This is a genomic window from Xanthomonas sp. NCPPB 1128 (assembly GCF_001043115.1).
In the GTDB taxonomy this organism is placed as follows: domain Bacteria; phylum Pseudomonadota; class Gammaproteobacteria; order Xanthomonadales; family Xanthomonadaceae; genus Xanthomonas_A.
Genome location: NZ_LFME01000005.1, coordinates 1 through 57,671 on the forward strand (window position 1 = coordinate 1; position 57,671 = coordinate 57,671).

The 57,671-nt window shown below is 67.1% G+C and carries 43 protein-coding genes, 5 tRNA genes and 1 pseudogene (1 of these 49 running past the window's edge); 29 read left to right on the top strand and 20 right to left on the bottom strand.

Features of this window, described 5'->3' with window-relative positions; all coding sequences use genetic code 11:
* Window positions 1–150: 150 nt before the first annotated feature.
* The 3 genes from mntR (at window position 151) to orn (ending at window position 1,784) form a co-directional block, all read left to right on the top strand.
* Complete coding sequence (mntR, locus tag ACP93_RS05155; protein WP_048489709.1) at window positions 151–615, top strand: manganese-binding transcriptional regulator MntR; 465 nt, start codon at window positions 151–153, stop codon at window positions 613–615.
* Complete coding sequence (tadA, locus tag ACP93_RS05160) at window positions 612–1,112, top strand: tRNA adenosine(34) deaminase TadA (RefSeq protein WP_048489710.1); 501 nt, start codon at window positions 612–614, stop codon at window positions 1,110–1,112. Before mntR ends, tadA begins: the two co-directional genes overlap by 4 nt.
* A gap of 99 nt (window positions 1,113–1,211) precedes the next feature.
* A complete protein-coding gene (gene orn, locus ACP93_RS05165) occupies window positions 1,212–1,784 on the top strand; it encodes an oligoribonuclease (protein ID WP_048489711.1) in 573 nt (190 codons plus the stop codon).
* 99 nt (window positions 1,785–1,883) lie between these two features.
* Here the strand turns inward: orn and ACP93_RS05170 are convergent, their stop codons facing one another.
* Entirely contained in the window at window positions 1,884–2,834 is a 951-nt protein-coding gene (locus ACP93_RS05170; RefSeq protein WP_048489851.1) for a mechanosensitive ion channel family protein, read from the bottom strand.
* A 5-nt stretch (window positions 2,835–2,839) separates the two neighbouring features.
* Window positions 2,840–5,215, bottom strand: a complete 2,376-nt coding sequence (gene ppsA / locus ACP93_RS05175; protein WP_048489712.1) for a phosphoenolpyruvate synthase — start codon at window positions 5,213–5,215, stop codon at window positions 2,840–2,842.
* A gap of 145 nt (window positions 5,216–5,360) precedes the next feature.
* Between ppsA and ACP93_RS05180 the strand changes: the two genes are divergently transcribed.
* The 3 genes from ACP93_RS05180 to ACP93_RS05190 all read left to right on the top strand — a co-directional run bounded on the left by ACP93_RS05180 (window position 5,361) and on the right by ACP93_RS05190 (window position 7,380).
* Complete coding sequence (locus ACP93_RS05180; RefSeq protein WP_048489713.1) at window positions 5,361–6,182, top strand: posphoenolpyruvate synthetase regulatory kinase/phosphorylase PpsR; 822 nt, start codon at window positions 5,361–5,363, stop codon at window positions 6,180–6,182.
* A 125-nt stretch (window positions 6,183–6,307) separates the two neighbouring features.
* Window positions 6,308–6,814, top strand: coding sequence for a DUF1249 domain-containing protein (locus ACP93_RS05185; RefSeq protein ID WP_048489714.1), 507 nt, complete (start codon window positions 6,308–6,310; stop codon window positions 6,812–6,814).
* 77 nt (window positions 6,815–6,891) lie between these two features.
* Window positions 6,892–7,380, top strand: coding sequence for an NUDIX hydrolase (locus ACP93_RS05190; RefSeq protein ID WP_048489715.1), 489 nt, complete (start codon window positions 6,892–6,894; stop codon window positions 7,378–7,380).
* Window positions 7,381–7,878: 498 nt separating this feature from the next.
* On the opposite strand, the gene ACP93_RS05195 is transcribed toward ACP93_RS05190, so the two are convergent.
* The gene (locus ACP93_RS05195) at window positions 7,879–8,637 is read right to left on the bottom strand and encodes a 3-hydroxybutyrate dehydrogenase (RefSeq protein WP_048489716.1); all 759 of its coding nucleotides are present in this window, start codon (window positions 8,635–8,637) and stop codon (window positions 7,879–7,881) included.
* A 141-nt stretch (window positions 8,638–8,778) separates the two neighbouring features.
* Between ACP93_RS05195 and ACP93_RS05200 the strand changes: the two genes are divergently transcribed.
* From ACP93_RS05200 to ACP93_RS05220, 5 genes are all read left to right on the top strand, one after another.
* The gene (locus tag ACP93_RS05200; RefSeq protein ID WP_017909499.1) at window positions 8,779–9,393 is read left to right on the top strand and encodes a CDP-alcohol phosphatidyltransferase family protein; all 615 of its coding nucleotides are present in this window, start codon (window positions 8,779–8,781) and stop codon (window positions 9,391–9,393) included.
* Window positions 9,394–9,438: 45 nt separating this feature from the next.
* Complete coding sequence (phaE, locus tag ACP93_RS05205) at window positions 9,439–10,569, top strand: class III poly(R)-hydroxyalkanoic acid synthase subunit PhaE (protein WP_048489717.1); 1,131 nt, start codon at window positions 9,439–9,441, stop codon at window positions 10,567–10,569.
* Window positions 10,566–11,642: a class III poly(R)-hydroxyalkanoic acid synthase subunit PhaC gene (locus ACP93_RS05210; protein WP_048489718.1), complete on the top strand. Its 1,077-nt coding sequence runs from the start codon at window positions 10,566–10,568 to the stop codon at window positions 11,640–11,642. Before phaE ends, ACP93_RS05210 begins: the two co-directional genes overlap by 4 nt.
* Window positions 11,643–11,723: 81 nt before the next feature.
* On the top strand, window positions 11,724–11,924 hold the full coding sequence (locus ACP93_RS05215; protein WP_048489719.1) for a PspC domain-containing protein: 201 nt from the start codon (window positions 11,724–11,726) through the stop codon (window positions 11,922–11,924).
* The gene (locus ACP93_RS05220; RefSeq protein ID WP_053069697.1) at window positions 11,921–12,376 is read left to right on the top strand and encodes a hypothetical protein; all 456 of its coding nucleotides are present in this window, start codon (window positions 11,921–11,923) and stop codon (window positions 12,374–12,376) included. The genes ACP93_RS05215 and ACP93_RS05220 overlap by 4 nt, the downstream gene beginning before the upstream one ends.
* A 150-nt stretch (window positions 12,377–12,526) precedes the next feature.
* Here ACP93_RS05220 and ACP93_RS05225 read toward each other — a convergent pair whose 3' ends face one another.
* A complete protein-coding gene (locus ACP93_RS05225) occupies window positions 12,527–13,738 on the bottom strand; it encodes an NAD(P)/FAD-dependent oxidoreductase (RefSeq protein ID WP_048489720.1) in 1,212 nt (403 codons plus the stop codon).
* Between the two features lie 177 nt (window positions 13,739–13,915).
* On the opposite strand from ACP93_RS05225, the gene ACP93_RS05230 reads away from it, so the two are divergent.
* The 3 genes from ACP93_RS05230 to ACP93_RS05240 all read left to right on the top strand — a co-directional run bounded on the left by ACP93_RS05230 (window position 13,916) and on the right by ACP93_RS05240 (window position 18,306).
* Window positions 13,916–14,131, top strand: coding sequence for a hypothetical protein (locus tag ACP93_RS05230; protein WP_017907884.1), 216 nt, complete (start codon window positions 13,916–13,918; stop codon window positions 14,129–14,131).
* 75 nt (window positions 14,132–14,206) lie between these two features.
* The gene (locus ACP93_RS05235; RefSeq protein ID WP_048489721.1) at window positions 14,207–15,841 is read left to right on the top strand and encodes a hybrid sensor histidine kinase/response regulator; all 1,635 of its coding nucleotides are present in this window, start codon (window positions 14,207–14,209) and stop codon (window positions 15,839–15,841) included.
* A 95-nt stretch (window positions 15,842–15,936) separates the two neighbouring features.
* Window positions 15,937–18,306: a Tex family protein gene (locus ACP93_RS05240; protein WP_048489722.1), complete on the top strand. Its 2,370-nt coding sequence runs from the start codon at window positions 15,937–15,939 to the stop codon at window positions 18,304–18,306.
* A gap of 79 nt (window positions 18,307–18,385) precedes the next feature.
* Here the strand turns inward: ACP93_RS05240 and ACP93_RS05245 are convergent, their stop codons facing one another.
* The 3 genes from ACP93_RS05245 to ACP93_RS05255 all read right to left on the bottom strand — a co-directional run bounded on the left by ACP93_RS05245 (window position 18,386) and on the right by ACP93_RS05255 (window position 22,977).
* Window positions 18,386–22,189, bottom strand: a complete 3,804-nt coding sequence (locus ACP93_RS05245; protein ID WP_228135959.1) for a PAS domain-containing protein — start codon at window positions 22,187–22,189, stop codon at window positions 18,386–18,388.
* Window positions 22,190–22,346: 157 nt separating this feature from the next.
* Window positions 22,347–22,727: a response regulator gene (locus ACP93_RS05250; RefSeq protein ID WP_048489724.1), complete on the bottom strand. Its 381-nt coding sequence runs from the start codon at window positions 22,725–22,727 to the stop codon at window positions 22,347–22,349.
* Between the two features lie 163 nt (window positions 22,728–22,890).
* Window positions 22,891–22,977 (bottom strand) — tRNA-Leu (locus tag ACP93_RS05255).
* An 82-nt stretch (window positions 22,978–23,059) separates the two neighbouring features.
* Between ACP93_RS05255 and ACP93_RS22115 the strand changes: the two genes are divergently transcribed.
* From ACP93_RS22115 to ACP93_RS05275, 5 genes are all read left to right on the top strand, one after another.
* On the top strand, window positions 23,060–23,305 hold the full coding sequence (locus ACP93_RS22115) for a hypothetical protein (RefSeq protein ID WP_157862428.1): 246 nt from the start codon (window positions 23,060–23,062) through the stop codon (window positions 23,303–23,305).
* A 105-nt stretch (window positions 23,306–23,410) separates the two neighbouring features.
* Window positions 23,411–23,486, top strand: a tRNA-Ala gene (locus tag ACP93_RS05260).
* Window positions 23,487–23,532: 46 nt separating this feature from the next.
* Window positions 23,533–23,608 (top strand) — tRNA-Glu (locus ACP93_RS05265).
* 114 nt (window positions 23,609–23,722) lie between these two features.
* Window positions 23,723–23,798, top strand: a tRNA-Ala gene (locus ACP93_RS05270).
* Window positions 23,799–23,842: 44 nt separating this feature from the next.
* A tRNA-Glu gene (locus ACP93_RS05275) sits at window positions 23,843–23,918 on the top strand.
* Window positions 23,919–24,329: 411 nt separating this feature from the next.
* Here the strand turns inward: ACP93_RS05275 and ACP93_RS05280 are convergent.
* The 5 genes from ACP93_RS05280 to ACP93_RS05300 are packed head-to-tail and all read right to left on the bottom strand — an operon-like array spanning window position 24,330 to window position 32,718.
* On the bottom strand, window positions 24,330–26,201 hold the full coding sequence (locus ACP93_RS05280; RefSeq protein ID WP_048489725.1) for a lipase family alpha/beta hydrolase: 1,872 nt from the start codon (window positions 26,199–26,201) through the stop codon (window positions 24,330–24,332).
* Window positions 26,198–29,272, bottom strand: a complete 3,075-nt coding sequence (locus ACP93_RS05285) for an efflux RND transporter permease subunit (protein WP_048489726.1) — start codon at window positions 29,270–29,272, stop codon at window positions 26,198–26,200. The genes ACP93_RS05280 and ACP93_RS05285 overlap by 4 nt, the downstream gene beginning before the upstream one ends.
* A complete protein-coding gene (locus tag ACP93_RS05290; RefSeq protein ID WP_048489727.1) occupies window positions 29,269–30,387 on the bottom strand; it encodes an efflux RND transporter periplasmic adaptor subunit in 1,119 nt (372 codons plus the stop codon). Before ACP93_RS05290 ends, ACP93_RS05285 begins: the two co-directional genes overlap by 4 nt.
* Window positions 30,388–30,410: 23 nt before the next feature.
* Complete coding sequence (locus ACP93_RS05295; protein WP_048489728.1) at window positions 30,411–31,229, bottom strand: MipA/OmpV family protein; 819 nt, start codon at window positions 31,227–31,229, stop codon at window positions 30,411–30,413.
* A gap of 28 nt (window positions 31,230–31,257) precedes the next feature.
* Window positions 31,258–32,718 (bottom strand): efflux transporter outer membrane subunit, encoded by a 1,461-nt coding sequence (locus tag ACP93_RS05300; RefSeq protein ID WP_228135960.1) that lies wholly within the window; start codon window positions 32,716–32,718, stop codon window positions 31,258–31,260.
* 109 nt (window positions 32,719–32,827) lie between these two features.
* Between ACP93_RS05300 and ACP93_RS05305 the strand changes: the two genes are divergently transcribed.
* The 9 genes and pseudogenes from ACP93_RS05305 to ACP93_RS22245 form a co-directional block, all read left to right on the top strand.
* Complete coding sequence (locus tag ACP93_RS05305) at window positions 32,828–33,517, top strand: response regulator (protein ID WP_048489730.1); 690 nt, start codon at window positions 32,828–32,830, stop codon at window positions 33,515–33,517.
* The gene (locus tag ACP93_RS05310) at window positions 33,514–34,764 is read left to right on the top strand and encodes a sensor histidine kinase (RefSeq protein WP_048489731.1); all 1,251 of its coding nucleotides are present in this window, start codon (window positions 33,514–33,516) and stop codon (window positions 34,762–34,764) included. Before ACP93_RS05305 ends, ACP93_RS05310 begins: the two co-directional genes overlap by 4 nt.
* A 120-nt stretch (window positions 34,765–34,884) precedes the next feature.
* Window positions 34,885–35,106 (top strand): hypothetical protein, encoded by a 222-nt coding sequence (locus ACP93_RS05315; protein ID WP_228135961.1) that lies wholly within the window; start codon window positions 34,885–34,887, stop codon window positions 35,104–35,106.
* Window positions 35,107–35,344: 238 nt separating this feature from the next.
* A complete protein-coding gene (locus tag ACP93_RS05320; protein ID WP_048489733.1) occupies window positions 35,345–36,676 on the top strand; it encodes an SWIM zinc finger family protein in 1,332 nt (443 codons plus the stop codon).
* Window positions 36,673–38,199 carry a DUF5691 domain-containing protein gene (locus ACP93_RS05325; protein WP_048489734.1) on the top strand — a complete coding sequence of 509 codons (1,527 nt, stop codon included), beginning with the start codon at window positions 36,673–36,675 and terminating at the stop codon, window positions 38,197–38,199. The genes ACP93_RS05320 and ACP93_RS05325 overlap by 4 nt, the downstream gene beginning before the upstream one ends.
* 26 nt (window positions 38,200–38,225) lie before the next feature.
* Window positions 38,226–39,308, top strand: a complete 1,083-nt coding sequence (locus tag ACP93_RS05330) for an ATP-binding protein (RefSeq protein WP_043092055.1) — start codon at window positions 38,226–38,228, stop codon at window positions 39,306–39,308.
* 14 nt (window positions 39,309–39,322) lie between these two features.
* Window positions 39,323–41,623 carry a DUF5682 family protein gene (locus tag ACP93_RS05335; RefSeq protein WP_048489735.1) on the top strand — a complete coding sequence of 767 codons (2,301 nt, stop codon included), beginning with the start codon at window positions 39,323–39,325 and terminating at the stop codon, window positions 41,621–41,623.
* Entirely contained in the window at window positions 41,620–42,801 is a 1,182-nt protein-coding gene (locus ACP93_RS05340; RefSeq protein ID WP_048489736.1) for a vWA domain-containing protein, read from the top strand. The genes ACP93_RS05335 and ACP93_RS05340 overlap by 4 nt, the downstream gene beginning before the upstream one ends.
* 285 nt (window positions 42,802–43,086) lie before the next feature.
* Window positions 43,087–43,283, top strand: a pseudogene (locus ACP93_RS22245) (integrase); the annotation flags it as partial.
* A gap of 27 nt (window positions 43,284–43,310) precedes the next feature.
* Here ACP93_RS22245 and ACP93_RS05345 read toward each other — a convergent pair.
* From ACP93_RS05345 to ACP93_RS05360, 4 genes are all read right to left on the bottom strand, one after another.
* Entirely contained in the window at window positions 43,311–47,855 is a 4,545-nt protein-coding gene (locus ACP93_RS05345) for a hypothetical protein (protein WP_131721588.1), read from the bottom strand.
* Window positions 47,856–48,078: 223 nt separating this feature from the next.
* Complete coding sequence (locus ACP93_RS05350) at window positions 48,079–49,833, bottom strand: UvrD-helicase domain-containing protein (protein ID WP_048489738.1); 1,755 nt, start codon at window positions 49,831–49,833, stop codon at window positions 48,079–48,081.
* A complete protein-coding gene (locus ACP93_RS05355) occupies window positions 49,830–51,848 on the bottom strand; it encodes an ATP-dependent nuclease (RefSeq protein ID WP_048489739.1) in 2,019 nt (672 codons plus the stop codon). Before ACP93_RS05355 ends, ACP93_RS05350 begins: the two co-directional genes overlap by 4 nt.
* A 662-nt stretch (window positions 51,849–52,510) precedes the next feature.
* Complete coding sequence (locus ACP93_RS05360) at window positions 52,511–53,728, bottom strand: FAD-dependent oxidoreductase (RefSeq protein WP_048489740.1); 1,218 nt, start codon at window positions 53,726–53,728, stop codon at window positions 52,511–52,513.
* 137 nt (window positions 53,729–53,865) lie between these two features.
* Between ACP93_RS05360 and ACP93_RS05365 the strand changes: the two genes are divergently transcribed.
* Window positions 53,866–54,783: a LysR family transcriptional regulator gene (locus tag ACP93_RS05365; RefSeq protein WP_048489741.1), complete on the top strand. Its 918-nt coding sequence runs from the start codon at window positions 53,866–53,868 to the stop codon at window positions 54,781–54,783.
* Between the two features lie 83 nt (window positions 54,784–54,866).
* Here ACP93_RS05365 and ACP93_RS05370 read toward each other — a convergent pair whose 3' ends face one another.
* The 4 genes in view from ACP93_RS05370 to ACP93_RS05385 are tightly spaced (at most 30 nt apart) and all read right to left on the bottom strand, a layout consistent with a single transcriptional unit that may run on beyond the window.
* Entirely contained in the window at window positions 54,867–55,655 is a 789-nt protein-coding gene (locus tag ACP93_RS05370; RefSeq protein WP_228135962.1) for a hypothetical protein, read from the bottom strand.
* Window positions 55,656–55,685: 30 nt separating this feature from the next.
* Window positions 55,686–56,336: a DUF3299 domain-containing protein gene (locus ACP93_RS05375; protein WP_048489743.1), complete on the bottom strand. Its 651-nt coding sequence runs from the start codon at window positions 56,334–56,336 to the stop codon at window positions 55,686–55,688.
* Complete coding sequence (locus tag ACP93_RS05380; RefSeq protein ID WP_048489744.1) at window positions 56,323–56,919, bottom strand: DUF3299 domain-containing protein; 597 nt, start codon at window positions 56,917–56,919, stop codon at window positions 56,323–56,325. Before ACP93_RS05380 ends, ACP93_RS05375 begins: the two co-directional genes overlap by 14 nt.
* A gap of 2 nt (window positions 56,920–56,921) precedes the next feature.
* On the bottom strand, window positions 56,922–57,671 hold the 3' portion of the coding sequence (locus tag ACP93_RS05385; RefSeq protein ID WP_204243645.1) for an FtsX-like permease family protein. 504 nt of this gene lie beyond the right edge of the window; 750 of the gene's 1,254 nt are visible here — the last part of the coding sequence; its start codon lies beyond the right edge, outside the window; its stop codon occupies window positions 56,922–56,924.

Genomic DNA, 57,671 nt, shown 5'->3' on the forward strand with positions numbered 1-57,671 from the left:
CAACAAATGAGGGTGGGGCGGGGTGCAAACGAGTATATAGCAGATGCTATATGGATTAGCATTGGCAATTCAAATCGCTGCGATAGCCCGGATTTCGGCCAGAATAGGCAGGTGGCCGGCAGGGCGTCGGCACCGGACAAGGGCGTTGCGATGCAGAAAAGCGGGAAGTCGATGGCGCCGCCGGCGGTGCTGCTCGACGCCGAAGTGCAGGTCGAAAGCTTCCGCCAGGTGCGCGAGGCGCACCGCCTGGAGCTGATCGAGGACTACGTGGAGCTGATTTCCGACCTGCTCGCCGACGGCGGCGAAGCGCGGCAGGTGGATATCGCCGCGCGCCTGGGCGTGGCGCAGCCGACCGTGGCCAAGATGCTCAAGCGGCTGGTCAAGGGCGGCTGGGTGGTGCAGCGGCCCTACCGCGGAGTGTTCCTGACCGCCGAGGGCGAGGCGCTGGCCGCGGCCAGCCGGCAGCGCCACCAGACCGTGGAGCAGTTCCTGCTTGCCCTGGGCATCGACGCCGACACCGCGCGTCGGGATGCCGAGGGCATCGAGCACCACGTCAGCGAAGCGACGCTGGCGGTGTTCGCCGAGTTCGTGCGCACGCACAGCGCGTCGCGATGAGCGCTGGCGACGACGTGCAGCAGGCGCGCGACGCGCACTGGATGCGCCATGCGCTGGCCCTGGCCGAACGCGCCGAGCGCGAGTTCGACGAGATCCCGGTCGGCGCGGTGCTGGTCTCGGCCGACGATGAGGTGTTGGGGGAGGGCTGGAACCTCAACATCGCAGAACACGACCCCAGCGCGCATGCCGAGATCGTCGCGCTGCGCCAGGCTGGCCGCCGGCTCCGCAATCACCGCCTAGTCGGCAGTCGCCTGTACGTGACCCTGGAGCCGTGCGCGATGTGCGCGATGGCGGTGGTGCATGCGCGTGTGGCGGAGCTGGTCTATGCCGCCACCGATCCCAAGACCGGTGCCTGCGGCAGCGTGTTCGACCTGCTCGCCGATCCGCGCCACAACCATCGCGTGCAGGTCCGCGGCGGGGTGCTGGCGATGGAGGCCAGCACGCGCCTGACCAATTACTTTCGCGCCAAGCGCGGCAAGCCACCGCTCGGCGCGTGAGCTGCCAGCTCTGCCGGTCGCGCAGTTCGCGCGGTATCATTGACGCTTGATACGACACTTCCGCGCCGGCCTCGCCGCCGCGAACGACAGGACGGTGATATGGCGCAAGCGCACGTGGCGAACGATCGGCTGATCTGGATCGATCTGGAAATGACCGGCTTGGATACCGATCGCGATTCGATCATCGAAATCGCCACGGTGGTGACCGACGCCCAGCTCAACGTGCTGGCCGAGGGCCCGGAGTTCGCCATCGCCCATCCGCTGCAGACGCTGGAGGCGATGGACGAGTGGAACCGCAACCAGCACCGCCACTCCGGCCTCTGGCAGCGCGTACTCGACAGCCGGGTCACGCTGGCCCAGGCCGAGGCCGAGACCATGGCGTTCCTGACCCAGTGGTGCAAGCCCGGCACCTCGCCGATGTGCGGCAACTCGATCTGCCAGGACCGGCGTTTCCTGCACCGGCAGATGCCGCGACTGGAGCGTTTCTTCCACTACCGCAACCTGGACGTGTCGACGCTGAAGGAACTGGCGCGGCGCTGGGCGCCGGCGGTGTCGGCCGGGCTGACCAAGACCTCCTCGCATACCGCGCTCAGCGACGTGCACGATTCCATCGACGAACTGCGCTACTACCGCCCGTTCATGGGCACGCTGGGCGGGCAGGGCCAGGGCTGATCCGCGCTCGGGATGCTTCAGGCCGCGTATGCAACAGGCCGCCCGACGGTCGTCGGGCGGATGCAGCAGGGCAGGGGATGCAGCGAGTGACGCCGTCGCTCAGCGCGCCAGCGGCGGTCCCGGTTTGGTCTCGCCGTCGTCGGTGACGCCCTTGGTCAACAATTCCGCGATCGGACGGCCGTCGGCATCGTGGTGGTACACGTGCAGGTCGCGCTGCGGGTACGGAATGCTGAGTCCGTTTTCCAGCAACTGGTTGCGGATCTGCTCCAGCGTACTGCTCTTGGCCGCGCCGAAATCGCCGTTCTTGGCGTAGCCGAACAGCATCAGGTCCACCGTGCTCTCGCCCAGGTTGGTGACCTGCACGAACGGGGCGGGCGTCTTCAGGATGTTCGGATTCTCTTGCGCGATCTGCAGCAGCAGCTCCTGCGCTTTCTTCAGGTCATCGCCGTAGCCGACGCCGACGGTGATCTCCAGGCGGCGGTTGGGCAAGGTGCTGTAGTTGACGATCGGCGCGGTGGTGATGGTGCTGTTGGGCAGGGTCACCATGCGCTCGTCGAAGGTACGGATGCGGGTCTGGAAGATCCGGATCTCGTCGACCACGCCTTCCTGGCCGGCCACCACCACGTGGTCGCCGTCGCGCATCGGCCGCAGCACGATCAGCATCACCCCGGACGCGATGTTGGACAGCGAGTCCTTCAGCGCCAGGCCCACGGCCAGGCCGGCGGCGCCGAGCACGGCGAACAGCGAGGTCGGCGGCACGCCGATCTTCTGCAGCGCGGTGACCAGCACCAGCACTAGCATCAACGCATAGGCGACGTTGCGCAGGAAATTGCTGAGCGTGGCTTCCACCCGTGCGCGCAGCAGGGCGCTGCGCAACCATTCGCTCAGGCGCTTGGCGATCCACATCCCGACCACCACGATCAGGATCGCCACGCCCCAGTTGAGCGCGTACTGCGCCCAGTCCAGCGTCCGCCAGTCGAACGGACGCGCCGCCCGCGTCGCCGGCGCAGCGGTCGTGGCCGCCGTCAGTGCCGTCAGCCACGACTGCATCGGCATCACCCTTTGCTCTTGAGCTTGGCCAGGCGCAGCCAGGTGTCGACCACGGTGTCGGGGTTCAACGACACCGATTCGATGCCTTCCTGCATCAGCCACTCGGCCAGGTCCGGGTGATCCGACGGGCCCTGGCCGCAGATGCCCACGTACTTGCCCTTGGCTCGCGCGGCCTTGATCGCCATCGACAGCATCTTCTTGACCGCCGGATTGCGCTCGTCGAACAGGTGCGCCACGATCGAGGAATCGCGGTCCAGGCCCAGGGTCAGCTGGGTCAGGTCGTTGGAGCCGATTGAGAAGCCGTCGAAGATCTCCAGGAATTCCTCGGCCAGCAGTGCGTTCGACGGCACCTCGCACATCATGATGATCTTCAGGCCGTTCTCGCCCTGGCGCAGGCCGTTGCTGGCCAGCACCTCGACGACCTTGCGGCCCTCCTCGAGGGTACGCACGAACGGGATCATGACCCACATGTTGTCCAGGCCCATCTCGTTGCGGACCTTCAGCACGGCCTTGCACTCCAGCGCGAACGCAGCGGCGAAGCTCGGATCGACATAGCGGCTGGCGCCGCGGAAGCCGATCATCGGGTTCTCTTCGTGCGGTTCGTAGTTGCTGCCGCCGATCAGGTTGGCATACTCGTTGGACTTGAAGTCCGAGAGGCGCACGATCACCGGGTGCGGCGCCACCGACGCGGTCAGCGTGGCGATGCCCTCGGCCAGGCGGTTGACGTAGAAGCTCACCGGGTCGGCATAACCGGCGATCTTCTCGTCGATCTTCTTCTTGGTCGCCGCGTCCTGCTTGGCGTACTCCAGCAGCGCGTTGGGATGGATGCCGATGTGCGCGGCGATGATCATCTCCAGGCGCGCCAGGCCGATGCCGGCGTTGGGCAACTGGCCGAAGTCGAACGCGCGCTCCGGGTTGGCCACGTTCATCATGATCTTCAGCGGTGCCGGCGGCATGTTGCCCAGATCCGTGGTGGTGCGCTCGAACGGCAGGCGCCCGCGATAGATGTAGCCGGTGTCGCCTTCGGCGCAGCTGACGGTGACTTCCTTGCCGTCCTCGACCAGCTCCATCGCGTTGCCGGTGCCGACCACCGCCGGTACGCCCAGCTCGCGGGCGATGATCGCCGCGTGGCAGGTACGGCCGCCGCGGTTGGTCACGATCGCCGAGGCGCGCTTCATCACCGGCTCCCAATCGGGATCGGTCATGTCCGCGACCAGCACGTCGCCGGGCTGCACCCGGCTCATGTCCTCCAGGCTGCGCACCACGCGGGCGACGCCGGCGCCGATCTTCTGGCCGATGGCACGGCCTTCGGCGATCACCTCGCCGCGCTGCTGCAGCGCGAAGCGTTCGATCTGGGTGGCGTGGCCGCGCGACTTCACCGTCTCCGGGCGCGCCTGCACGATGAACAGCTTGCCGCTGACGCCGTCCTTCGCCCACTCGATGTCCATCGGCCGCTGGTAGTGCTGCTCGATCACCAGCGCCTGCTTGGCCAGTTCCTGCACGTCTTCGTCGCTGATCGAGAAGGTGTTGCGCAGCTGCGCCGGGGTGTCCTCGATGCGCACGCGCTCGCCCGGCACGTCCGAATACACCATGCGGATCAGCTTGCTGCCCAGCGAACGGCGCAGGATCGCCGGCTTGCCGGCCTTGAGGGTGGGCTTGTAGACGTAGAACTCGTCGGGATTGACCGCGCCCTGCACGACCATTTCGCCGAGGCCGAAGCTCGAGGTAACGAACACCACGTCGCGGAAGCCGGACTCGGTGTCCAGGGTGAACAGCACACCGGAGGCGCCGACGCCCGAGCGCACCATCAGCTGCACGCCGGCCGACAGGAACACGTCCTCGTGCTTGAAGCCGTGGTGCACGCGGTAGGCGATGGCGCGATCGTTGTAGAGGCTGGCGAAGACTTCCTTGACCTTGTGCACCACGTCGTCGGCGCCGGTCACGTTGAGGAAGGTTTCCTGCTGTCCGGCGAAGCTGGCGTCGGGCAGGTCTTCGGCGGTGGCCGAGGAGCGCACCGCCACGGCCACGTCGCCGCCGCCGTTCTCACTGCACAGTTGCGCGTAGGCCTCGCGGATCGCCTGATCCAGTTCCGGCTGCAGCGGCGCATCGATCACCCAGCCGCGGATTTCCTTGCCGGCGACGGTCAGCGCGCCCACGTCTTCCACGTCCAGCGTGGCCAGCTTGTCGAAGATGCGCTGGTACAGATCGTTGTGGGCGACGAAGGCCTTGAACGCTTCGGCAGTGGTGGCGAAGCCGCCCGGCACGGACACGCCGAGGCCCGCCAGGTTGCCGATCATTTCGCCGAGGGAGGAATTCTTGCCACCAACGCGAGCCAGGTCGGCCAAGCGCAGCTCATGCAACCACAGGATGTTCTCGTTCAAGCGCGATGCTCCGTTAGGCCATCGCCCGAGGCGGGCTGAATGGCCGCGTCCGTGAGGGAAGAAGCCGATATGATGCAGTGCGCACCCGAGCCGGCACAAGCGAAGCGGGTGCATCCGTTGGGTTTCAGCCAGGAGAATGCAGGCAATGTCGACGATCAGACCGGTGTTCTACGTGTCCGATGGAACCGGTATCACCGCTGAAACCATTGGGCATAGCCTGCTCACCCAGTTCAGCGGTTTCAGCTTCGTCACCGACCGCATGTCGTTCGTCGACGATCCGGAAAAAGCCCGCGACGCGGCACAGCGCATCCATGCCGCAGGGGAGCGCTATCAGGTTCGGCCGATCGTGGTCAACTCCTGCGTCGATCCGCAACTGAGCATGTTGCTGGCCGAGAGCGGGGCGCTGATGCTCGACGTGTTCGCACCCTTCATCGAGCCGCTGGAACGCGAATTGAACGCGCCGCGGCACTCGCGGGTGGGGCAGGCGCACGGTCTGGTCGATTTCGAGACCTACCACCGCCGCATCAATGCGATGAACTTCGCCCTGGCGCACGACGACGGCATCGCGCTCACCTATGACGAGGCCGACGTGATCCTGGTGGCGGTCTCGCGCGCGGGCAAGACCCCGACCTGCATCTACCTGGCGCTGCATTACGGCGTGCGCGCGGCCAACTATCCGTTGACCGACGAGGATCTGGAGAGCGATCGGTTGCCGCCGCGGCTGCGTGCCTACCGCAACAAGCTGTTCGGGCTGACCATCGATCCGGAGCGGTTGCAGCAGATTCGCCAGGAGCGGCGGCCGAATTCGCGCTACTCCAGTGCGGAGACCTGCCGGCGCGAAGTGGCGGCAGCCGAAACCATGTTCCGCATGGAGCGGATTCCGACGCTGAGCACCACGCATACCTCAATCGAGGAGATTTCCAGCAAGGTGCTGGCAACGCTGGGACTGCAGCGCGAGATGTTCTGAGCGGGCGGGGCCGCCCCTGGCGGCAACGGCATTTCCGCACGCCGCCGCACGGATTTCCACGGTAGGCCGCCGGCGCCGATCCGTCAATGCTGCCGCCGGCGCGATCCAGCGTGTAGGATCGGTCCATGCAGCACGCCATGACCCGCAGCGAACGCATCCCCCGGCTCAGCCGTTTCGGCTGGCTGATGGGGCTGTACGCCGAGAACTATCTGCACCTGAACCGCCTGTTCGTGCCGGCCGACCTGGCCGCCGGCAGCTATGTGTCCAGCATCGGCGACGGCCTGGACCTGCGACTGGACGTGATCGAGCGCCACCGCTACACCGTCGAACTGCGCCTGACCTACGGCCTGTGCGACCCGCTGACTGGCGAGCCCGACCCGTCGGCCTACGTGCGCCTGTACCTGGACGCGCGGCAGGCCGAGACCACGCACTGCTATGTCGGCCGCCGCTGGCAGGACGTGATGGGGCTGTATCCGCCGCCGGCGGAACTGATCAGCCACCGCATGCGCATGAACACCTTCCTCGGCAAATGGCTGGAGTACCTGGCCGAGCGTGGCCACGGCGTCGCCACCCTGCGGTCTGCGCCGCCACTGCCGCATGCGCCGCGCGACGCTGCGACGCCGGCGGTCTGACCGTCTGACTTCCGCCTGGACCAGGCAGCAGCGCGGATACGGCATACTGCGCGCCCGTCGCCTTCCGCCGTCACCGCATGCCTTACACCCCCATCGTCGCCACCTTGGGCTACGTGCTCTCGTCCGACCGCAGCCAGGTGCTGCTGGTCCACCGCAATGCCCGGCCCGGCGACCATCACCTGGGCAAGTACAACGGCCTGGGCGGCAAGGTGGAAGCGGACGAGGACGTGTTGGCCGGCATGCGCCGCGAGATCCTGGAGGAGGCCGGCATCACCTGCGAGGCGCTGCAGTTGCGCGGCACCATCAGTTGGCCGGGGTTCGGCAAGCACGGCGAGGACTGGCTGGGCTTCGTGTTCCTGATCGAGGCCTACGCGGGCGAGCCGTTCGCCGAGAACGCCGAGGGCACGCTGGCCTGGGTGCCGATCGCGCAGATGGACACGCTGCCGCTGTGGGAGGGCGACCGCCACTTCCTGCCGCTGGTGTTCGACGGCGACCCGCGCCCGTTCCACGGTGTGATGCCGTATCGCGACGGACGCATGCAGTCCTGGCGCTACTCGCGGGTCTGACACGCTCGCGCTTCCATCAAGCCCCTCTCCCGCCGGGAGAGGGGTTGGGGTGAGGGTGCGGCGCGAAAGCGACGCGCGGGCTGGTTGCACCAGGCGCCGCCCGTACCCTCATCCGGCCCTTCGGGCCATCTTCTCCCGACGGGAGAAGGAACAGCCTCCTCCAACTCCTGTCCGGAGATGGGCAAGGGTGTCGCGCGCCGCTCGGTCGAACGTCCGCGCGACGCCACGTCCGCCTTGTCCACAGCTGCTGTGGATCGATCCTGCACAAGCCTGTGGGCAAGCGTGGCAAGTCATTGAAAGGGCTGCCCGATGTTGTCGGGTGGTGAAAATTTCAGCAGTCCCGGTCGCGCTTCTCCACAGCCTGTGTGGATGAAATCGCACGAACGCTGTGGATAAGCTGCTGGCGGCGTTGTGCCGCAACGGCCGCCGTCGCGCTGGCGAAAAATTCGCCAGCGTCGATAGCGACCCAGCAGCCGGACGTGCGTGCTCGCCGCAGCGTTACTGCGCGGTCCAGCCGCCGTCGATGGCAATGGTCTGCGCGGTGATGTTGCGCGCCGCCGGCGAAGCCAGGAATGCTACGCAGCCGGCCAGCTCGTCGTAGGCGATGAACACGCCCTTGGGCATCGGCTTGAGCATCACCTGGGCGATCACGTCGGCTTCGGAAATGCCGCGGGTGCGCGCCTGGTCGGCGATCTGCTTGTCCACCAGCGGCGTTTTCACGTAGCTGGGGCAGAGCGTATTGATGGTGATGTCGGTGTCGGCAGTCTCCAGCGCGATCACCTTGGAGAAGCCGACCAGGCCATGCTTGGCAGCGACGTAGGCGCTCTTGTACGGGCTGGCGACCAGCGAGTGGATGCTGCCGATGTTGACGATGCGGCCGAAGCCGCGCGCGCGCATGCTCGGCAGCACCGCCTGGGTCAGCCGCGCCACGCCGGTCAGCATCACCTCCACCAGCAGGCCCCACTTCTCCATCGGAAAGTCTTGCAACGGCGCCACGTGCTGCAGCCCGGCGTTGTTGACCAGCACGTCCACCGGCCGGCTCAGCGCCGCCAGCGCGGCCTGGATGCTGTCGGTGCTGGTCACGTCCAGCGCCACCGCCTCGGCCGAGCCGCCGGCGTCGCGCAACTGCGCGGCCACCGCTTCGGCTGCGCCGAGGTCGAGGTCGCTGACGACGATGTGGCGGCCGTCGGCGGCCAGTGCATGGGCGATGCCGGCGCCGATGCCGCTGGCGGCGCCGGTGATCAGGACGGTCTGCATGGGGAGTACCTGCGCGGAGTGGGGAGCGGTCAGCGTAGCAGCGCGCCGCGACGCCCGGCAGCGGCCGCTCGCCAGTGCGGCGGCGCCACGCTACCCTGTGCCGTCGCTCGCCGCTCACGCCGGATCCGCCACGTTATGCCGATGAAACGCCACTTCTCCATGCTGCGCGAGTTCCAGCTGGCCGACTGGTTCACCTTGGCCAATGCCTTCTGCGGCACCGGCGCGGTGTTCGCGGCGATGCGCTTCCTGCAGGATGGCCGCCGCAGCGACCTGCTGTTCGGCATGGCGCTGATCCCGTTGGCGTTCGTGTTCGACGCGCTGGACGGGCGGGTGGCGCGCTGGCGCAAGTCGTCCTCTACCCTGGGCCGCGAGCTGGACTCGCTGGCCGACGTGATCTCCTTCGGCGTGGCCCCGGCCGCGCTGGCCTACGCCTGCGGCATGCAGGGCGGCTGGGACTGGCTGGTGCTGAGCTTCTTCGTCTGCTGCGGGGTCAGCCGCCTGGCCCGCTACAACGTCACCGCCGAGCAGATCGCCGGCGACGGCGACAAGGTGCCGTACTTCGAGGGCACGCCCATCCCGAGCAGCCTGGGCCTGGTCATCGTGCTGGCGATCGCTGCGCACCTGGGCCATATCGGCGACGCCTTGTGGTGGGGCGAGTGGCGGTTGGGGCCGTGGCTGCTGCATCCGCTGGCGCTGCTGTTCGCGCTGTCCGGCTCGCTGATGATCAGCAAGACGCTGCGCATTCCCAAGCCCTGATCGCAGCGGGTTGCTATCATCGCGGGCCAGTTCGGGAGAGTGGCGATGAAGGCTAGCGGCGGCAGTGGCGCCGGCGATTTCGAGGCGATGACGCGGCAGTACTGGGAGGCCTGGAGCGCTGCGTTGCGCCAGGGCACGCCGGCCCCCGCGTCGGCCGCTTCTGGTAATGGCTCGGGTTCCTGGCGCGAAGCGATCGCGGCCTGGAGCCAGTGGCTGCCGCGCGGCAGCGCGCCGCAGGCCGAGGAGGCGGTGGCGCAGTTCCAGCAGCAGGCCGGCGATTGGCTGGGCGCGATGCAGCAGGTGGCCGCGCAGTTCGCCGGCCGCGACGCCAGCAGTGCCGACGTCGCCGAGGCCTGGAAGCGCCAGGTGCAAGGCCAGCGCGAGCAGTTGCTGCACTGGCTGCTGGGTGCGGTGCGCGGCGCCGGCCAGGCCGGCATCGATCCGTGGTTGCAGCAGGCGGCACAGTGGCTGCAGGGCATGCAGCGCGACAGCGGGCCGTGGCTGCAGATGCCCGGGTTCGGCCCGGCACGCAACCACCAGGCACGCTGGCGGGCGCTGGCCAAGGCACAGCAGGACTACCAGACGCAGTTGCAGGCCTATCTGGGGCTGCTGCAGGGCGCCATCGACCGCGCCTTCGGCCTGTTCGAGGAGAAGTTGCGCGAGCATGAGGACCCGGGCCGGCAACTGACCAATGCGCGGGCGATGTTCGATCTGTGGATCGACGCGGCCGAGGAGGCCTATGCGGCGGCCGCGCTGTCGCCGGAGTTCCGCCAGGTCTACGCCGACGTGGCCAACGCGCAGATGCGCCTGCGCGCCCTGCTGCAACGCGAGACCGAGCAGGTGTGCGAGCAGGTGGGCCTGCCCACGCGCACCGAACTGGATGCCGCGCATCGGCGCATCGCGGACCTGGAACGGCGGCTGCGGCGGCTGGAGCGCGGTGAGGGGCAGGGTGCGACTGTCGTAGCTGGACCTGCACCGGTTGCCGCGGCCCCGGCCGCGCCGCAGAAAGGTGCCAGGAAGACCGCGGCCAAGTCGTCCGCTGCGCGCGCGGCAGCCGTCGCGTCCGAATCCAAATCCAAATCCAAGTCCAACACCGCCAAGCCAGCGAAGTCCGCGCCCGCCGCCAAGCCGCGGCAGACCGGCGCCACGCCGGCCACACGCCGGAGCCGCGCATGAAGGGACCGCTGAGTTTCAGCAGCGACGATCTGGTCCAGGAAACCCTGGAGCTGCAGCGCAAGTTGCTCGAGGGGCTGCGCGTGCTGCCGGGCCTGGACACGGTGGACTACGGTGCCACCGCGCGCCAGGAAGTATGGCGCGACGGCAAGGTGGTGCTGTATCGCTTCGTCGGCGAACGCCCGCCCACCGCCAAGGTGCCGCTGCTGATCGTCTATGCCCTGGTCAACCGTCCGTACATGGTCGACCTGCAGGCCGATCGCTCGCTGGTGCAGGGCCTGCTGGCGCTGGGCCTGGACGTCTACGTGCTCGACTGGGGCTACCCGGACCGGTCCGAGCGCTACCTGACGCTGGAGGACTATCTGCTGCGCTACATCGACGGCGCGGTGGACCACCTGCGCGCGGCCGGTGGCGGTGCGCCCATCAACATGCTCGGCATCTGCCAGGGTGGCACGTTCTCGCTGTGCTACGCAGCGCTGCAGCCGGAGAAGGTGCGCAACCTGATCACCATGGTCACGCCGGTGGATTTCCACACTCCGGACAACATGCTCTCCAACTGGGCGCGCCAGGTCGACGTCGACCTGTTCGTGGACACGCTGGGCAACGTGCCGGCGGACCTGATGAACGTCAGCTACCTGATGCTCAAGCCGTTCCGGCTGAACCTGCAGAAGTATGTCGGTCTGCTCGACATCCTCGACGATCCGCGGGCGCTGGAGGATTTTCTGCGCATGGAGAAGTGGATCTTCGATTCGCCTGATCTGGCCGGCGAGACCTTTCGCGAGTTCGTCAAGCAGTTCTACCAGGACAACGCGCTGATGCACGGGCGCGCGCGCATCGGCACGCACACGGTGGACCTGGGCCGGGTCACCATGCCGGTGCTCAACGTCTATGCCGAGCAGGATCACCTGGTGCCGCCGAATGCCTCGCGGGCCCTGCGCGGCGTGGTCGGCAGCGGCGACTACGCCGAGCTGAGTTTCCGCGGCGGCCATATCGGCATCTACGTCTCCGGCCGCGCCCAGCGCGAGGTCCCGGCGGCGCTGCATCGGTGGCTGGCCGAGCGCGATGGCGGGCACTGAAGGCTGACCGTCTTGCGCCGTCACGCGGCGCCCGCACCGGCGCGCGTAGAGTGGATGGCCGTTGTTGATGGAGCTGCCGCCATGTCGCAATCCCGTTCGCTGTCGCGCTCGTTGAACGACCGCATGATCGCGGGCGTGATGGGCGGCATCGCCCACCGCTTCGGCTGGAATGCGACCCTGCTGCGGGTGCTGTACGTGGTGGGGTCGATCGTCTCGGCCGCGTTCCCCGGCATCCTGGTCTACCTGATCCTGTGGCTGCTGATTCCCAACGAAGCCGACTGAAACGATCGCTGCCGCTGGCTTGGCGCCGCGTTGGCATCGCCGTCGGCGTTCTGTGGACCTCGCCCAACACCGCCCTGGGTGTGCTCGCCGGTGCCATCGCGCTGGTCTTCGGTGCGCGCCTGCGCTTCAGCCGTCGCGAACTTGCGTTGGTGTTCGAACGGGTGCCAATGCGGCCGCGCGGGGCGATGACCCTGGGCAACGTGATCCTGCTCAGTGCCGACGATCTGGACGTGGCCTGCGCCACCTACGAGCACGCTGCCGGTCGCTGCCGGCATCCGGCAGTACGGCTCGGCGACCACGAGCGTGCGCACGTGCTGCAGTACATGCTGCTGGGGCCGTTGTTCCTGCCGGTCTACCTGGCCTGCGGTGGGGTCAGCGTGCGCAATCCGCTGGAGCGCGCCGCCGATCGCTACGCGCTGCACGGCCGCGGCTGGTGGCCGGGGAGTGGCTGAGTGCGTGGCGCCAGCAAACAGCTGCTTTCGCAATGCATGACGTTGTCGCGTAGGAGCGGCTTCAGCCGCGACGGGCTTTACCGGGAACGCCCCGGTCGCGGCTGAAGCCGCTCCTACGGATGTACGAGTGGCGCTTGTTAGTGGCTCGCGTCAGTCGAGCCGGGCGAAGCCGAACAGGCGCTTGAGCGGATGCGCGTGCCGCTCGATCTGCGCGCGCAGCAGGCCGGCGCCGATCATGCTGTAGGTGATGCCGTTGCCGCCGTAGGCCATCGCGAACTGCACGCGCGGACCATGCTGCGGGTGCGGGCCGAAGAACGGCAGGCCGTCCTCGGTCTCGGCGAAGGTGCCGGCCCAGGCGAAGGTCGGCTGCAGCTCCAGCCCGGGCATCACCTTGGCGATCTTGCGCGACAGCGTGCGTGCCTTGCTGTCCACGCGTGCGTCGCGACGCGCCGGCACATCCACGCTGTCGTCCTCGCCGCCGGCGACGATGCGGCCGTTGCCGGTACTGCGCAGGTACAGATACGGGCGCGCGCTTTCCCAGATCATGGTGTCGCGCAGCGGGCCGAGCACGGAGGGTTCCAGCGGGTCGCTGACGAAGGCGTAGCTGCTGCGGTTGCGCGCCACGCGCTGGTCGAGCCAGTGCTGGTTGGCGTAGCCGGCGGCCATCACCACGTGGCCGGCACGCACCTGCGCGCCCTGGTCGGTATGCAGGGTCACGCCGCGGCCATGGACCACGATCCGCGCGATGCGAGTGCGGTCGTAGACGCCGACACCGCGTCGGAAGGCGCGGCCGAGCAGACGGTAGGTGAGGCGGTATGGATCCACCCGCGCCGCCTGGTGGCTGAGGATCGCGCCGTGCGCCTGGAGGCCGTAGTCGGCGTCCAGCGCCTTCGCATCCAGCCATGCCACGTCCAGGCCGTGTCGCGCACGCACTTCCAGCTCTTCCTGCAGCACCCGCACGTGCCGGCGTTTGCTGGCGTAGTAAAGGCTGTCGTTCCAGCCGAAGTCGACATCGCGCAGTGGCCGCACCAGCTCGCGCAACTGCTCAAGGGCCTGCGCGCAGGCGCCATAGGCCAGTGCCGCAGCCGGTTCGCCATAGCGCTTGGCCAGGTCGATCAGGTGGGTGTCGATCTCGTACTGCAACAGGGCCGTGCTGGCCGCGGTGCTGCCCCAGCCGATGTCGCGCTGCTCCAGGAGCGTTACGGCGTGCCCGTGCGAGCTCAGTTCTTCGGCGATCAGCGCGCCGGTGATGCCGCCGCCGACGATGGCGACATCGCAGCGCACGTCGTCGCGCAGCTGCGGAAAACTCTGCATGAGGCCGTTGCGGACCGACCAGAAGGGATAACCGCTCTTGAGATCCATGACGCCCCGGCGCAGAAAGGATGTGCGACTTACGCGCAGCCCCGGTTAAGTCCGCGTGACGCGGCGCAAACGTCATGTTCGGGCAAACAGCCGCGATTAACCTCGGTGCAGAAGTCCCTCACATGGCGCTGTGTATGGTGCGCGCCAGTTCCACGAATTCCCTGTAGAGGAAGCGTCATGTCGGTCGTTCTGTACATCGGTGGCAGCAAGGACGGAGAGAAGGGCGTCGTCCCCTACGGTTTCCGCAAGTCCATGAAGGAAACCGAGGCCGGCCCGGAGATCTATGTCGAGCGCGTGCTGGCATTGAGCGACCGGCAGGTGCGGATCATGGCCCTGGAATCGCTGCAGGACGATATCGTGGTAGAACGCCTGCACAGGTATTATTCGCGTTGACGCCGGCATGCGAACCCCGGTGTGGCCGCTCGCCTAGGCGGGCCAGCGACGGTTCGCATCGACCTGCCATCGCCCATGCCCGCACCAGAAACCAGCAACCGCCCGGCGCCGCCGACGACCGTCGATCCTGACGCACCCACCGACATGTCCAACCAGCGCAGCGATATCTTCTTCGCTGCGGTGCAGACGACCCGCATGCCGATGATCGTGACCGATCCGCGGCAGCCGGACAACCCGATCATCTTCGTCAACCGCGCGTTCCTGGAGATGACCGGCTACGGCCGCGATGAGCTGATCGGCAACAATTGCCGCTTCCTGCAGGGGCCGGACACCGATCGCGAGACGGTGCGCAGCGTCCGCGATGCGATCACCTCGCATGACGAAGTGGCGGTAGAGATCCTCAACTACCGCAAGGACGGTTCCAGCTTCTGGAACGCGCTCTACATCTCCCCGGTCTACGACGACCGCGGCGAGTTGGTGTACTTCTTCGGTTCGCAGTTGGACGTCAGCCGTCGCCGGGATGCCGAGGACGCGCTGCGCCAGGCGCAGAAAATGGAAGCGCTGGGCCAGCTCACCGGCGGCATCGCGCACGACTTCAACAACCTGCTGCAGGTCATGTCCGGGTATCTGGAACTGATCGAGCATGCGGTCGAGAGCGAGCCGCTGAATCCGTCGCTGCTGCGCAAGAGCGTGGAGCGCGCACGCGATGCCGCAGGCCAGGCCGCGCGCCTGACCCAGCAGTTGCTGGCGTTCGCCCGCAAACAGAAGCTGGAAGGGCGCGTGCTCAACCTCAATGCCCTGGTGGCCGGGATGAGCGACGTGGCCGAGCGCACCCTGGGCGACGGCATCGCGTTCTCGCTGGAGCTGGCGCCGGACCTGCGCAACTGCCGGATCGACCCAACCCAGGCCGAAGTGGCGCTGCTGAACATCCTGATCAACGCCCGCGACGCGATGGCCGAACAGGCGGCGCCGCGCCTGGTGATCCAGACCCGCAACGTCTCGGTGCGCGCCGACGAGCCCACCACCTACGACAACTTGCTGCCCGGCCATTACGTGTGCGTGTCGATCACCGACAACGGCAGCGGCATGCCGCCGGAGGTGCTGGCGCGGGTGCTGGATCCGTTCTTCACCACCAAGGAAGAGGGCAAGGGCACCGGCCTGGGCCTGTCGATGGTGTATGGCTTCGCCAAGCAGTCCGGCGGCGCGGTGCGCCTGTATTCGGAGGATGGCCACGGCACCACCGTGCGCCTGTACTTCCCGATCGACGATAACGTCGAGAACATGGCGCCGCGCGATTCGCGCACGCGCCGTCCGTTCGATCGCCAGGGCGACGAGACCATCCTGATCGTCGAGGACCGGCCGGACATCGCCGAACTGGCGCGGCTGTTCCTGGAGGACCAGGGCTACGCCACGCACGTGGTGTACAACGCCCGCGAGGCGCTGGAGTTGCTCGACACCGGCGTGCACGTGGACCTGCTGTATTCGGACCTGATCATGCCCGGCGGCCTCAATGGCGTGATGCTTGCGCGCGAGGCGCGGCGGCGTCGGCCCAAGATCAAGGTGCTGTTGACCACCGGCTACGCCGAGTCCTCGATCGAGCGCACCGATGCCGGCGGCAACGAGTTCGACGTGCTGGCCAAGCCCTACAACCGCCAGGAACTCACCCGTAAGGTGCGCATGGTGCTGGACGGTCCCAACGGGGTCAGCTGACGCGACAGGTCGGCGCGCGCCTGTCAACGGGTTCCCCGGCGGCGCGCGCACTGCGAAAATGCGGGTTTTCCGCAAGGCGGCTTCGGCCGGACGCAATGCACGACACTCAGCTCGCCCAGCAGATCGCCAATACCATCGCCGCCGAGATCGGCGCGCAGCCGGCGCAGGCGCGCGCCGCCATCGCCCTGCTCGACGAGGGCGCCAGCGTCCCGTTCATCGCGCGCTACCGCAAGGAAGTCACCGGCGGGCTCGACGACACGCAGTTGCGCAACCTGGAAGTGCGCCTGACCTATCTGCGCGAGCTGGAAGAGCGCCGCGCCGCGGTGCTGGCAAGCATCGCCGAGCAGGGCAAGCTCAGCGACGAACTGCGTGCGGAGATCGTCGCCGCCGATACCAAGTCGCGGCTGGAAGATCTGTACCTGCCATACAAGCCAAAGCGCCGCACGCGCGCGCAGATCGCCCGCGAAGCCGGGCTGGAGCCGCTCGCCGACGGCCTGCTGGCCGATCAGACCCAGGTGCCGGAAACCTTCGCCGCCGGCTTCGTCGATGCCGACAAGGGCGTGGCCGACGTCAAGGCTGCCCTGGAAGGCGCGCGCGCGATCCTGATGGAGCGCTGGGGCGAAGACGCCGCGCTGGTCGGCGAACTGCGCAGCTGGCTGGGCGAGGTCGGGGTGATCCGTGCGCGCGTGGCCGAGGGCAAGGAGCAGGAAGGCGCCAAGTACCGCGACTACTTCGATCATGCCGAAGCACTGGCCAAAATCCCTTCGCACCGGCTGCTGGCGTTGTTCCGCGCGCGCCGCGAGGAGATCGTGTACCTGGAACTGGACCCCGGCAGCGAGGCCGAGGCCGGCCACCAGTACGCCGAGGGCCGCGTGGCGCTGCGCGCCGGCATCGCCAACCAGGGCCGGCCCGGCGACCGCTGGCTGCTGGATGCGTGCCGCCTGACCTGGCGCGCCAAGCTGCACATGCACCTGCTGCTGGACCTGTTCAATCAGGCCCGCGAAAAGGCCGAGGCCGAGGCGATCGCGGTGTTCGGCGACAATCTGCAGGACCTGATGCTGGCCGCGCCGGCCGGGCCGCGCGTGACCCTGGGCCTGGACCCGGGCATCCGTACCGGCTGCAAGATCGCGGTGGTCGACGCCACCGGCAAGCTGCTGGCCACCGACACCATCTATCCGCACGAGCCGCGTCGGCAGTGGGATCAGTCGCTGCACACGCTGCGGCAGCTGTGCACGCAGCACGGCGTGGAGCTGATCGCGATCGGCAACGGCACCGCCAGCCGCGAGACCGACAAGCTGGCCGCGGACCTGATCAAGCAGAACCCGCAACTGAAGCTGGAGAAGATCGTGGTCAGCGAGGCCGGCGCCTCGGTGTATTCGGCCTCCGAGTTCGCCGCCAAGGAGTTCCCGCAGCTCGACGTGTCGCTGCGCGGCGCGGTGTCGATCGCGCGGCGCCTGCAGGATCCGCTGGCGGAACTGGTGAAGATCGAACCCAAGGCGATCGGCGTGGGCCAGTACCAGCACGACGTCGACCAGTACCGCCTGGCGCGGGCACTGGACGCGCGCGTGGAGGACTGCGTGAACGCGGTCGGCGTGTACGTCAACACCGCCTCGGCGGCGCTGCTGTCGCGCGTGTCCGGGCTGTCGTCGAGCGTGGCTGAGAACATCGTGCGCCACCGCGACGACAACGGCACGTTCAAGCGCCGCAAGGACCTGCTCAAGGTGCCGCGGCTGGGCGACAAGACCTTCGAACAATGCGCCGGCTTCCTGCGCATCGCCGATGGCGAGGAGCCGCTGGACGCTTCGGCGGTGCACCCGGAAGCCTATCCGGTGGTGGAGCGCATCGTCGGCGCCACCGGCAAGCCGATCAAGGGGCTGATCGGCGACGGCGGCTTCCTGCGCGGACTCAAGCCGGACCAGTTCACCGACGAGACGTTCGGTGTGCCGACCGTGCGCGACATCCTCAAGGAGCTGGAAAAGCCGGGCCGCGACCCGCGCCCGGAGTTCAAGGCGGCGCGGTTCGCCGACGGCGTGGAGGACATCAAGGATCTCAAGCCCGGCATGGTACTGGAGGGCGTGGTCAGCAATGTCGCCGCCTTCGGCGCGTTCGTCGACATCGGCGTGCACCAGGACGGCCTGGTGCACATCTCTGCGCTCTCGGACAGCTACGTCAAGGATCCGCGCGACGTGGTCAAGGCCGGCGACATCGTCAAGGTCAAGGTGTTGGAAGTGGATGTGGCGCGCAAGCGCATCGCGCTGACCCGGCGCCTGGACGACACGCCGGCGCCGGTGCGTCCCGCCGACCGCGACAGCGGCGCGCGCAGTGCCGGCGGCCCGCCGCGGCGCGAGCGCGACGGGCGCGGCACCCCGGGCGGCGGCAACGCCAAGTCGCGTCCGGCCACGGCCGCGGCGCCGCCGGTCAACAGTGCGCTGGCCGACGCGTTCGCCCGCGCCAAGCGCGGCTGAGGTGGCAGGAGGAGCGCCGGTGCGCCTGCGCCGGTCGCTCCAATGACGACCGCTCGCTGCGGTCGTGCAACGCGGCCGATCAGGCCGATTCGACGCGCGGGTGCGGGTCGCTGGCGAGCGCGGCGGCTGGCGGCGTCACCAGCGATGCGGCCAGCCCGAGCAGCTTGACCGGGTCCACCGGCTTGCCCAGGTGCGCATCGAAGCCGGCCTCCAGAGCCAGCGCGCGATCCTCGCTGCGCACGTAGGCGGTCAGGGCGATGGCCGGGATGCGGCTGGCCGCTCCGGCGCCGCGGCTGCGGATGCTGCGGATCAGGCTGTGACCGTCGCGGCGCGGCATGCCCACGTCGCTGACCAGCAGCGCATATGGCCGCTCGCGCAGCAGCGCTTCGGCATCGTCGGCGCAGACCGCGGTCTCGACCACGGCACCGGCCTCCTGCAGGAAACGCTGGGTGACGCCGCGCGAATCCATGTCGTCGTCCACCACCAGCACGCGCACGCCATCCAGGCGCATGCCGCCACGACGCAGCATGCCGCCGGACAGCGCCGCGTCGCCGCCGCGGCGGATCGGATCCAGGCTCTGCAGATCGTTGCGCGGCAGCAGCAGGGTGAAGGTCGCACCCAGGCCGACGCCGTCGCTGCTGACCGACAATTGCCCTTGGTGCAGTTCGGCCAGTTGCTTGGCGATCGCCAGGCCCAGGCCGAGGCCGCCGGCGCTGCGCGTGCTGCTCGCGTCGGCCTGGCGGAAGCGGTCGAACACGTGCGGCAGGAACGCCGGGTCGATGCCGATGCCGGTATCGCCCACGGCGATGCGCACATGGGTGCTGGTGCTGTCCAGGGTCACCGTGACCGTGCCGGCGCTGGGGGTGAACTTGATCGCGTTGCCGACCAGATTGGTCAGCACCTGCTGCAGCCGCACCCGATCGCCCAGATAGGGCAGGGCGGGTGCTTCGTCGGCGACCAGCACGATGTCGATGCCCTTGTTCTGCGCGCCGGGGCGCGCCGCATCGATGGTCTCGCCCAGCAGCGCGCGCAGATCCACCTCGCCGGCTTCCAGGCGCACCTTGCCGGACAGGATGGCGCTCATGTCCAACAGGTCGTCGATGATCTGCGCCTGCGAGTGCGCGCTGCGCTCGATCACCTCCAGGCCCTTGGCCAGGTCCTTCTCGCGCACCGCGTCGTCCTGCATCAGCCGCGACCAGCCCAGGATCGCGTTGAGCGGCGTGCGCAGCTCGTGGCTGAGCGTGGCCAGGAATTCGTCCTTCATGCGGCTGGCGCGCTCGGCCTCGCTGCGCGCGCTCTGCTCGGCGGCGAGCAGCTGCTGCAGGCGCAGATCGGTGCCGCGGCGTTCGATGATGATGCCGGCCAGGTGCGAGGCCGAGCGCGCCAGGTCCTGTTCGTGCGGGTTGGGGTAGTGCACGAACGGGTAGTACAGCGCGACCACGCCCAGCACTTCGCCGTCGCTGGCCAGGATCGGCGTCGAGCAGCAGGCGACGATGTCCGCCTCCAGGGCGGTGGTCAGATAGTCCTGCCAATGCGGATTCACCCGCACGTCGCTGCACAGCACCTGCCGGCGCAGATAGGCGGCGCGACCGCAGCAGCCGGTATTGGGATTGATCGGCAGGCGCTGCACCGCCTTGCGGAAGGCGGGCGGCATGCTCGGCGCGGCCCCTTCCAGCAGGCACTGGCGGTGCTCGTCGACCAGCATGATGGTGCAGCGCAGGCCGACATCGCTCTGCGACTCGATGCCCCGCGCGATGGCCTCCAGCACGGTGTTGAGCGGCTTGCCGGTGGTGATCATCGCCAGCGCCGCGCGCTCGGCGGCGGTGGCATTCTCGATGCGCTTGCGTTCGGCGATGTCCAGCAGCGAGCCGATGAAGCCGAGGAACTGGCCCGACGAACTGAAGCGCGGCGTGGCGGTATCCACGCACCAGCGGTATTCGCCGTCGTGGCGGCGCAGGCGGTATTCCACCGTGTAGGCGCGGCGGTCGGCGCAGGCACGCGCCAGGGTGCGGCCGACCGAGGCAAGGTCGTCTGCATGGAGCATTTCCTGCCAGCCGCTGCCCAGCGCCTCCTGCTCGCTCTGCCCGGTGAACAGATACCACTGGCGGCTGACGTACTCGCAATCGCCGTCGGCATTGGACATCCAGATCATCACCGGCGCGTTGTCGCACAGCTGGCGGAAGCGCAGCTCGCTCTCCTGTAGGCGCTGTTCGACCAGGCGGCGGTCGTGGATGTCGGTATTGGTGCCGATCCAGCGCACGATGCGGCCGCTTTCGTCGCGGATCGGCAGGGCCCGGCCGAGATGCCAGCGGTACTCGCCGTCGTGGCGACGCAGCGGATACTCGATCTCGTACGGCTTGCCGCTGCGCAGCGCCTCCGGCCACACCTCCATCACCCGCGTCAGGCCTTCCTCGGTGTGTACCTTGCGCCAGCTCTCGTAGCCGGCCTCACCGACAGCCAGCCCGGTGTACTCGTACCAGCGGCGATTGAAGTAGTCGACGTGGCCGTCGGGCATGGCGGTGAACACGATCTGCGGCATCGCATCGGCCAGTTCGCTCAGACGCGCGGCGCTGCTGGCCAGTTCATCTTGCGCACCCGCGCGTTGCATCGATTCCCAGCAGCGTGCCGCCACCAGCCGCACCAGCTCGATCTCGGCCGAGGTCCACACGCGCGGATGTGCCTGGTGCACGCCGATCGCGGCCACCAGGCGGCCGGCCTTATGCAGCGGCGCAGTAAGCACCGCGCGCATGCCCAGGCGACGGTAGTTGGGGTCGTCCAGGCGCATCGGCGGCTGGTGGGTCTCGGTGTCCTGCACCACCCACGGCCGGTTTTCGCGCATGCACTCCAGCAGGTCGCTGCCGAAATCGCTGAAGCGCGAGCGCCCGAGCAGGTGCGAGGCGCCGTCGACGTAGTCGGCGCGCACGTCGAACACGTCCTCATCGGCCTCGACGATCGCGTAGGCGCAGCGATTGGCGCCGAGGTGCTGGCCGAGCAGGGCGGCACCGGTCTCGCAGATGGCTTCGGTGCTGTGCAGGTTCTGCAGGGTGTCCTCGAGCATCAGCAGGAAGCTGTCGTGCGCTTGCGCGCGCGCCTGTTCGGTGCGGTCGATCCCGTGTACCAGGATCCCGCTGACCTTGCCTTCGGCGTCGTGCATCGGCTGGTACACGCATTCCAGCGTGGTTTCCGAGGTCGCTTCGTGCGGGCTGCGGCACAATTGGAAGGTCATCGACTCGTCGATGAAGGCCTGGCCGCTGGTCCGGACATTGTCGAGCAGGCCGATGACGCCCTGCTGCTGGATTTCGGGAATGGCCTCGGTCAGCGGCCGGCCAACCACCTCGCGCGGTCCGACCAACTGCTGGTAGCGCCGGTTGACGGTCTCGATCACGTAATCCGGGCCGCGCAGGATCGCCAGCGCCGCCGGCGACTGCTCGAAGGCGTCGGCCATCTGCGCACGTTGCGCGTCCAGCGCCTTCAGCAGCGTGTCGCGTTCGCGCGCCAGGGTGATCCGCGCGGTGTCCTCGGTGCACACGCACAGCACACCGGCGATGCGGCCCTCGTCGTCGAACAGCGGGCTGTAGGAGAAGGTGAAATACACCTGCTCGCTGTAGCCGTTGCGCAGCATCGTCAACGGGATATGTTCGTTCCAGGTCGATTCGCCGCTGACCATCACCCGGTCGGCCTGTGCCCGCACCTCCGGCCAGACGTCCGGCCACACCTCCTCCATCGGCCGCGCGAAGCCCTGCGGATGCCGCAACCCGAGGATCGGCACGTAGGCGTCGTTGTAGAGGTTGAACTGCCGTTCGCCCCAGCGCACCGCCATCGGGAACCGCGAGTTCAGGCAGATCGACAGCGCGGTCAGCAGGCTCCGCGGCCACTGCTCCATCGGGCCAAGTTCGTGCTCACGCCAATCGATGGCGCGCAGCAAGGCCCCCGTAGCGCTGCCGGCGGGAAACCGGACAGGAGGCGGCGAACAGTCCTTGGCGTTGATGGCTGAGTCCCTCGAATCGTTCCGCCAGGCGGCGGGCTACAACCGGGGATTCTCAGGGGCGTGCGGTGGTCTTGGCGTGAGCGTCCTGCAACGCCTTGATCAGCTGTTCGGACAGGTAAGGCTTGGTCAGCACCACGCCGGCGGCGAAGCCGGTGGGCAGGGCATCGGCAGCCACGCCAGTGGCGAGCACGAAGGGGGTCCCGCGTTCGCTCAGCGCCCGGGCCACCGGTTCACTGGTTTCGCCGGCGGAGAGGCGGAAGTCGAGCACGGCCCGGTCCGGGCGTTCGCTGTCGATCAGCGCAAGGGCCTGCTGCACGGATGCGGCGACGCCGACCACCTCGGCACCGGCCTGGGCAAGCTGCAACTCCAGCAGCGTGGCGTTCATCTCGTCGTTCTCGACCACCAGGATACGCAGGCCCCGCAATGCCGACATCGCTTGCTCGTTAAGGTTTGGGAACGGAAAGTATAGCGGGACCGTCACGGCCGCCGCCTAGACAAACGAGTGCAGGAAGATGAAGCGTTTACCTGCAATCGCCGTCGACGTATGCGACGCGGTCGCGAAAAAAACAAACGGCAGCCGAAGCTGCCGTCAGTCCTGGTGCCGAAGGTGGGACTCGAACCCACACGCTTTTAAGGGCGGCGGATTTTGAGTCCGCTGCGTCTACCGATTCCGCCACTTCGGCGCGGCCGCGGAGTATAGCCGACAGTTCGGTCGCGCCGCCAGCGGGTCCGCATTCGCCGTCGAGGCCTGGCAGGTGAGGGGCGTTGGCGGAGATCGAGGCGTTCTTGAACTTCTCTCTCTCTATCTATCTACAAGCGGTGCGCCGTTGCTGCTTCCTTCGCTGCGCGCTTGCCGGGTACGCTTTCGCGTTGTGCCGATATCGGCAATCGCAGGTGACGGGTGCCGACGTGGCTGCCGGGGCGACTTCGCGTCGCGCGTCGTCGCGAACGCAGGTCGCATCGGTGGTGTGGCGGGAGGCGCGCACCTCGCGCAATGCAGGCGTGCGCTGATTTCATTGGGCGTGGCGAGGGCTGCTGCGAGGTCGCCAACGATCCGCAAAAAAACGCTTGCGTGTGCCGATCACGATCGTTAATATTCCGCTCCTCGCAGCACGTGGGGCCATAGCTCAGCTGGGAGAGCGCTTGCATGGCATGCAAGAGGTCGCCGGTTCGATCCCGGCTGGCTCCACCAACTTTTCGGACATAGGCCGTCCGCAAAGGCGACATCGTTACACAGCGTCCCCATCGTCTAGAGGCCTAGGACATCACCCTTTCACGGTGGCGACCGGGGTTCGAATCCCCGTGGGGACGCCATTTTTCTCAGGAATTCCTCGCGCGCATCCGGGTTCGGCTCTGCCGAACATAGTGAGTGCGGGGTTTGTACATCGGAAGAAAGTCGGGTAAGATTCCGCTTCTGCCAGTACACGTGGGGCCATAGCTCAGCTGGGAGAGCGCTTGCATGGCATGCAAGAGGTCGCCGGTTCGATCCCGGCTGGCTCCACCAACTTTTCGGACATAGGCCGTCCGCAAAGCAACATCGTTATCCGCGTCCCCATCGTCTAGAGGCCTAGGACATCACCCTTTCACGGTGGCGACCGGGGTTCGAATCCCCGTGGGGACGCCATTCTTCGAAAACACCCGGCATTGCCGGGTGTTTTTTTATGCGTGGTGTGCACGTTGGCGTTGTCCTCGCAGAGGATCGCCACGCGTGTGCTGCAAGCGGGTGGACGGCCTGCCTCTTGGGCAGCGGTGCCTGCTCCTGCTTTCCCTGACTGCGTGCGTGAACCCCTCTCCCAAGGGGAGAGGGGCTTTGTTCCTTCTCCCTCCGGGAGAAGGTGCCCCGCAGGGGCGGATGAGGGTGCGGACGCTCATGGCATTCCAACCGTCGGGACATGCGCCTTGGCATTTCGACGTTGCGTGGCTGCGCTCCGTACCCTCACCCCAACCCCTCTCCCGGAGGGAGAGGGGCTTTTGACTCCCTCTCCGTTCGGGACAGTGAGCTGGTGCTGCATGGGGGAGGGACAGTTGCGCCAGCTCAGCGCAGCAGCCGGCGGATCTGCAGGATCGCCTGCGGCGTGCATTGCACGCTGTGTCCGGAGACGATCACCGTTTCCGATGCGGCGCCGGGCAGGTGGGCGCTCCAGTACGGCACGATGCCGTCGCTGGACTGCGCAAGCGGCACGCGCGGATCCTCCTGCCCGATGATGGAGTTGTAGGTCACCTTTGGTGAGATCGGCAACTGCGCCGCGGCGAGGATGAAGGGATCCCGGTCGCTGAGGCTGTCGACGCTGTTGGGCAGTGCGCCGAGCATGTCCTTGCCGGCGATGTCCTTGAACTGATCGAGGACGCGCCGGGGCAGGCCGATCACGGTGCGGGCCAGTTCGCCAAGCGGGCCGGCGGCCTCCGGTGTGCCACGCTGTGGCGTGGCCAGGAAGATCGCCTCGGACACCTCCGGCATCGGCGCGAAATGCAGCATCGGTCCGAGCCTGGCCTGCATTGCCTGGCGGGCCTTGGGATCCAGGGCCGCATCGTCGAACAGGGTTCGCCACAACCGCTCGCCGTCGCTGGAGGACACCATCAGTCGCGCCAGCACGCCGCCCATGCTGTGCCCGATCAGCACCATGTCGTGTGCGGAGACGCTGCGACGCTGCGGATCGAACTGGTCCAGCGTCTGCTCCAGCGCGTTTCGCACTTGCAGATGGGTATAGGGAATCGGCAGGTTGGTCGGGTAGTACACCAGCCAGATCTGGTAGCGCGCACGGACCTGCGGATCGCCGAGCAGGTCGTTGGCCAGGTTGACCCAGGCCTCCGGGCTGCTGGCCAGCCCGTGCAGCAGTACCAACACGCGCCGGTGCGGGTCGTAGGGCTGGGTCATGAACACCTGCGGCCGGTCGATGCCGTGCCCGAGGCCGAGCAGGGTGCGCAGCGATTGCGCGGCGAAGCCGGCGCGCGCCATCCACACGCCATAGCCGGCGCTGAAGTTGGCCGCCAACGGCACGTCGACACCGCCCATCGCCACCCGCTCGCTGATCGAAGGATCGTGGACTTCCACATGCGCGCTGTGGCTGGCCAATACCTCTTCGCGGGTGCGGCCGTCGAAGCGCAGCAACACTGTGAGGTTGGGCGTGGGCATGTCGCTGTAGGTGGGCGCGGCTTCGGTACCGCCGATGGCGTCCGCCGTCGGCTGCGGCAGGATCGCAACCATTTCCGCGCCGAATCCGTCGCGCCGATACACGCTGCGCAACCCGTCGAAGCGCAGGCCGCTGGCCGCCAGCATCGCCTCGGGCATCGGCATGTCCTGCAGGCTGCCCATGCCGTTGGCATCCAGCGTCACCGTCCAGTCGGCCAGGGTGGCGATGGGCGCATCGGCATCGTGGGTGGTGGGCGGATGCCGCCGGTAGCGCGCGAACAGAGCGGTCACCGCCTGCTGCACGGCGTAGTTGTAGTAGTCGCGCACCTGGGTCTGGCGTTCTTCGAAGGCGCGTTCGCTGGGCGTGCGTCCGCTGAAGAACAGGTAGGCGTAGGCATAGCGCGCGGTCTGCAGCCAGCCGGCCAGGGTGGCATCGCTGTCCGCTTGTCGTCTGGCAGCGCCTTGCGCGGCCAGCAGCGACAGCTCCGCCGCCGTCGCCAGGGCGCGTTCCTGGTCCATGTCGGCAGTGCCGAGCAACCGGTCGAGGCACGGCGGCACCGTCGCCGTACAGCGTGCCGCGTCCAGGCCGGCGACGTTCAGCGTCTGCAGCGCGGCGTCGCTGAGGCGCGCGGCGCTCAGCGCGTCGCCGCGCTTGGCCTGGATGTAGCGCGCCGCATCCACCCGCTGCAGGGTGACGCTGGCGCAGCCGCTCGCGCACAGCGCCAGGCCAAGCGCGACGCAGGCCAGCGCCACGCGGTGCCTGCGCTGCCGCCTCATGCCGCAGCCTTCGCCGGCATGTCGGCGCGGCGCGCGAACAGCAGGTCGTACAGCACCGGGATCACCCCCAGCGTCACCAGCGTGCCCAGGGCCAGGCCGCCGATCATGGTGATGGCCATGCCGGTCCACAGCGGGCCGGCGAACAGCATCAGCGGGATCAGGCCGACGATGCAGGTCAGCTTGGTCATCACGATCGGGCGCAGGCGCTTGACCGCGGCGGCGATCACCGCTTCGTGCCGGTCCAGGCCATCGGCCAGTTCGGCCTCGATCCGCTCCAGCAGCAGTACCGCGTTGTTGACGATGATCCCGGCCAGCGCGAGCAGGCCGAAGGTGGCCATGAAGCCGAACGGATAGCCGGTGACCAGCAGGGCGAGGGTGGCGCCGATCAGCACGAACGGAATGCTGGCGACCACGATGAACAGCTTCCGGAACGAATTGAATTGCCACACGAACAGCAGCAGGATCGCGCCCAGCGCATGCGGCATGTACTGCAGCAGCGCCTGGTTGGCTTCGGCGGCGTCCTCCAGTTCGCCGCCCATCTCGATGCGGTAGCCCGGCGGCAGGCGCAGCGCCGCCACCTTGTCGGCCAGCGCGTCCACTACCTGGTCGGTGGTCAGGTCCGGGTTGCGGCCGGTGATGGTGATGGCGCGGCTCAGGTTGCGGCGCTGGATCGTCGAGGGCTCGGAGCTCAGTTGGATGTCGGCGATCGCCGACAGCGGCAGCGGTGCGGCGCCTGACGAGGGATAGATCGGCGTGTTGCCGGGATTGCCGCCGCGCGCACGCGGGTCACTGTCGCCGCGCAGCACGATCGGCACATTGCTGCCGTCGTCGTGGATCACCGAGGCGTCCACGCCGCCGTAGCGCAGTTGCAGCGCCTGGGCGATGTCCTCGCTGGCGATGCCGGCGCGGCGCGCCTTGGCCTGGTCCACCTGCACCACGTAGCGTGGGATGCGGCTGTCCCAGTCGTCGCTGACGTCCAGCGTGCCGGGCAGGGCGCGCAAGGCGTCGGCGATGCCGGCGGCGAGGCGGCGCAACTGCGCCTCGTCCGGGCCGATCACCCGGTAGATCGCCACGCCAGATTCGGTCGAGCCCAGCGAAAAGCGCTTGGGCTCGGCGCGCACCGCCGGATAGGCCTGGCGCAGGTGGGTGCGCACGTTGGCGATCAGCGCGTCGATGTCGCTGCCCGGCTGCACGCTGACGGTGAAGTAGGCGATGTTGGCCGCCGGCAGCGGCGGGTTCAGTCCGAGCACGATGCGCGGGCCGCCGTCGGCGACGTAGCCGATGCTGTCGACGATCTGCGGGTTCTGGCGGCGGTCGGCCAGCCACTGGCTGATCGACTGCACGGTGCGCAGAGTCTCGCGCGCATCGCTGCCCGGTTGCAGGGTCACCGGCATCTGGAACTGCAGGCGGTCGGACTTGGGCAGGAAGCTGTAGGGCACCGAGACCAGCACGGTCACCGCCAGAGCCAGCAGGGCGAGCATGCTGCCCAGGAACAGCGCCTTGTGCGCCAGCAACGCCTCGATCGCGCGCCGGTACAGGCGATACGGTTTGGACGTGTAGCTCTCGCCGTGGCCATCGGCGGGCGCGGCATGCGCGCGGGCGAAGTACATGCACAGCAGCGGGGTGATGGTGATGCTGAGCAGCCAGGAGCCGAGCAGGGTCACCGCCAGCACGATCGCCAGCGAGCGCATGTATTCGTTGGTACTGGTCTGGCCGAAGAAGAACGGCGAGAACGCCAGCACGATCACCAGTGAGGACGTCAGCAGCGGGATCGCCAGGCTGCGGCCGGCCGCCTCGCAGGCGGCGCGGCGTTCCTCGCCTGCGGCCAGGCGCCGCTCGATGTCCTCGGCGATGACGATGCCGTTGTCCACCAGCAGGCCCAGCGTCAGGATGATCGCGGCGATGGACACGGTCTGCAGTTCCACGTTCAGCGCCCGCATCGCGATCAGCGCGCCGAGGATGGTCAGCGGCACGATCGCGCCGACGATCAGGCCGGTGCGCCAGCCGAGAAACAGCATCACCACCGCCATCACAATGACGATGGTTTCGCCCATGACGTGGTGCATCTTGCCCATCTCGCGCTCGACCACGTCGGCCTGGAAGGTGACCACGTGCTGCGCGAAGCCCACCGGCAGCGCCTTGGCGGTCTCGCCCAGGGTGCGCCGCAGTGCCTTGCCGACCTCGGCGACGTTGTTGCCCGGCGCCATCGACACCGCCACCACCACCGCCGGCTGGCCCTGGTAGATCGCGCCGGCCTCCGGCGGATCCGCCGGCGTCAGCTCGATGCGCGCCAGTTGCGCCAGCGGGAGTTGCCGCGGGCCGTCGGTGCCCTGTGTGGCGATCGGGGCATTGCGCAGCTCGTCGAGGTCGTGCACTTCGCCGGAGGTGGTCACCGTCATCGCCATGCCCGATGCCGCGACCAGGCCGCCGCCGGCGACCACGTTCTGCGCGCGCAGTTGCTGCGCGACCGCGGCCGGGGTGAGACCAGCCTCGCCCAGTTTGGTGCGGTCGAAGGCGACATAGACGCGCTCGTCCTGCAGGCCGTGGAAGGTGACCCGCTCGACGCCCGGCACGGCGTACAACTGCGCGCGCATCTGCCGCAGCGGCCCGAGCATCTCGGCGGTGTTGAAGCCGGGCGCGGTGACCGCGATCGAGGCGATGGCGACGCGGCCGAAGTCGTCGTCCACCAGCGGCCCCTGGGTGCCCGTGGGCAGCTCGGCGCCGGCCTCGGCCGCCTTGCTGCGCACACGCTGCCACAGCGCCGGCAGATCCTTGACGCTGTCCTGCGCAGTGACCTGCACGATGGCGCTGCCGGGATGGATGGTGGTGACGATCTTTTTCAGGCCGCTGACCTCGCGCAGCCGTTCCTCCAGCGGGCGCGCGAGCAGGTTCTCCACGCGTTCGCTGGGCATGCCGGGGAAACCGACCTGCACGATCGCATCGCGCACGGTCACGCTGGGCTCCTCCTGCGAGGGAAAGCCGAGGAAGGTGACGATGCCGCCGATCAGGATCAGGGCGGCGCTGAACAGCGCCAGGCGGCTGGACTGCAGGGTGGCGCGGGTCAGGTTCATGGCGAGACGGTGCCGAGGCGGGTGGTGGGACGGAACGGCACGACGTGCTGGCCGTCGTGGAGGAAGGCGGCGCCGGCGGCGACGATGCGTTCGCCGGGGGCCAGGCCGCGCACGATCTGCACGCGGTCGCCATCGCTGCGGCCGGTGCCGACCTTGCGGCGGCGCACACTGCCGTTGTCCTGGCGGTACACGAACACCATGGTCTGGCCATCGGCCATGCTCGGAATCAGCGCGCTCAGCGGCACGCTCGTTGCTTGACTGGCGTCGCTATCGGGCAGGGCCAGCAGCAGCGATTCGCCGCTGCGCGGTTGTGTCGCATCGGTGCCGGTGCTGTCGAAAAGCGCCTGCACCGTGGCGCCGCCGTCCACACGTTCGGAGACGCTGCGCAGGCGCAGCGGCAGGGCCTGTTGCGGCGCGCTGCTGCGGTAGGCAAGGACGCGCTGGCCGGGTTGCAGCGCCGCCGCGCGATCGGCCGGCAGTGTCGCCAGCACCTGCGCGCGATCGGCGCCGTCCACTTGCAGCACCGGCTGGCCGGCGCTGACCAAGGTATCGGGCTGCTGCAGCCGCGCCACCACGCTGCCGTCGAACGGGGCGCGCAGTTCGGACTGGCGCACCGCGCGGCGTGCCAGCGCCAGGTCCGATTGCGCGCTGCGGACCCGCGCCTGCGCTGCGGCGAAGGCGCTCTTGGCGGCGGTCAGGGTTGCCGCCGAGGCGGCGCCGTCGTCGAACATGGCCTGTTGCTGGGCGAGCTGGGTCTGTTGCTGCTGCAGATCGGCCGCGGCGATGCCGACGCCGGCCTCGGCCTGCTGTAGGCGCAGGCTGTTCGGTTCCGGATCAAGGCGCGCCAGTACCTGGCCGGCGCGCACGTGGTCGCCCACGTCCACACTGATGGCGGCGATGCGGCCGCCACCCTCGAAGCCGAGGTCGGCGCGTTGTTGCTGGCGCACCTGCGCGAGGTAGCGGGTGCTGTCGCGCGCGGTATCGCGGCCGACGGTTTCCAGCTTGACCGCGCGCGGCGCGTCGGCGGTCGGTGCGGCCTCGCGGGCGCAGCCGGACAGCGCCAGCGCGGCCAGTGGCAGGCACAGCGTGAGAAGCAGGGTGGGGCGCAGGGTCATGGTCGGCGGTGTCCCGGAAGCGATCAGAATGTGTAGGTGACGGTGGCGCCGCCGCCGGCAGCGGCGCGGCGACGCACCACCGGGCTGCCGTCGGCGGGGCCGACGTAGCGGGTGGCGTTGAGTAGCAGTGAGGCGGTCCAGTGCGGCGACAAGGTGTGGTCCCATTCGGCGCCGGCCGTGTAGGCGTACACGCCGGCATCGGCGCGGTGCGGTTGCAAGCCGCTGGTCGCGCTCTGCGTATCGGTGACGCCGAAGTAGGCCTGGTTGAAGCGGCGGTCGCCGACGTGCGCATCCAGGTCCAAGGTCACGTTGTCGGCCGCGGCCTGCAGCAGGGTGAAGCGCGCTCCGGCGCGGTAGCGGTTGCGGCGCGCGCCGTCCTTCAGCGTGAACTCCGCCTCGGCATCCAGCGCCAGGTACGGGGTGAGCTGCTGCATGACCAGGCTGCGCGCGGTGATCGCGCCGGGCACGTCGCCCATGCCGGCCAGGCGCTTGGAGCCGGGGCGCCAGCTGCTGTCGCGCTGCAGGCGGCCCAGGTCGTAGCCGAACGACTGGCTGGCGGAGAAGCCGTGCGCATTCTGGAACTGCACGCCGGCGCCGCGCACCGTGTCCGCGAACAGGATGCCGCGCTGCACCGAGAACACCGTCACCGCCTGCACGCGATCGTCGGCGGAACCGGCATAGCGCGGGGTCAGCATGGCGCCGGCGCCCACGTTCAATTGGGTGCGGTCGCCGAACAGGCCGGCGCTGGGTGCCGGGTCGGGGTCTGCGGCATGTGCGGCCGGCGGCAGCGCCAGCACCGCCACGGTCAGCGTTGGCGAGAGAATGGAAAGCACATGTTTCATCGGGGCAACCTCGTGCGGGGGGAAAAGGTCAGGGCGCGTGCGGCAGCGGCACGCCGTAGAACGCGCGGAACAGCGCGATGCGATCGAGCAGCAGGTCCTGGCGCGCCTGCAGGTGCGCCAGCTCGGCCTGGGCGGCCTGGATGTCGCCGGCCAGCAGCTCGGGGCGGTCCTGCAGGCCTTGCACCACGCGCTGCTGCAGGCGCGCCACGCGCTGGCGCTCGCGTTCGAGGTTGGTGCGCTCGCCGCGCGCGCGCTGCTGCAGTGCCGTCAACGCATCCAGTGCATCGGCGACTTCGCGGAACGCCACTTCCACGGTCTTCTCGTAGTCGGCCACCGCGCTGTCCTTGCGCAGCTGTGCGATGTCCAGGTTGGCGCGGTTGCGGCCGCCGTCGAACAGCGGCAGCAGCAACTGCGGCATGAAGCTCCAGGTGCGGCTGCCGGGCATGAACAGTCCGTTCAATGCCTCGCTGGCGGTGCCCAGCGAGGTGCTCAGGCGGATCGACGGGAAGAACGCGGCGCGCGCGGCGCCGATGTCGGCATTGCGCGCGCGTAGTTCGGCCTCGGCCTGGCGCACGTCCGGGCGCTGCAGCAGCACCTGCGAGTCGAGGTCGTGCCAGGCGCGGGCGTCTTCCTGCTCGGCGCCGGGCAGCAGGTCCTGCACGGTGCCGGCGCCGTCCGGCATGGCGTAGCCGGCGAGCAGTTGCAGGGCGCGGCGAGCGGCGGCGTGGTCGCTGGCGGCCTGCTGCGCGCGCGCCTGCGCCTGGTCGTCGTCGTGGCGCTGGCGGTCCAGCGCATCGCGGGAAATCAGCCCGACCGACAGCTGGCGCGTGGCGACCGCCAGCAGCGCGGCACTGCGTTCGGCGATGGTCTGCGCCTGTTGCTGGCTCTGCAGGGCGGCGCGCTCCAGCGTATAGGCGCGCAGGACCTCGGCGACCAGCGCACCGCGCGCCGCCTGTCGACCATCCTCGGACGCCAGGTAGCGCTGCTGCGCCGCCGCCGACAGCGACGCCAGCTTGCCGAACAGGTCCAGTTCGAAGCCGTCCACGCCGACCGCGACGGTGCTCAGCTTCTGGCCGTAGCGCGCCTGCGTGGCCGCGTCGTCGTAGCTGCGGCGCGTACCCTGGGCATCGAGGCCGAGCTGCGGCAGTTGCTGCGCGCGTTCGATGCGGTACTGGGCGCGGGCCTGCTGCACGGTCAGCACGGCATTGCGGAAGTCCGGGTCGTGGGACAGCGCTTGGGTGACGAGTGGGGTCAGGTCGTGTTGCGGCGAGAACGCCTGCACGAACTGCTGTTCCTGCTCGGTGAGCGTAGTGTCGTTGCGGTTCGGGGCGGCAGCCTCGGTCGCAGTGGCCGCGCCCAGCGTGGGTGGCAGGGCCGCTTGCGGGCGCTGGTAGAGCGGTGCCAGGGAGCAGCCACCCAGGGCGAGCGCAAGCAGGCAGAGCAGGGCGCGGGTGCGACACGGGCGAAGCAGCAGGGACGGTAGAATCATGGCGGCGGTCGGGTGATCGAACTCGACTGCCAGCATCGGCGGGCATGTTCAAGCCGCCTTCTAGGAATCTTCAAGATTCCATCAAGACGCGAAATACAGGCACCAGGCAATGCACGCGAAGAAGATCCTGCTGGTCGAAGACGATGCCGACAGCGCCAGCATCCTCGAGGCCTACCTGCGCCGCGACGGTTTCGAGGTCACCATCGCCGAGGATGGGCAGAAGGCGGTGGCGGTGCATGCGCAGTGGAAGCCGGACCTGGTGCTGCTGGACGTGATGCTGCCGCGGCTCAGCGGCACCGAGGTGCTGTCCACGATCCGCCGCAGCAGCGACACGCCGGTGATCATGGTCACCGCGATGGGCGACGAACCGGAGAAGCTCGGCGCGCTGCGCTACGGCGCTGACGACTACGTGGTCAAGCCGTACAGTCCCAAGGAAGTGGTGGCGCGGGTGTATGCGGTGCTGCGCCGCGCCGGGCCGGCCCGTGCCAGCGAAGAGCCGCTGCGCCACGAGCGGCTCACCGTGGATACCGCGGCCGTGCGCGCCACGGTGCGCGCTGCCGACGGCCACGAGGTGGCGCTGGAACTGACCCCGACCGAGTTCAACATCCTGGCGACGCTGATGAAGACGCCGTTCAAGGCCTTCACCCGCAGCGAACTGCTGGAAATCTGCCTGCCCGACAGCGACGCGCTGGAGCGGGTGGTGGATGCGCATGTGCACAACCTGCGCAAGAAGCTGGAACACGAGCAGGTCACCGGGCTGTTGGTGACCGTGCGCGCGATCGGCTACCGCTTCCGATGAACTGGGCCTGGTTCCGCCGCAAGCGCCACGTGCCGCTGTGGCAGTGGGTGGGCCTGCGCATGAGCGCGCTGGCGGTGCTGACCATCATCGCGATCGCGCTGGGCATGCTGCTGCGTTTCGCCATCTGGGATGCGTCCACGCTGAGCCGCCTGCCGCCGCAGGCGCGGCAGGAAATGCTGCAACTGCGCGAGGATCCGCACAGCAATGCGCGGCGCCTGTGGGAACTGTTCGAGACGTATTACGACGTGGCCGATTTCCTGCCCGGGCTGGCCAGCCGCGACTGGCTGCTGCTGGCGGGCATGATCCTGGCGTCGATCCCGGTGATCGTGGTCTGCGGCCTGCTCGCCTCGCGGCCGCTGTCGCGGCAGTTCTCCAACGTCGCCGCGGCGGCGCGGCGGATCAGCGATGGCGATTTCGCCGCGCGCGCCAGGGTGGTGCCCGGCGCGCCGGACGAACTGGCCGGGCTGGCGATCGACTTCAACGGCATGAGCGCGCAGTTGCAGCAGTACGAGCGCGAGGTGCGCGAGTCCAGCGCGATGCTGGCGCACGAGCTGCGCACCCCGCTCAACGCGGCTATGGGGCGGGTGCAGGGCATGCTCGACCAGGTATTTCCGAGCAGCGAGGAGCAGTTGCGCATGGTCCAGCGCCAGCTGGAACAGATCAATCGCCTGGTCGGCGACCTGCACTTGCTGTCGATGGCCCGCGCCAACCAGTTGATGCTGGAACCGCAGCGGTTCGCACTCGGCGCACTGGTCCGCGAACGCCTGACCTGGGCCGCGCAGCCGCTGCAGGGGGCCGGCATGCAGGTGCAGGTGCGCATTCCTGAGCAGTTGCACATCAGCGCCGACCGCGACCGCCTGGGTCAGGTGCTGTCGGTGCTGATCGACAATGCGCTGCGCTACGCCGCGGCTGGCGGCGAGCTGGCGCTGGAGGCGCAGGCCGATGCGGAAGGCGTGCTGATCCGCGTGGCCGACCGCGGTCCCGGCGTCGACGAAGAAGCGCTGGCGCGGATGGGCGACCGTTTCTGGCGCGCCGACGACTCGCGCGCCCGCCATTCCGGCGGCAGCGGCCTGGGCCTGTCGATTGCCGCGGCCATCTGCCAGGCGCACGGTGGCGCGCTGGAATTCGCCAACCGCGAGGGCGGCGGGCTATGTGCGCGCGTGCGTTTGCCGCATGGGCCTGCCGGCGACGCTGATGCGCCGGCCCCCAGTGCGTCCGCTGCGACCCCGCGCAAGCGCCACGCCTAAGGTCCGCAATGGCTGCGGAGCATAGATGCGGCTCTGCATCCAGCGTCTACGCGACACGAGCCAAGGACGACCACTTGGCGATAGAGTACGGCGAGGCCGACACCCGCATCGGCCTGCCCCGTGTCGCAACCGGACCTCGCAATGCGCGTAACCAGCACCGCCACCCCGACCGGAACCACCGCCGCCGAATGGCGCGCCATCGAACAGGCCGCCGTCCGCGAACTGCAACGCCGCACCGAGGCGGCGCATACATCGGTGATCGCGCTGCTGCAGACGCATGCCGACGCGTTCAGCGCGAAACAGCGCGCCCAGATCCGGCGGCGGTTGGGGCAGGGCGGCTGAACCCCAAGGCCGCCTGGCGTGGCAGTTCTGCCATGCCGGGCATGCAGCCCGTCGATCGATGAGGGGCGCTTCCAGGGAAGCGCGATCGACCGGCGGTGCACGCCCGGCTGCCAGTGCCGAGGCGAAAGCCGCAGACGATCTACGGCAGCCATCCGCGTGTCAGGCGTCCGGCCCCGTCCATCGCTGATTGCCACACAACCTCGGCTATCATCGCCCCGACGCTGAGATGAGTACGGATATGGAAGTGCGACTCACGCGCGAGCAGGTCCTCGCGCTTGCGCCCGATGCGGCATCGGCCAAGGCGGCCGCGGGCCTGGCCACGGACGGGAAATGGGGCTTGCTCGGCGCCGACGCCGAGGTGCTGTGGGGAGAATGCCAGGGCAGCGGCGCCAAGCCCTACCAGACCCAGGTGGACCTGGCCGCGCTGGTGAGCCGTTGTTCGTGCCCGAGCCGCAAGTTCCCGTGCAAGCATGGCCTGGCGATGCTGTTGCTGTATGCCGCCGGCAATCCGCGCTGCGTGCCGGGCGCCCGCCCGGCCTGGGTCGACGAATGGATGCAGGGGCGCCGCGAGCGCGCGGCGCGCAAGGAGGAGAGTGCCGCCAGCACGCCGCCGCCCGATCCGCAGGTCCAGGCCGCGGCGGCGGCCAAGCGCGAACAGGCGCGTTGGACGCGCATGCATGCCGGCGCGGCCGAACTGCAACGCTGGATCGCCGACCAGTTCCGCCAGGGCCTGGCCAACCTGGGCGCTGAATTCGCCCAGGACGCGCGGCGCATGATGGCGCGCATGGTGGATGCGCAGGCCCCGGGCCTGGCCGCACAGCTGGAGCGCGCCGTGGGCGAGGGTGGGCGCGATCTCGCGCAGCTCGCCGACCTCGGCGAACGCCTCGGACTGCTGCAACTGCTGGCCCAGGCGGTACCGCGCGCCGGCGGCTTCAATCGCGCTCGCCAGGCGGATCTGCGCGCCGCGCTGGGCTGGCCGCTGGAGCGCGACACGGTGCTGCGCGAGGGCGAGGCCGTGCACGATCGCTGGCACGTCCAGGGCCAGCACCTGATCGAGCAGCCGGGCAATCTGCTGGAGCGCCGGGTGTGGCTGCAGGGCCTGGACAGCGGCCGCTTCGCGCTACTGCTGGACTACAGCCACGGCGGCCGCGGCTGGGAGCAGTACTGGCGCAACGGAGACGTGCATGTCGGCCGCCTGCATTTCCATCCGGGCACGGTGCCGCTGCGCGCCGTGGCTGGCGAGCTCGGTGCCGGCGCGCAGGCCGTCGCCGCGCCGCCACGCACCGACACCCTCGACGCCGCCGCCTGCGCGCATGCGCTCAATCCTTGGTTGCCGCAGGTGTCCATGCGCTTGCGGGACGTGCACATCGCGCACGATGGCCGCAGTGCCTGGGCGCAGCACGCCGAAGGCGGCCTGCCCTTGCAGGTATCCGCGTTGCAGGGCTGGGCGCTGCTCGCGTTCGCGGGTGGCCACCCGGTGTGTCTGATGGGCGAGTGGGATGGCCATACGTTGTTGCCGCTCAGCGCCTGGAACGGGCAAGGCGAGTGTTGGGAAAGGAGTGCGGCATGAACGAGGCCTGGTTGAAGCCGGCCCTGCTCGGCATCGATCGCCCGCAACGGATCCCGGTCGACGGCGCGCTCGGCGAGGTGCTTGCCGCCATCGCCATGCAGGAGGATGCCGCACTGGGCTACAGCCTGCAGGTAGGCGCGTTGGCAGCGTGCAGGCGTGCCGCGCTGCGTCTTGGCGCAGCACTGCCGTCGCCGCCGCCTGTGTCGCCCGACCCGCAGGTGCTGCCCGCCGATCACCCTTGGTTGCCGTTGTTGCAAGCGCTGTTCGCCGGGCAGCAGCCGCCCGCATGGCTGAAGCGTCTCCGCCAGGAAGCCTGCCTGCAGTTGGCAACCCGCGGCCAGAATCTGCCTGTCGCGGTACTGCCACAGGCATTGGATGCAGGCGCACGCCTGGCTGCGCTGCGCAGCGCCTTGCGCGCGGTGCTGGGCGCACGCGGGCACTGGCTGGCGGCACGCAACGCGGAGTGGGCCTATGCCGCCGATGCGGTAGAGGCGGCGCATACACCTGCAGACCTGGAGCGGATGTGGAGCGACGGCGCGTTCGATACACGGCTGCTCGCCCTGCGTCAGTTGCGCGCGCAGGACGCCGCGGGCGCACGCGTGCGCGTGGAAGCCGCGCTCAAGGAGCTGTCCGCGCGCGAACGCGCCGCCTGCATCGAGGCCTTGCAGGCGCACCTGAGCGAGGCCGACGCGCCCTTGTTGCAGCAGCTATTGAAGGATCGCAGCCGCGAGGTACGGTTGCTGGTCGGGCCGATGCTGGCTCGGCTGTCGAGCACCGCGCATGCGCAGTACCTGCAAACGCAGATGCTCGGAGTGCTGCGGCAACAGCGCACCGGCTTGCTGCGCCGGGTGACCTGGACCCTGGATGCGCCTTCCGCCATCGACGCCGGTTGGAACGACACCGCCATCGATGCCAAGCGTCCCGACCATGATGCCCTCGGCGAACGCGCCTGGTGGCTCTACCAACTGGCGCGGCAACTGCCGCTTGCCTGGTGGAGCAACACCCTGGAGAAGAACCCGGAAGTGCTGCTGGCCTGGGTCCGCAGTACGGAGTGGTACGACGCCTTGCTGCGCGCCTGGCTGGAACGCGTGGACGCCAGTGAACCTGCCTGGGTGGAAGCCTTGATCGGCGTAGAGCAGCGGCTGCTGGCCCTGGGCGAGTTGCTGGCCCTGCTGCCGCCAGCGCAACGCGAACGGCACTGGCCGGCCAGCGCCGCAGACCTGCAGCAACAGCGCCTGCTCGGCGATGTGCTGGCCAGCACCGCACTCGGCGAGACGCTGAGCGCGGCGTACTCGCAGCGATTGGCCGCAGGTCTTGGCGCGCTGTTCGAGGCGGAAACGCTGCGCCACGACTACATCCTGCGCGACGCGCTGCTGGAACTGCTTGCCATCCTGCATCCCGCCGCACTGCCGCAGGTGCAGGTGGCCGATCCGCCGGCAGACGCCACCGCCGCCATGCTCGATTGCGTGCAGCAGGCACGCCAGCTCCTTGCCCTGCGCCAGACCCTGCACGCCGCATCCTGATCCTTACGCCTTTCATTGGAGACCTCATGAGCACTGCCGTCCTGCGCCAGCATGCCGAACACCAATACGCCGAGGAACTGGAGGAACTGCGCCGCCAGGACAACCGCCAGCGGCCTGCCAACTGGCTGCTGTCGCCCTGGGCGGTGGTGACCTACCTGCTCGGCGGCACGCTGGAGAACGGCTTCGTTGTCAGCCCCAAGTACATCGGCGACCGCCGCCTGATGGAAGTGGCCGTGGCCACCATCGCCACCGATCGCGCCCTGCTGCTGTTCGGCGTGCCGGGCACCGCCAAGTCGTGGGTGTCCGAGCACATGACCGCTGCGATCAGCGGCGATTCCACGCTGCTGGTGCAGGGCACCGCCGGCACCAGCGAAGAGCAGATCCGCTATGGCTGGAACTACGCACAGCTGCTGGCCAACGGACCCAGCGAGAAGGCGCTGGTGCCGAGTCCGCTGATGCAGGCCATGCGCCTGGGCAAGATCGCCCGCATCGAGGAACTCACCCGCATTCCGGCCGACGTGCAGGACGCGCTGATCACCGTCCTGTCGGAAAAGACCTTGCCGATTCCGGAACTGGGCAGCGAAGTGCAGGCGGTGCGCGGCTTCAGCGTGATCGCTACCGCCAACAATCGCGACAAGGGCGTCAACGAACTCTCCAGCGCACTGAAACGCCGCTTCAACACCGTGATCCTGCCGGTGCCGTCCAGCGAAGAGGACGAAGTGGCGATCGTGCGCAAGCGCGTGGCCGAGATGGGCGCGGCGCTGGACCTGCCGGCCGAACCGCCGGCGCTGCAGGAAGTGGCGCGCGTGGTGCGCATCTTCCGCGAACTGCGCAATGGCGTCACCGAGGACGGCAAGGCCAAGCTGAAGAGCCCGACCGCCACGCTGTCCACCGCCGAGGCCATTTCGGTGATCAACAACGGCATGGCCCTGGCCGGCCACTTCGGCGACGGCGTGTTGCGCCCGGGCGACATGGCCGCCGGCATGATCGGCGCCATCGTCAAGGATCCGGTGCAGGACGCGCTGGTGTGGAAGGAATACCTGGAAACCGTGGTGAAGGAGCGCGAGGACTGGAAAGACCTGTACCGCGCGTTCCGCGAACAGGCCTGAGCGGGCCGGCGTCGATGAGCGAAGCCATCTCCCTGTTCGGCATCCGCCACCACGGCCCCGGCTGTGCGCGCAGCCTGGTCGCCGCATTGACGGCGCTGCAGCCGGACTGCGTGCTGATCGAAGGACCGGCCGGGACCGAGGCGCTGCTGCCGCATGTGCTGGAGGAGGGCATGCAGCCGCCGGTGGCTTTGTTGTCCTACTGCGTCGACGACCCGCAACTGGCGGTGTTCCATCCATACGCGGCGTACTCACCCGAGTGGCAGGCCATGCACTGGGCGCTGCGCAACGGCGTGCCGGTGCGCTTCATGGATGTGCCGCCGGCCTTGACCCTGGAATGGCAGGCACAGGCGCGTGCGCCTGCAGACCAAACGCCGGAGCCGGCGGACACGCTGCCACCGGCGCAGGATGACGCCGACGCACCCGAGGACGAGCGCGCCGAGGTGCGCCCGTCCGACCCGCTGGACTGGCTGGCGCGCGCCGCCGGCCATGCCGACGGCGAGGCCTGGTGGAACCACATGGTGGAAGAGCGCGGCGACGGACAGGGACTGTTCGACGCCATTGCCGAGGCCATGACCGCCGTGCGCGCGCACACGCCGGACCATCCCGGCCTGCGTGGCGAACACGAGGCCGTGCGTGAGGCCCACATGCGCAGCGCGCTGCGCAGTGCCGGCAAGGCCTTCGCACGCGTCGCGGTGGTCTGTGGCGCCTGGCACGTACCGGCGCTGCAGCCGGACGCGTTGCGCGCCAACAGCGCCACCGCCGACAGCCGCCTGCTCAAGGCCATGCCCAAGCGCAAGACGCAGAGCACCTGGGTGCCGTGGACCTATCGCCACCTGAGCATGGACAGCGGCTACGGCGCCGGCGTGGAGGCACCGGGCTGGTACGACCACCTGTGGCGCAGCAGCGGCGTCCACGACCAGCGTGCCGTCGGTTGGTATGCGCGGGTGGGGCGGTTGCTGCGCGACCACGGACTCGACTGCTCGTCGGCGCACCTGATCGAGGCCACACGCCTGGCGGACACGCTGGCTGCCTTGCGTGGACATCCGGTCCCCGGTCTCGACGACATCGCCGAGGCCAGCCGCGCGGTCATCTGCAATGGCGACGATGCGCCGATGCGGCTCATCCGCGAGCGCCTGATGATCGGCGATTCCCTGGGACAGGTGCCCGACAGCGTGCCGGCAGTGCCGCTGCAGCGCGACCTGGAAGCGCAGCAGAAGCGCCTGCGCCTGAAACCCGAAGCGCTGGAAAAAACCCTGGATCTGGACCTGCGCAAGGACACCGACCTGGCGCGTAGCCATCTGCTGCATCGGCTGCGCCTGATCGGCATCGAATGGGGCCGGCTGGCGCGCACGGGGCAGTCTGCACGCGGCACTTTCCACGAGATCTGGCAACTGGCCTGGCAGCCGCACTTCCTGGTGGATCTGGTGCAGGCCAGCCGTCACGGGCAGACCCTGGCCGATGCCGCCACCGGCATGGCCATCGCGCAGGCGCGCAAGGCCGAGGCGCTGCCTGCGCTGTCCGCGCTGGTGGACCAGGTGCTGCTGGCCGACCTGCCGCAGGCGGTCAGCGCGATCGCTGCGGAACTGGAGGCGCGCGCCGCCACCGATGCCGACCCGCTGGCGCTGCTCGGCGCATTGCCGCCGCTGGCCAACGTATACCGCTACGGCAATGTCCGCCAGATCGAAGGCCACCCGGTCGCGCACCTGTTCGACAGCATGCTGGCGCGCGCGGTCGTCGGCCTGACCCTGGCGCTGTCCAGCCTCGACGAGGCGCGTGCCGAGCAGGCGCGCAGCATCGTCCTGGACGCCGATCGCGCCATCGGCCTGCGCGGGGATGCGGACGGCAGCGCCAACTGGCAGCAGGCATTGCGACGCGTGGCGCTGTCGCCGGCGTGCAGCGCGCTGCTGCGCGGCGTGGCGCTGCGGGTGCTGTTCGACACGCAGGCGGTGCAGGCCGACACCGTGCACCTGCAGCTTCAGCAGCAACTGTCGCCGGGTGCCGAACCGCTGCAGGCCGCGCAGTGGCTGGACGGCTTCCTCAACCGCAACGCCACCGTGCTGCTGCACGACGACGCCGTGTGGCAGATGATCGACGCCTGGGTCGTGGCGCTGGACGAGGCACAACTGGTGCGCGTGCTGCCGTTGGTGCGGCGTACCTTCGCCGCCTTCCAGCCGGCCGACCGCCGCGACCTGGGGACGCGCGTGCGCCAGGCGCCGGTGGAGACCGCCGTGGCCTCCGTTGCCCCGGACTGGAACGTGGCCCGCGCCGAGCGCGCCGTGCCGACGCTGCGCGAACTGCTGGGATTGCCCGCATGACCGACACGACACCTACACCCGACACGCCCACCTCGCGCACGCAGCGCTGGCGCCTGATCCTGGGGCAGGAGGCCGAGTCCAGTTGCGGCGCCTTGCCCAAGCCGCTGCAGGGCATCGACCAGGCACTGGCCGCCCTGTACGAACCCGATGGCCCGGGCGGCCTGGGGCGCCGCGGCGGGCGAGGGGCCTCCTCGCCCAACGTGGCTCGCTGGCTGGGCGATATCCGCCGCTATTTCCCATCCTCGGTGGTGCAGGTGATGCAGCGCGACGCCCTTCAGCGCCTGGACCTCACCCAGATGCTGCTCGAAAAGGAAATGCTCGAGCAGGTGCAGCCCGACGTGCACCTGGTCGCCAACCTGATCGGCCTGAGCCGGGTGATTCCGGCGCAGACCAAGGACACCGCGCGCATGGTGGTGCGCCAGGTGGTGGAGCGCCTGCTGCGCCAGCTCGAGGAACCGATGCGCTCGGCGGTGACCGGCGCCCTGGATCGCGCCCGCCGCAACCGCCGCCCGCGCCTGGCCGAGATCGACTGGCACCGCACCATCCGCAGCAACCTGCGGCACTGGCAGCCGGAGCTGCGCACCGTGGTGCCGCAGGACCTGGTCGGCTATGGCCGCAAGGCCAGGAAGCCGCAACGCGAAGTCCTGTTGTGCATCGACCAGAGCGGCTCCATGGCCGCCTCGGTGGTGTACTCCAGCATCTTCGGCGCGGTGATGGCCTCGCTGCCGGCGGTGTCCACGCGTCTGGTGGTGTTCGACACCGAAGTAGTCGACATGAGCGAGCAACTGGACGACCCGGTGGACCTGTTGTTCGGCGTGCAACTGGGCGGCGGCACCGACATCCACCGCGCGGTGAGCTACTGCCAGGGCATCATCCGCGAACCGCACAACGCTATCCTGGTGCTCATCTCGGATCTGTACGAAGGCGGCGTCGAAGAGCGGCTGCTGGCGCGCGCCCGCGAACTCATCGAATCCGGCGTGCAATTCATCGTGCTGCTGGCCCTCAGCGACGAAGGCACACCGTCCTACGACCGCGCCCTGGCGGCCAAGCTGGCGGCGCTGGGCGTGCCGTCGTTCGCCTGCACGCCGGATGCCTTCCCGGGCTTGATGGCCGCGGCGATCCGCCGGGACGACATCCAGCAGTGGGCGGGGGCGCAGGGGTTGGTGACGGTGCGGTGAGGTGAGATTGGTGGACTATTGATGTCTGGCACTACCGATTTTACATAAGATACATTATGCGAAATTTGCCGCATCCCCGGACGGGGGCGCGGCCGGCCATCCCCGTTACAGATCCACCACAACTCTGAGCAGTTCCGCACCTGACTGCCGCGCAGGAAATGCCCCGTTCCCGCAGACATACACCCCATTTGCCGCGGACATACGCCGCACATTTCTCGGAGCCACGGACAAGTCGCCCCAGCCTTGATGGAACGATCACCGCCGCAGACATGCGTCATCTGCGCAAAGTCGGCATTGGCAGGACTGAAGGGGGATTTTGGAGCCCACAGCTTAAGGTCGGGGTTTGTGACAGAGGCCGGAAGCAAGGCATGCCGCTGCCCGCAGTGATGGCAATGACTGAGCACTGATCCGTGGCAAGCGTGATCGGGTATTTTCAAACTGTTACAGCAGTGGACAATTCCGCAGCATGGCTGCTCAAGTAAGGCAGTTGGCTACCCTGCGGCAGGTCTCTACGGGAGTAAGAATTCCTTTGCTGGCGACTTCTCCCCAAATAGCTTTTTCTTTCGTTCCGAGCGGACCCGCTGGTAGCGGTTCTTCAACTGACTTTCGACACCAGGCCAGAACTGCCTATAGGGAGCGGAAGCAGCCCCGTCGTCCCGGCTAAAGACATCGAACCGTCCATCGACCACCTTGAGAAATAGCACCGAGAAGCGCCAGAAGTCCTCAGGAGTCGCCGCTTTGAGCATTTTCCCGTGCCAGTGCATCGCCCATGCATGGCGGTGAAACGCGTACGCAGCCGCAGACTGGGCAGCTCCGATGAAGCCCGGCGTACCCTTGTACCGCGCCAAGACGGCCGAATTTGCGTACCTGTTACCAGATAGTCCCGCCACCATCAATGCTCGAGCTATTCTTGACGGCTCTCCGCTCTCCAGATTTTCCTCGATGTAACGCTCCAGCGCTGCCTCTTTGCTGCTCCAAAGCGCGGTCAGCACCTCCAGAGCGAGTTCGTCGTCGTTGATGGCGCTGTCCAAACGCCGGCTACGGATGGCTTCGAGCAGAGTGTGATCCTGAGCCGACCAAAGGGCCAGTCCAGCCAATGGCAGTCCAAAGCGACCAAAGCTGTTTCTGACATACGGCTCGCTTGCGTGCAGCGTTTCGAACAGCCGTGCTGCTAGATCGGGATTCCAACCAGCTATCGCATGCGCCAGCAGCAACCCCAAGTTGTGGACGCCACCAAGACGAGCCTTCGGCAACCCCAAAAAAAGGTCCGCCCAGTCCTCCGCAAGCCCCCTATCTGCTTCAGCAACCTTCTTGAATTCGCTAAAGCGGAAACTGTCCAAGATGATCGCCGCGTCCGCAGCGGTCAGCTTCGCCCTAAAGACGTCGAAAGCTGCATGTGAAAGCCGTTGTTGCTCCTCGAATCTGTCGTTATCGTCCTTGTCATCGCGCATCAGCTCCGTCAGGTCCCTGCGCTCTTCCGGTTGCGCCGAGACGTGATACCGCGCCAGCTCTAGCTTGTCTCCGCACAGCTGGTTTATCTCAATGACGGGCACGGCAACATCCAGCTCAAAGCCGGCCGCTTTCCTGATCGAGGCATCGATACACCGCGCAACCGTGGCGCCCGCATCGCCGCCGAGCCTCTTCGCGGCTTGGCCATAGAGCTCGGGAGCTATGCGGTCAAGCGCATCGCTACTGGCCAGCACTCCAAGATTAGCCGCCTCTAGAATCACATGGGAGCCGTACCACGCTTCGTAACCGCCCTTGCACTCGAGGTTCTTGGCGGACCACCCGCTTTTCACCACCGACTCGATTGTGCGTCGGTCGCCAGCCTTCAAGGCCATGTACAAGGTGAGCGCGCGAACCGTCTCTACTTCGCTCCTCACGAGCTCGGGAATGATTTCGAGAACGCGATCGGACAGGAGAGTATCGGAGTGAGCGCCGAACGCGAGGACGACGATCAATGCGCGCTTGTCCCCGCTAGGGATTGTATCCATCAGCAACGTTTCATACGTTGACTGGTCAAGCGAGTTGGCGATGCTTAGAACAGAAATTAATGGGTTGCCTCCCGCATGCGGCGATAAAAGGGCTTTGACTTGCTCGTCGGCACTCAGCAGCGGAAACGCGGCCAGCAGTAAATACTGCGCTATCAAATGAGGCTCGTCTCCCTTGAGCGCGGCAGCCGCGCTGGCGATGATTCCCGTCTCCACACTAGACGCAACTTCCATAGCTTGTGCGGCGGTTAGAAGCGCATTGTGGTTGCTCATCTCAAAGGTTCCCTGGCGCAACGCCAGCCCTTTCCTGGAGATGACATGGCCGATGAACTCTCGGTGCTTTGCGATAGCCACCAATGGCTCGAATCGTACCAGCCCTGCCCTAGCTTCCGCGAAGTGCATATCTTCGCCGGACGGCCCCATGAACAGGCGAATCTTCGCGACATCGATGTCCGCGTAGCTCTTTGCCGTTTCCGTGATGTTGTCCGGCCTCTGGCTCTCCGGGTCGCAAGGATCGCTCGCACAGTACTTCTCGACGAGGCGCCACCCTTTTATTATTGGCCGATCGGCAGTAAGTTCCAGTAGCAGAGCGTGCTCCTGGGATGCCGCGGCAGGATCTCCCGTCGAACGCAGAAGATTTACGTACGCCCACTTTCCGGTTCGCGATACTCTGTCATCGGCGAACATACTGCCCGCCTCAACTATGGCATCGCGCGCCTCCGTCCAGTCGACGCGATTGAACCGGGCAAGATGGATGAACTCGTCGTAGGGACAGTAGAATCCCATGTTCAGCGCACTGGCAAAGCTCCAGTGGAGCAGCGCCTTAGCGAACGGCGCAACCGGCTTTCCCGCGATCAGCACCAAGGCGAGTTGCGCGAGCGCATCGACATCGCCGTCGTTCCTTATGAGCTCATCCAGCAGCGTCCTTTCGGTCGGTGAAAGCGCAGCGATCTTAGCTTCGATCTCCACCTTCCGCTTGCGCCGTTCCTCCTCCACCTGGCCCGCATCGCCACCGGAGTCGATGGAATACATCCTTGCCTCTGGAGCCAGGGAATAGTGTCCCAACCATGACTGCAGGATCGGAATCATCGCCGTCCATGCAGTGTCGCAGAGTTTCGCGGCTTGCAGCGCAGCCCTCACCCAATCGAAGTTGGATGGATTGTCGCGGGCAAGACAAAGTAGGCGTGCCGCCTGCATGAAAACGTCCGGCCGGCCTTCGACTAGCAGGCAAAACGCCGGAAATTCGTCTCCATTGGGGTTCTGAAGTCCGGCGAAGGCGCACGTGACGGCCGCACCCACCTCAACCGGAACGTCAACGTCAAGGCAAGCAATGGTGAGTGCGGCTAGGACCGTGTCGAAGGTCCGATCGAGGGAGGCGATTGGTTCGATCATCGTCTCGATCGTGGCCGTCAAATCGCGTCCATTGCGCCTAGCCCTGCGCAGTTCATCGACAATCGCGAAGCCCAACGCGAGCGTAAGACCGCTTTCGTCCAGCCGGTATCGGGTCGGATCATCTTCGAGCTGTATGAAGAATCTTCCATCCGAAACCGCCTCAACACCTCCTTCGAAGACTTGAAGGTCGTCAATCTGTTGCCCATCGATCCTCTTCAGAATCTCATTTGCATGCTTCCTGAGGGCGAGAGCGAACTCGTGCGCCGGACGGGGAACCGGGCTATCCCGTTCCCCGTATATACGCATGTGCTCGAACAGCAGCCTGCTGATGCTGAGTTGTTCGAGCTGCCTGATGTGCGATCCCTGCAGCAGTTCCAATGCGATCGCAAGTAGTCTGGGATTGCGCAGCGACGTGGCCACCGTCTCGGGCAGTTCATCTACGCGTATGCCGTGCCCCTCGAGGATCAAGTCGCGTTCGGTCTCTGTCCACTCCGGCACGGTAATCACTACGGTGGATGCAATCAGGCGTCTCTTCACGTGCGCCGAGTAGTGCACGGTGCGCGTGGTGAGCACCAGCTGCCCGCCCATCCTGCCCAACTCGTGGCTCATGTCGTTGGCGATCCGCCCCCAGTCGAGCTGCGGTCGCTGGTTCATCCCGTCGATCACGACCACCAGACGCGGCGAGGCGGGCGTTTCTGCCTTGCGCCACCTGTTGAAGATCCGAAGCCACCGTGTTACAGCGGACTCCGATTTCCTGCCGCCAGTCTGCGCCACAAGCTTGTCGATCAGCGCGCCGATGATATCGCCGACCGCTGCAGCATCGCTGAACTCGTCAGCCGTGAACACCACCATCAACGGCCGGTCCGCTTGCGACAGCCAGCTTTGTGCGAACAACCACGACTTGCCGTTTCCTTCGTCTCCGACGATGACGGCAATTTTTCCGGCTGGCCGGGATGCAAGGAACGGATCCATTTCGGAGACCAGCGACTCCCTCGGCAACGGGTTGCCCAATACCGCGTCGCCGGGGGCCAAGGGTTGCCGGAGATGGCGCTTGGCGTGCTGCTGGCTGCCGAAAACGTCCTCAAGCCAGCGGCGATTGTTGCGCACTGCCAGCGAGGTGCCGATTGTCGGCTCCTGAAGCAACCCACGGATGCGCGCGGCATGTCTAGCAAACCGCTCGTCGTCCTCCACTGCCTTGAGTGATGCCAATGCGTTGGCACGTACTCCGCGCTCGTCTCCTGCCCCGCGGCCGATGAACTCCGCAGTTGCCTCTGCGGCCATCGCCAGGGCGACCGCGAGTGCCGGCAGATCCGCCCTGCTCCAGTCCAGCACAAGCGTGCTGATCCCGTTTCTTTCGCTGATTTCCAGAACGTTGTCCGCAAGTTGGGTACTGACGGACGTCGTCGCGCCAAGTACCCATAGATCGACTCCGCTCCCACCGTCTATCGTCAACTCGGCAATCTTGGTAATGACTTCGTTTTTCGGGATCTTGCGATCGTAGCGTTTTGCCTCGAAGCAGATGGCGTCGTCTTCGTAGGACGACTTGCCATCCATGCCGAACTGCGATCCGCTGCTGGACAGGCGGATCGGCACTCCCGAAATTTCGGCCAGAACAACGGCCAGCAGCCCTTCAAACCCGTCTTCCCCGGTGGCGGGCAGCTTGAGCAGCATGGCTCGCAGAGCCGCGATTGCCTTCTTGTCCAATGGAAAGCCCTAAACTGCGTGGTGTTATCAGCTTGCCCTATTGACTCCCGGTGTTAACGGCAAGCCCGGTTTCCGCCAGCGCCGGCACCGGTGCGCCGCCCTGCGGGCGTCGCCGCACAATGGGTGTGCAACTCTTCTGCTTCGATTTCTTCCGTTTATTCTACAGCTGATCTCCTAGTAGGAGCCATGATCAGTCCTCCTGTGGTGCGGGAGCTGGCTCGATTGCCCCGTCGAACCAGTTGTCGAGTCTTGCCAATGAGACGTTGGAAAGCTCTTGGGTGAAGAGAAGCGCTAAGCGCGTTGTCGGGCGGGAACAGCACACATAGAACAGATTGCGGTTCCTCTCGTACGCATCCTGCTTTCCGGCCGGGACTCCTTCGGCCGACCATTGCAGGAACTGGTCGAAGTTGTACTTATTCCAGCCGCGCCCGAGAACGACCAGAACGTTCTCGAACTCGTCACCCTTCACGCTGTGCTTTGTAGCGAACGGGGTGTGACCGTCGATGAACCTGTCCAGGGCGATGACTTCCTTGTAGGGAACATCCCGCAACTGCCGGATCTGCTGGACCCGGCGCGGTGGCTCCTCCCCTTCCTCGCCATGCCATTCCGCGGCCTCGCTAACCGCGCCGAGCACAGCGTCCGGCGGTCGCGGATGCGCATGCTCGAACATGTAGTCCAGCACTTGGCCTATAGTTCCGTCGAGCCTAATCTTAGTGAGGCCCTCCATCGAGGATGACCATGCGACCTTGTCCGCATGCGAAGAGACGGCAGGCGTCAAGCCGCCTAGCAACGAGAACATCTCCCCGAACCGCTTGTGATGGAAAGCCGTGCATGCGGGCTCAAGCGCGTCGCAAAAGAACGCCATGAGCGGATCTTCCTTCTTGATGAACTGGTCCGTATAGGAAAAGATCTTGGTGATCGAATCGTAGCCCTGCTCCGAAGCGAGAACATTGTGGGTGAGCATGAGAACCTTGGTTCGCTGGGGAGCCACGTCCCAGCCGTCCGATTCCAGCTTCTTGATGAGCGTCGTCAAATAGGCATGGGCGGCCTCGGCGGGGAGATCGCCTTTCCAGTGTCCGCCTCCCGCGCCGGATCGGCGTTCGCCTTGCCAGGCATTGGTGTGGAACGCGATCGCCGAGCCAACGAAACTCTCGTCCTTCACCGCTTGTGGCAGCTCTGGCCTCATCCTGTTTAGGACATCGACTATCTTTGTCGCTGAGCGGAAGTTCGCCTTCTTGCCGATTTCCGTCAGTGCTTCATTGGTGACGTGGCCGCACGTCTTGTCGTAGATGCGTTGCCAGTGGTCGCCGAACAAGCCGATCATCGGGCCGGTCGCGCGTCCGAGCAGGTGCCCGCTCATGCTGGTCATCACCGCAACGTCCGTATCCTGGTACTCGTCTATCAGTACGAACGGGTACTGCTGCGCAAGAAGCGCCTGAAACTTCACGTTCGGGAGCAGCGAAACCATTAGCCCCAGGACGTCGTCATGGTGCAGGGTGACGGTGTCGGTGGTGGCGCGGCGGTGGCCGAGTTCGTATTCGACGATCCGGCTGCCGATTCCGTTTGCCTCGGCCAGCTTCTCGTCCCATTCCGACATTGCCGAGACCAGTGACCTCAGCGCTGGCTGGAATTTCCTGATCAGCGACCAGCAGAACGCATGGATGGTGTCGACGAAGACCAGCGGATTGCTGTCGATACGGCTGTTGATGACGGCCGTGGCCGCATTGGTGTAGGTGATGCAGGCGATGCGTTGGTGGTTCCTGCGCAGCTTGAGGCCCTCGTGTTCGATGAGGTGCTTGAGCGCTTCCACCAACGAATAGGTCTTGCCGGCGCCGGCGCCGGCTTCGAGCAGGAAGTTGCGATGGTCCCGCAAGCACTGTACGACAAGTGCTTCCGCTTCTCGCGCGGCGATCAGCGCGGGGCTCGCTTCGGGTACGGCATTCATGCGACTGCTCCGGCATCGCCCGGTGGCGCGGGCGTAGGCGGCAGGTCGCCTTCAGCGAGCCATGCCAACCCGCTCCGGATGTAGTGCGGGATGTTCCATTCGCCTTTGGACAGGGCATGCTCCAATGCGAATGCGGATTTCTTCAACTCCTTCGCTTCTTCCCAGGCTTGGGCTTCTTTCTCCTGCTCGCTAGGTCCCGGCAACGGGAAGAGCTCAGGGTTTGCCAGCATGAACGCGTCTTCGAAGCTGCGGCCGCAAGGTCCTGCCTCGGTCTCGGGACACTGGTGCGCGAGCCGCATCCGGCCTTTGGTCCTGGCCGCATCATCGACAGCCAGCAGTTCTGCCGGGGTGATGCCGTTGTTATCGTACCAGGACTTCAGGCAGGCATTGCTGGTCTTCTGCCCCTGCGACACCTGGCAGGCGACGAGCTTGCCGGCGCCGTTGGCCTTCACGCTGTCGATGTCGGTAATGACCAAGGTCCGGAGCTCAAGGAAATTGACGAGATCGAAGAAGATATGCGCGTAGGCGCCGCCGACCTCGACGACGGCGAGATACTGGCTGCCAAGCTTCTTTCCCTCTGCGAAATCCTTGTCAAGTATCCGGATGATCTTTGGGAGCAACAGTCTTTCGGTTGTGCCCTCGATCAGGATCGCTTTGTCTGCGAAGAACAGGTCGCACCGGGTGAGGGTCATGTATTGATGCAGGAATGTGCGGTCTGGCTCAGGCTTTCCGGCAAGTCCCTTCCTGAGATCCTTGACCTTGGTGCTGATGATGCCGTTCTTGTCCGCGGAAGCGAGGAAGTACCGGATCGTCTCGAAGTGAGCTTCATTGGCGACATGGGACGAGTGCGTCGAAACGACGAACTGTACGGGCCACGATTCTCCGGTTTCCTTGTTGAACGCCAATGCGATGTCCGCGATCTTCCGGATGAAGACTTCCTGCATCTGCGGATGCAGGTGGACCTCGGGCTCCTCGATGAAAACGAGGTGCACCGAGGGCCTGGGCTCCATCGCAAGATAGAGCTTGAAGAACTCCCTGAGCTGCAAAAGGATCAGGATGATATTGCGCGTTCCCAAGCCGTTGTAGGCCTCGGGAAGATGGATGCCATTGGATCCGGTATACCTGACTTTCGTGTGGTTGGTCAGGAGCTTGGCAACGTCGAGAGTCGTTTCGGTCAGAAGCTTGGGGTCGTTGAGGCCCGGATAGCCAAATAGCGACAATGCGGGAAGCAATTGGTCGAGCTTCTCGTTGAAGTCGTCACCAATCTTGTCTTGGATCGCCTTGACCGCAACCTCGAGTTCCTGGGCGATGGCGTGGCTGTCCGTGTCATCGGTGTTGCTCTTGGCCGTCGAAAAAAGGTTCTCCAGCACCTTGCCGATGACCACGCGCTCTTTCTGGCTCGCGTCATCCAGCCCGCGCTGTGCGCTGATGAAGCCGCCAATGCACAGTTTCTTCAGTGTCGACCTTTCGATGACCTTTTCGTTTGTTTCATCGTTCGGGTCGATGGCGACAAAGGTCGTTTCGTACAGCGACGGAACTCGGTCGCGGAGGAGGCGGAAAAAGCCCGGTCTCGCGTTCTCGTCCGTCTCCGTAAAGTCACCTAACAGTTCGGGCAGCTTCCCGTCCTTGAGCGCGTACCGGACGACGCCTAAGGCTTCCGTGCATTCGGGATCAAGGTCGACGACCAACTCGCTGAGCAAGCCGAGGTGCTCGCCATTTTTATACGAAAAACGAAGCCTGACTTCTATCGAAGGCAAGATCTTCCTTATCTCTATCTCGTCCTCGCCCTTGGCTCTTCGGAGATGAGAATCCCAGAACTGGTCGTAGCAACAGAACGAGAAGTCCTCCAGGGAAAAAGAGGGAGAAGCATCGGACAGAAGGCGCTTCATCACTTCAGTCAAGGATGTCTTGCCGCTGTTATTGCGTCCGACTATGACGGTAGTTCGGTGCTCCAAAAGCAATCTGACGTCGTGCAGCAGTCTGAAGTTCTTGGCTTCGATTTGCTTGAGGTACATGTCCTGCTTCCCCCTGAACCTTGCAATGAGACACGGGATACACCAAGCACCTTGACAGGTCGCGAATCGCTAGTCTTCACACAATAAATGTCCGCTATAGGTCGACAGCTGGCAAGCCCTAACTCCGATAAAATCTCTCTAATTAGCTTATCGAACCATAGACCGGTCCTCGCTGGATGCTCCAGGTAGAGAGCCGCCATGTCCCCGATAAAAGTCCCCTAATCGCTTCCCGGCTACGCTTGCTCTCGAACAAAAAGAGGATATTTCACGATGTCGGCATAAGCCGAGCCTAGAAGCCAGGTCGTCTAGCTCCCACTTTACGCCTCTTCCGCTGAGGGCGGGCGAACATACGGGATGTCCTGCCTGCGGGACGCGCCAAATTGCTGATAGTTGGCTCGGGCTTGTGTGAGGCTGAGGTTGCCATCGCGGCCGCCTAGTACGTCATCAGCATCATCATCTTGACCATCATCCTCCCAAAAGCAAACGGCGCAAATCTTAAATTCCCCTCGCTCGGAAAGCGTCTTGTAGCTACAGAAGGGGCCTGCGGAGTGGAAGGTCTTTGAGCAGCATGACGTAGCAACCCAATAAAATGGATCCCCGGATCCGGTGGAGATGCATCCTGCAGCGTAGATGCCACTCGACGCTTGGGGCAAGACGATCTTTTACAGGCGATACAGACTGCCAACACCGCTCGCCGGCGTCCCGTCAATGCAGTCGGCCATCGGCAACCCCTGCGACCATCCTGCCGCCATGGCTTGAGCATCACGCAACGGATCGGACGCCTTGGCGCGCTCATTGCGAAGACGGCAGGTTTCGGGGTCTTGGGCGAAAAGGCCGCGCGCGAACAGTCTGCCCTGCTCTGCCAGCTTTGTGGTCTTTGGTCCGCGGACTGCGGCGAAGCGCAGCAGTGCTTCATCAAGGCTACCGTCGACACCATCGAGGCACCGCGCCAGATGCCAGGCGTCTTCCAAGGCCTGACAAGCGCCTTGGCCCGAGGTCGGCAGTGGCGCGTGCGCCGCATCGCCGACGAGCAGCACATTTGCTCGGCTCCAGGTGTGCAACGGCTCCACGTCGTGCACGGCGATCAGTTGGATGGAGTGCGCCGGCGTGGCTTCGATGAGGCGGGCGACAGGTTCGGGCCATCCCGCAAACAGATCCATCACGTCCTTGCGCATCTCCGCTGCTGGCGTCGCCTCGGGCAATGGCCGCGCCTGCGCGGCGGCCCAGTACACCAGATCCGTCCGGATCGGGACGCATCCGAAACGGTCGCCAGACCCCCAGTAATCGTGAATTGCGAGGTCGCTGACCAACGTGCCACTTTCATGCGCAACGCCGATCCAGTTCACAAACCCCTGGTAGATGGGCGTGTTGTCCCCGGCAACGAACTTGCGGGCCACCGAGCCCATTCGGCCATCCGCGCCAATGAGAAGATCCGGACAGATGCTCTTGCCGTTCTCGAATCTCGCGACGGCCTTGCCGTTGGCATGCAGGTCGATTGCGACCGCTCGATGCCCGAACTCCACCTGGATACCAGCGCGTGCCACGTGGTCCAGTAATACCCCCTGCAAGTCCCGACGCAGGATGGTATGGGTTGGGTAGCCCATGATGTTGTCCAGCAGCGTGATGTCCAGGCCTCCCAGCGCGTTACCCGCTGCGTCTTTGCGGTGTACCGACAATGGCCGACCGCCCACCGCCCCGACATCCTCCAACAACCCGAGTTCCTGCAGCACAAAGCCCGCGTTCGGCCAAAGCGTCACGCCAGCGCCCATGGTTGCCGGGCCGTTCCGACGTTCATAGACGCGCACGGTGTGCCCCTGCTTATGCAACGCAAGGGCCACGCTCAAGCCTGCGATGCCGCCACCCAGTATTCCGATCTCCATGCCGATGCATCCCGATTCAATTGGTCCAGGCGTGCCGTTGGAGGGCAGCCGTTGGACGGGAGTGCATCTTGGTCCCCACCAATTGCGCAAACTAGCGTGCAAAGATGGCAGGCTTTCATACCCCAGGTGGGATAACGGTGCGCAACAAGCTCGACCTGAATGCAGTCCGCGTCTACGTGGCCGTCGTCGACGAGCAGAGCTTTTCCGGCGCGGGACGCCTGCTGGCCCTGCCGTCGTCCAACGTCAGCCGTCACGTCGCGGCGCTGGAGCGCAGGCTGGGCGTGCGCTTGCTGGAACGCAGCACGCGCCATCTGCGCATGACGGAAGCCGGCAGGCTGGTGTACGAGCGCGCCAAACCAGTACTCGACGCCTTGCTGTCCACGGAGGAGGAGCTCGGCGCAGTACAAGGCGAATTGAAGGGGCCTCTCAGGATGTGCATGCCCAACGAAGCGCCCAGGCTGCTCGCGCCTATCCTTGCCGAGTTCTGCAGTCTTCATCCTGGCATTGAGTTGGAATGCGATACGCGCCTGACCGGCCTGGAGGTGCTGCGGGAAGACATGGACCTCTCCATCGTCTTCCACCGCGGGCGTCAGGATGACAGTGCGTTCATCACCCGCGAACTGGCGACATTGCCCAGCATCGTGGTCGCGTCCCCCGCGCTGTTGGCCCAAACCGGAATGCCGCGCCACGTGCGCGAACTCAAGTCCTTGCCTTGCATCACCACCGTGAGCGCCCTGAAGGGGCAGCCCTGGCAGTTTCTCGATCCTGTGGGCGAGATCGTGAAGGTGCCTGTGCGCAGCCGCTACCGCGTCAACAGCGGGGAACTTGCGGTGGCGGGCGCGCGCCAGGGCCTTGGCTTCGCAATCGTTGCAGCCTACCCATGCCAAGACGATCTTGCCGCGGGCCGGTTGCAGGAAGTGCCGCTGGATCTAAGCCCTGCACCGCTGCAATTGCTTGGTGCCTACAGTCATCGGCATTCGGTCACCGCGCGGGTTCGGGCGTTGCTGGAGTTCATCCAGGTGCGGTTGCAGGGATTCGCGGGCAAGTCAACGTAAGGCCCATCCGCGAACTTCTGTCTTGGCCAACTCCTGCCTTTCGCAGCCGCTAGCTTCCGCCGTGCAAAAGCACACGCGCGCGCTCAACGACAGGATTCCGGCAACTTCTCCAGCAGGCCCGCCACCACTGGCGTCAGCCGGTTCGCGACTTCCGGTGGAATCGCGTCACCCGCCCCCTGCCCGGCTTCGCTACGGGCCTGTTCGCAGGCCTTGACGATCCGCGGGCGCATGCCGGACCACAGCGCCTTGCACTGCCAGCCATCCCGGCCCAGCGGCAGCACGGCGTAGGCGATGGACTGGCATTCCTGCGCGGCGCGTGTGGCCAGCGGCTGGCTGGCATACTCGTGCGGCACGGTGCCCAGCGTCGGTTGGTAGTAGCTGTCGGGGAACGCCGCCGCGTAGCGTTCCGGGTCCAGTTGCAGCGGCAGGCCGGTCGCGGTCAGGTCGAGCGCGCGGCCGCAGGGTGCCGCGGCGGCGATGCGCTGGATCGCTTGGTAGATCGGATGGTCCAGGTCAGGTTCGCGTGCGGTCACCTCGGACGTCGCGGCCAGCACCGGCAGGCGCGCGCGGTTGGCCATCTTGGCCAGTTCACCAGAATGGGCCGGTGCGCAGCGTTCGCGGACGCTGGCCGCGATCAGGAAGGTGGCGTCGCGCGCGAATGCGGGATCGCTTTGCAGCAGTGTGGTGATGCGCTTGTCGGCTGCATCTTCGGACAATGGCGCGATATGAAATGCGGGCACAGTTGGCGGGTGGATCGCCGTGGTCGCAGCAGCATGCGGTGTCGGTGCCCCATGCCCGTGCGTGCGCAATGCCAACAGCACGCCGCCGGCAACGACGACGCCACAGGCGGCGATCGCGATCGCCAAACGCATCGGCGACTTCAGGCGCATCGAACTGCGCACTCAGCCCTGCACCGGAGCGATGGTGGCGTCCTCCGCCTCGTAGGTGGCATTGGCGATATCCGCCTTGAAGTCGGCCAGATGCAGCCGCCCCTGCAGGTGGAACGGGTCCCACAGCTCCGGGACGTCGATCGGGGTGCGCAGGACCACGTGCAGGATCTGGTTCGGCGGCGGCGGTGGCACGTGGATGCAGGCGCCATAGAACGGCACGAACAGCAGTTCGCTGACTTTGCCCTGGTCGTCGCTTTCCAGCGGCACCACGTAGCCGTCCAGGGCGAAGCGCTTGCCTTCCAGGCCCTTCACCACTTGCGACGAACCGAACTGCGCGGCGCGCTGGGTGCCGGAATGGTCGATCGGCATGCCGTTGACCACCGAGGGGCCATCGTCGACCGGCGCTGCCTGATCCGTCACCGCGGCGTCGCCTCGCCACGCCGCGCTGATCCGCGGCGGTGGGCGCTGGTAGATGTCGTTGGCCGGCGCCAGTTGTTCCCAGCGTTCCACTGTGTCCGGGACAGCGTCGGCGGCTGCGGTCGCGTGCGTCGCTGCCGGTGATGGTGTCGGCGTGGCGTCCGACTGCTTCCCGCCATCACCGTGGCAGCCCGCCAGCAGGCACAGCAATCCAGCCAGCAGGAAATGGCGATCAGCCTTTTTCATAGGGATGCAGGCGCGCCTGCTCCATCGTGTAGGCGGTGCCGGCGAGTTCGCCGTGGAGGGTTTCGGCGCGCAGTTGCCCGGTCAGGTAGAACGGGCTGTACATGTCGGGCGGGTCGATCGGGGTGTCCAGGCGCACATGCACGATCTGGTTCGGCGGCGGCGGTGGCACGTGGATGCAGGCGCCGTAGTACGGCACGAACAGGAACTCGCGCACGCGGCCGGCGTCGTCGCTGTCCAGCGGCACCACGTAGCCCGGCAGGCGCACCTTGCGCGCCAGCACGGCGGCCACGGTGTTGTAGGTGCCGGTCTGCGGCATCGCGCGCTTGCCGGTGTGATTGACCGGCGCTTCGTCGCTGTTTTCCAGCGCCTTCAGTTCGGCCGGCGGCAGCATCGCGCTCCAGTCCAGTTCGCGATAGCCGTCGGCGTCGGGCTCGCCCAGTGGCGGGTCGATCGCTGCGTCGCTGGCCGGCGCTGGCTGCGACGCCGCTGTTGCCTGCGCTCTTTTTGGAGCGGCGGGTTGCGGCTGCCGGCCGCAGCCGCACAGCATCGCGAGCGCCAGCAAGGGAAGGATCCAGCGGGTCATGCTCAAACCTCCGGCGACAGGCCATCGGCCAGGGTGCGGCGATAGGCCAGCAGGGCCGGCACGATGCCGGCGAGCACGCCGGCCAGCAGCACGCAGCCGAGCCAGCCCCATTCCGCCGCACTGGGCGCGATACGGTTGAGCGACAGGCCGAAACGGTCGAGCACCCAGCCGCGCGCGAGCCAGCTGGCCGCGGTCACCACCAGCAGTGCCAGCGCGCACGACACCACGGTGACCAGGCCGGCCTCGAACAGCAGCAGCCAGGCGATGTCGCGCGGCCGTGCGCCGACCGCGCGCAGGATCGCCATCTCGCGCCGGCGCTCCTGCAGCGTGGCCACCAGCAGCGCGACCATCGACACCAGGCCGAGCAGCACCACCAGCGAGGCGATCATGCGCAGGGCGCCTTCCGCAGTGCCCAGCGTGCCCCACAGCTGCTGCAGGGTGACGCCCGGCATGATCGCCAGCATCGCTTCGTCCGGGTACTCGTTGATCCGCCGCTGCACCGAGAAGGTGGCGATGCGGGTCTTCAGGCCGAGCATGAAGGCGGTGATGGTGCCCGGGGTCAGGTCCATTGCCCGCGCCTGTGCGGCGCTGACGTGCTGGCCAGGCAGGCGCACGCCGGAATGCCAGTCGATATGGATCGCCTCGATCGCCTGCAGCGACACCAGCACGCTGGAGTCCACCGGCGTGCCGGTGCGGCGCAGGATGCCGACGATCCGGAACGGCTTGTCGGCATGGTTGGCCAGGCTGATGCG

Coding starts and splice junctions, on each gene's coding strand:
- mntR (WP_048489709.1), top strand. CDS start 151: ATGCAGAAAAGCGGGAAGTCGATGGCGCCGCCGGCGGTGCTGCTCGAC.
- tadA (WP_048489710.1), top strand. CDS start 612: ATGAGCGCTGGCGACGACGTGCAGCAGGCGCGCGACGCGCACTGGATG.
- orn (WP_048489711.1), top strand. CDS start 1,212: ATGGCGCAAGCGCACGTGGCGAACGATCGGCTGATCTGGATCGATCTG.
- ACP93_RS05170 (WP_048489851.1), bottom strand. CDS start 2,834: ATGCAGTCGTGGCTGACGGCACTGACGGCGGCCACGACCGCTGCGCCG.
- ACP93_RS05180 (WP_048489713.1), top strand. CDS start 5,361: ATGTCGACGATCAGACCGGTGTTCTACGTGTCCGATGGAACCGGTATC.
- ACP93_RS05185 (WP_048489714.1), top strand. CDS start 6,308: ATGCAGCACGCCATGACCCGCAGCGAACGCATCCCCCGGCTCAGCCGT.
- ACP93_RS05190 (WP_048489715.1), top strand. CDS start 6,892: ATGCCTTACACCCCCATCGTCGCCACCTTGGGCTACGTGCTCTCGTCC.
- ACP93_RS05195 (WP_048489716.1), bottom strand. CDS start 8,637: ATGCAGACCGTCCTGATCACCGGCGCCGCCAGCGGCATCGGCGCCGGC.
- ACP93_RS05200 (WP_017909499.1), top strand. CDS start 8,779: ATGAAACGCCACTTCTCCATGCTGCGCGAGTTCCAGCTGGCCGACTGG.
- phaE (WP_048489717.1), top strand. CDS start 9,439: ATGAAGGCTAGCGGCGGCAGTGGCGCCGGCGATTTCGAGGCGATGACG.
- ACP93_RS05210 (WP_048489718.1), top strand. CDS start 10,566: ATGAAGGGACCGCTGAGTTTCAGCAGCGACGATCTGGTCCAGGAAACC.
- ACP93_RS05215 (WP_048489719.1), top strand. CDS start 11,724: ATGTCGCAATCCCGTTCGCTGTCGCGCTCGTTGAACGACCGCATGATC.
- ACP93_RS05225 (WP_048489720.1), bottom strand. CDS start 13,738: ATGGATCTCAAGAGCGGTTATCCCTTCTGGTCGGTCCGCAACGGCCTC.
- ACP93_RS05230 (WP_017907884.1), top strand. CDS start 13,916: ATGTCGGTCGTTCTGTACATCGGTGGCAGCAAGGACGGAGAGAAGGGC.
- ACP93_RS05235 (WP_048489721.1), top strand. CDS start 14,207: ATGCCCGCACCAGAAACCAGCAACCGCCCGGCGCCGCCGACGACCGTC.
- ACP93_RS05240 (WP_048489722.1), top strand. CDS start 15,937: ATGCACGACACTCAGCTCGCCCAGCAGATCGCCAATACCATCGCCGCC.
- ACP93_RS05245 (WP_228135959.1), bottom strand. CDS start 22,189: ATGGAGCAGTGGCCGCGGAGCCTGCTGACCGCGCTGTCGATCTGCCTG.
- ACP93_RS05250 (WP_048489724.1), bottom strand. CDS start 22,727: ATGTCGGCATTGCGGGGCCTGCGTATCCTGGTGGTCGAGAACGACGAG.
- ACP93_RS05280 (WP_048489725.1), bottom strand. CDS start 26,201: ATGAGGCGGCAGCGCAGGCACCGCGTGGCGCTGGCCTGCGTCGCGCTT.
- ACP93_RS05285 (WP_048489726.1), bottom strand. CDS start 29,272: ATGAACCTGACCCGCGCCACCCTGCAGTCCAGCCGCCTGGCGCTGTTC.
- ACP93_RS05290 (WP_048489727.1), bottom strand. CDS start 30,387: ATGACCCTGCGCCCCACCCTGCTTCTCACGCTGTGCCTGCCACTGGCC.
- ACP93_RS05295 (WP_048489728.1), bottom strand. CDS start 31,229: ATGAAACATGTGCTTTCCATTCTCTCGCCAACGCTGACCGTGGCGGTG.
- ACP93_RS05300 (WP_228135960.1), bottom strand. CDS start 32,718: ATGATTCTACCGTCCCTGCTGCTTCGCCCGTGTCGCACCCGCGCCCTG.
- ACP93_RS05305 (WP_048489730.1), top strand. CDS start 32,828: ATGCACGCGAAGAAGATCCTGCTGGTCGAAGACGATGCCGACAGCGCC.
- ACP93_RS05310 (WP_048489731.1), top strand. CDS start 33,514: ATGAACTGGGCCTGGTTCCGCCGCAAGCGCCACGTGCCGCTGTGGCAG.
- ACP93_RS05320 (WP_048489733.1), top strand. CDS start 35,345: ATGGAAGTGCGACTCACGCGCGAGCAGGTCCTCGCGCTTGCGCCCGAT.
- ACP93_RS05325 (WP_048489734.1), top strand. CDS start 36,673: ATGAACGAGGCCTGGTTGAAGCCGGCCCTGCTCGGCATCGATCGCCCG.
- ACP93_RS05330 (WP_043092055.1), top strand. CDS start 38,226: ATGAGCACTGCCGTCCTGCGCCAGCATGCCGAACACCAATACGCCGAG.
- ACP93_RS05335 (WP_048489735.1), top strand. CDS start 39,323: ATGAGCGAAGCCATCTCCCTGTTCGGCATCCGCCACCACGGCCCCGGC.
- ACP93_RS05340 (WP_048489736.1), top strand. CDS start 41,620: ATGACCGACACGACACCTACACCCGACACGCCCACCTCGCGCACGCAG.
- ACP93_RS05345 (WP_131721588.1), bottom strand. CDS start 47,855: ATGCTGCTCAAGCTGCCCGCCACCGGGGAAGACGGGTTTGAAGGGCTG.
- ACP93_RS05350 (WP_048489738.1), bottom strand. CDS start 49,833: ATGAATGCCGTACCCGAAGCGAGCCCCGCGCTGATCGCCGCGCGAGAA.
- ACP93_RS05355 (WP_048489739.1), bottom strand. CDS start 51,848: ATGTACCTCAAGCAAATCGAAGCCAAGAACTTCAGACTGCTGCACGAC.
- ACP93_RS05360 (WP_048489740.1), bottom strand. CDS start 53,728: ATGGAGATCGGAATACTGGGTGGCGGCATCGCAGGCTTGAGCGTGGCC.
- ACP93_RS05370 (WP_228135962.1), bottom strand. CDS start 55,655: ATGCGTTTGGCGATCGCGATCGCCGCCTGTGGCGTCGTCGTTGCCGGC.
- ACP93_RS05375 (WP_048489743.1), bottom strand. CDS start 56,336: ATGAAAAAGGCTGATCGCCATTTCCTGCTGGCTGGATTGCTGTGCCTG.
- ACP93_RS05380 (WP_048489744.1), bottom strand. CDS start 56,919: ATGACCCGCTGGATCCTTCCCTTGCTGGCGCTCGCGATGCTGTGCGGC.